We start from the raw sequence: 57,671 nt of genomic DNA on the forward strand, positions 1-57,671 counted from the left end.
TTCTGTTTGTAAAAGCAGGAGGATTTCTAATAAATTTGGCATTTTTTTTAGGTTAATCGTTGGAAAATTTTCCTAAATAAATGCCATTTTTTTATTTTTCCAAATACCTCAATTGGCGGTCATATTGTTTTATGAAAGCTATTTATTTAGTTATCAATCCTGCTACTCCCAAAGAGGTATTACTTGCAAAATTAGCTTTGGCTTTACAAGAAAATCTATATGCCGTGCAGATTTGGGATAATTTTACTGCTGAAAGTCAAGCCAAAGAGATTGTTCCTGAAATAATTGCTATGTGTAATGCTAAAAACACCCCTATTCTTATCAACAACCGATGGCAATATTTGCAAGAATACCCTTTTTCGGGAGTGCATTTTGATAATATTCCCGCCCATTGGCAAGAAATCAAAAAGCAACTGCCTAAAAATTGCCTTTTAGGCATTACTGCTAACAATGATTTGGAAGTGGTAAAATGGGCAGTTCAGGAAAGTTTTTCGTATATTTCGTTTTGCTCAATGTTTCCTTCGGTTACGGCAAATAGCTGTGAATTAGTGAGTTTTGAAACTATCTTGCAAGCAAGAAAAATGACCCACTTGCCTATATTTTTGGCAGGAGGTATTTCGGTAGAAAAACTTGCCGAGCTACGAGCTATTCAAGAAAATTTTGACGGCATTGCTTTGGTTTCGGGCATTATGAGTGCCGAAAATCCACAAAAAGCTATTCAAAACTATCAGCAACAAATTCAAACTTGGTAAAATATGAGAAAAAGTACGATTCAGAAACTTTGTTGCCCTTTTGATAAGGCAGATTTAGAACTAAACATCGTCTTGCAAGATACTGCTGAAAACATTTTAGAAGGTTGGTTGTATTGCAAGCAATGTCAGCGGAGCTACCCTATTGTCAGAGGTATTCCTATTATGAACCCCGATGAGTATAGAGAGTTTTCGTTAGAAAAACCTCTTTTTGAAAGATGGCAAAAACAATTGCAAGGGAAAAAATTTGAAAATTTTAGGCTTATTGCGAAAGAAAACTGATGCTATTTTTTTCGCCAAAAGAAAAATAATCTGCCAAAAAGCCGATTGATAAACAGCCAAAAAAAGCTGAATTGTCCGAAAATAAAACCGTAAATCAGCAAAAAAACATTGTAAAGGGGCAGAATAAGCACCACCCACGTAATAATTTTTTGCCAAGTGGGCGTCTGCTCGTTAATGCTCAATACATAATAAATAGGCTTTTTGAGAAAAAGTATTGTAAAGCCCGTACAAGCAAATACAAGCAGTATTGCAAGCACTTGCCAAGCACTTTTTACTTTCCAACGTTCTTGGAGTTTTTGTATCCAATTCATTATAGGGTGGCTTATTCCATAGATTTTTCTACGAGTTCGGCTAAATCATAGACTTTGATTTCAGCTTCTTTTTCTTTGTTTTTTACGCCGTCGGTCATCATTACCATACAAAAAGGGCAAGCTACAGCAATAGCGTTGGGGTTAGTTTCCAAAGCGTCTTCAATGCGTTCAATATTTACATCTTTGTTGCCTTTTTCAGGTTCTTTGAACATTTGAGCCCCACCAGCCCCACAGCAAAGACCTTTGTTTCGGCTACGTTTCATTTCTACGAGAGCTACGTCCAAAGCCTCTAAAACGGCTCTTGGAGCTTCGTAAATGTCATTAGCTCTACCCAAATAGCAAGAATCGTGATAAGTAATACGTTTGCCCTTGAACTCTCCTCCTTCTTTGAGTTTGATACGTCCCTCGTTGATAAGTTGTTGTAAGAATTCAGAATGGTGAATGACTTCGTAATTACCGCCCAATTCAGGATATTCATTTTTGAGCGTATTAAAGCAGTGAGGGCAAGCCGTAACAATTTTTTTTACACCATAATTGTTGAGTGTCTGAATGTTGGAAAGAGCCTGCATTTGAAATAAAAACTCATTTCCAGCTCTACGAGCAGGGTCGCCTGTGCAGTTTTCTTCTGTACCAAGTACGGCGAAGTTGATATTGAGTTTGTTTAAGATTTTAGCAAAAGCGATAGTTACTTGTTTGTAGCGGTAGTCAAAACTACCTGCACAACCCACCCAAAAAAGAACATCGGGGGTTTTGCCTTGTGCGGCAAGTTCTGCCATTGTAGGTACTTTGTAAGTGGTTGCCATATCCGTTTATGCTTAATTGTTATCTAAAACTTCTTTTTTATTTTCTTTGTTTTGTTTTTTAAGCCTCAAGTATCCTTTGATAAGTGTCAGAGTCGTAATCGCAAGGAAAAACAAAATTACATATTCCACATAATTGACCATAGCAGGAAAGGCGTGCCCGAGATAATAGCCACCTAACACCAACAAACTTGACCAAAGTAAAGCCCCAATTACATTATAGATAGCAAAGTGTGCAAGAGGCATCCTTGCCATTCCTGCCAGTAAAGGTGCAAAAGTACGAATAATAGGCAAGAAACGCCCAATAATAAGAGCCTTACCACCATTTTTATCAAAAAATGCTCGGGTCTGCTCAATGTATTTGCGTTTGAAATACCAAGTTTCTTTACGATTTTCAAAGTTTCTTCCCACTAATTTTCCAAATCCATAACCTGAAAAATTGCCTAAAACAGCTGAAGCAAAAATTCCCCCGAACACAATCCAAATATTTCCACCCAAATATTTATCGCAGAGCATACCCGCCAAAAAAAGCAAATAATCGCCGGGTAAGAAAAAACCAAAAAACCAACCCGTTTCCAAATACACAATCAGAAACACAAGTACCAATCCCCCTTTGCTGATAACCTCTTCAGAGTTAGTAAGTGTTTGTATGTATTGCCAAATAGTTTCCATAGATTATTGAGTGAAAAATTGAAATAATTGCTCAATAAGATTTAGTGCTTTTCAAACCTGAACTTCTACAAGTTCTTGGGGTTCGTAAGGTTTTATCCAAAAGCTATTGAAGTCAAGTCCTACATAAATGCTAATGTTTCCTTCTTGCAACATTTCTAAAATAGCCAAAAAAGTATAAATGAAGTATATTTTGCTCTGATTTTCACTGATGATGTCCTCAAAATCAAGTCTTTTTTCAGATTGCAGGCGTTCAAGCAAATGCTTTTTCTGCCTTTCAATGCTGTAAGGATATTGTAAAACGGTGTGTTGCCCCGTACGAGCATTGTTTTTGAAGCGTTCTGTTACTTTTTCATAAACTTTGAGCAGTTTGTAGAGGTCTATATCTTGCAATTCGGATTCTACACTGCTCATCGCGGCAATTTTTTTTAGTTCGGAAATAATATTGCCACGAGCTTCTTTTTGCAGGCGTTCTTCTTCCAACTTGGCGAGTTCTCCTACAATGCTTTTGTATTTTTTATATTCTAAAAGATGTTTAATTAGTTCATCGCGAGGGTCAATTTCATTGCCTTTTTCATCAACTTCGGGGCGAGGCAAAAGCATTTTAGCTTTAATTCTCACGAGTGTCCCTGCCACTAAAATAAATTCGCTGGCAACTTCAATATTCAATTTTTCTAAATGGTGGATATAATCCAAGAAATCTTGGGTGATTTTGGAAATAGGAATATCATAAATATCCAGTTCGTCGCGTTCAATAAAAAACAGAAGCAAATCGAAAGGTCCTTCAAAAAGGGGAAGTTTGATTTCAAAAGTTACCAAGCCTCTATAAATTTTTGAGCGAAATTAAGAAAAATTCCTTTTGTAAGAGCAAAAAGCCCCTAAAATTCTTTTTTCGTTCCTTTTTTGAAATCCTAAAAAAGTAATATCTTTGCCGCATTGTAGTTGCTAAAATTATCTACTTGCTAAAATTATTGAAAAATGTTTTACAAACAACATACCCTCTCTAAATCGGTAAGTGTAACAGGCGTAGGGCTTCATACAGGCAAAAATGCAACAATGACCTTCTTACCTGCTCCCGCAGGTACAGGAATTGTATTCAAGAGAATAGATTTGGAGGGCTTGCCCACTATACAAGCAGATGTAGATAATGTAGTAGATACCTCCAGAGGCACCACCATTGAGCAGAGCGGAGCAAGAATTTACACCGTAGAGCATACGCTTGCAGCTCTAGTAGGTTTGCAAATTGATAATGTTGTTATTGAAATTGATGGTCCTGAACCCCCTATTTTGGACGGCAGTTCTATTCAGTTTATCAATATACTGAAAGAAGCAGGACTTGCAGAGCAAGACGCTGTACGTAATTTTTATTACATTCCCGAAAATATCACTTATACTGATTCGGCAAGAGGCGTAGAACTTATCGCCAAACCTGCTTACAATTACGAATTGCAAGTTACCGTAGATTACAATTCCGAAGTATTAGGCATACAAAAAGCCGAACTTTCTAAAATTGAACAATTTGAAACAGAAATAGCCTCTTGCCGAACTTTCTGTTTTTTACACGAACTTGAAATGCTCTATAAAGGCGGACTTATCAAGGGAGGCGATTTGAGCAATGCTATTGTGATTGTAGATAAAGAAATGCCTGAAAATGAGCTTAATCAACTTGCTCAACTTTTAGGCAAAACCTCTGTAAAAGTTGATGTACAGAAAGGTATTCTCAATAATGTAGAACTACATTTCAATAATGAACCAGCCCGACATAAATTGCTGGATTTGGTTGGAGATTTAGCTTTGGCGGGCAGACCGCTCATTGGGCATATACACGCCTTACGCCCCGGACACGCCGCCAATGTGGAACTTGCCAAGCGTATCAAAGCCTCTTTCAAAAAGAATAAAGATAAGCAAGGAATGGTGTATGCGGCTGATTTGCCTGCTATCAAAGAGGCTACACAAATAGAAGCAATGCTACCGCATCGTATTCCTTTCTTGCTAATAGACAAAATTCTTTACCTTGACGAAACTTCGGTAGTAGCCCTCAAGAATGTTTCTATGAACGAGTGGTATTTTCAAGGGCATTTTCCCAGTAACCCCGTAATGCCCGGCGTTTTGCAAGTAGAAGGGCTTGCCCAAGCTGGAGGTATTTTTGCTTTAAGTACTACTGAAGAACCCTCTAATTACTGGACATATTTTTTGCGTATAGATGAGTGCCGTTTTCATCAGAAAGTCGTTCCCGGTGATACAATCCTCTACCATTGTATTCTCACGACACCCATTCGCAGAGGAATTGTGAAAATGGACGGCAGAGCTTATGTAAACGGCAAATTAGTTTGTGAAGCCAAATTAACAGCAAGTATTACTCGTAAAGACAAATGATCAGCAATTTAGCCTACATTCACCCCAAAGCAAATATCGGCAAGAACGTAACTATTGAGCCTTTTGCTACCATTTACGAAGACGTAATTATTGGTGATAACACTTGGATTGGCTCAAATGCTACCATTATGAATGGTGCAAGAATTGGGCAAAACTGCCGTATTTTCCCTGGTGCCGTTATTGCCGCTATCCCCCAAGACCTCAAATTCAACGGCGAGTATTCTACCGCTGAAATTGGAGATAACACCACTATCCGTGAATGTGCTACTATCAACAGAGGGACTGCTCATAGCGGAAAAACCGTTATTGGGAGTAATACACTCGTTATGGCTTACGTACACGTAGCCCACGACTGCTTTATCGGTAATAATTGCATTTTGGTAAATGCCGTACAAATGGCGGGGCACGTCATTATGGACGATTACGCTATTGTAGGAGGAACTGCCGCCATTCATCAATTTACACGTATAGGCACACATACAATGGTAGCGGGCGGTTCGCTGGTACGCAAAGATGTACCACCTTTTGTAAAAGCAGGTAGAGAGCCTTTGAGCTACGCAGGTGTAAATTCTTTGGGCTTACGCCGTAGGGGCTTTTCTAACGAACAAATTATGCTTATCCAAGATATTTACCGAACTATTTTTCAAAAGGGTTACAACACTACTGATGCTATTCAAAAAATTAAGGAAGAATTTTTACCTTCGCAAGAACGTGATTTGATTATCAATTTCATTGAAACTTCCGAAAGAGGTATCATCAAAGGCAGTAGTAGTAGCGATAAATACACTTTTGAACTCTAAATTATGGACACGAGCCAACGCCGTTACAAACTTTTATACGTAGATGATGAAGAGAGCAATCTACGTATATTCAAAATGACCTTTAAGCGGCACTATGATATATTTACAGCTATTTCGGGGCAAGAGGCTATCAAAATCTTGCATCAAGAGGCTATTCAGCTCATTATCACCGACCAAAAAATGCCTGAAATGACAGGCACAGAATTTTTAGAAAAAACTATTCCCGAGTTTCCTAATATCATTCGCATTATTCTTACGGGGTTTTCGGATATTGAAGCGGTAGTTAGGGCTATTAACAAAGCCAATGTGTATCGGTATGTAACCAAACCTTGGGATAGAGAAGAACTCAAAAAAATTATTGATGAAGGGCTAGCTTTGTATCAGTATCGTGAAGATAAAGATATTAAGATAACCCTTTTAGAAAAAGAAAATCAAGTTTTAAGAGAAAAAATTGAGCAACTTACCGAAGAGTTGAGGCGATACAGAAATGTATAAATTTGGGCTTCATTGTGGCTTTCTCCCTGCAACTACTTCAATCATCTCCGAGCAGTCAAGGTATTTTTGGGCAACTGCTAAAACATCTTCGCTATTTACTGAATACAAACGTTCTAAAAAACTCTCATAATAATTTTCAGGCAATTGGTGTAAATGAATGATAGATTGCAAGTGCATTTGAGCATTGGCGTTGGTCAGTTCGTTTGCCACAGAACCCGCCATATAGTTTTTGACTTTTTCTAACTCTACTTCACTTACTTTTTCTTGTTGTAGCACCTGAATTTCTTTGTAGATTTCTTGCAAAGCAACTTGGTAGGCTTCGGTTCTTACGTCTGTGCTTATTACGAAATGAGTAGCCCATCGCATATTTTTCAGTACGCTATAAATGCCATAGGTCAAACCCTTTTCTTCGCGGATATTTTGCATTAGCCTTGAGCCAAAATAACCGCCTAAAATCGTAGAGCAAACGCTTAATTTCATATAATCCTCGTGATTTCGCCCAATCACGAGCTTGCCTACACGCAAAGAATTTTGCAGACTATCGCTTTTTTCTACAAAGACTTTTTGCGATTGAGGTTGAAGCATTTGGGGCGTTTTGCTGGGCTTGTTGGAGTAAGGAAGTTTAGAAAAATAATTTTCTAAATTTTGTAGAACATTTTCTGAAAAATTACCCGTAAGATAAACAGCAAAAGAATTTTGTAAAAGCAGATTTTGGTAGAAACTGACAATCTCGTTTTTAGGATAGTTTGCAAGAAGTTCTTCGGAAAGTATTTTTCCGTAGGGGTGGTTTTCAAAAAGTGTTTTAGAAAAAGCTCTACCTGCTAAAAAGGCTGTTTTTTGCAAATTGATTTGTAAGTCTTTTTGCTGTTTGAGCAGAAAAATATGCCATTCTTGCTCAGGGAAAGTAGGTTCAAAAAGAATTTCAGCAATCAGAGGAATGGTGTTTTCGGCATAGCGTGCAGGGGTATAAAGCGTGATGATACTTTGGTCTGCATCAGATTGCAAATCCAGAAATGCCCCGAATTCATCAATAGCCTCGTTGATTTCTTGGGCTGTTTTATGAGTTGTGCCTTCGGCGAGCATTTTTGTAGCATACAGAGATTGGGCAGGTAAGGCACTATCATAACCTCCCACATCAAAAACCCAAGAAATTTGAATAATCTCTTGTTCGGGTGCGTGTATAGTATAAACAGGTAGTTGATTTGATAAATGATATTTCTGTGGCTTGATTAAAGGAAATTGAGCAATTCTTTGTGAGACAGGCGGAACGGTTCTATCTAAATAATTCATAGCGAAGCCATTTTGAAAAGTGAATATTAAAAAACCCTGCTTGAAGCAGGGTGAAAAGGTGTTTTTAGTCCCATTTGAGGTCGCCGTTGTTTTCCTCATCATCAAGGGCATAATCCTCAAATACTTCCTCCGAAACTTGGTTAAAGTCGTAATCGGGCATCATTTCCTTGATTTTGGCAATAGCTTCCTCCAAAGACTCAATAAATTTACCAAAATCTTCTTTGTAAAGAAAGATTTTGTGCTTTTCGTAATAAAACCCATTATCGCGGAAACGCTTCTTGCTTTCCGTGATTGTTAAATAAAAATCGCTACCTCTGGTTGATTTTACATCAAAGAAGTAGGTTCTTTTTCCCGCCTTTACTCGTTTAGAGTAAACATCTGTTGCACGTTCTCTGTTTGCTTTGAACTCTTCCACAGTCCTTGAAATTTAGATGTTAAACTTCTTTTTGAATGAGCAAAATTAAAAATTTTTGAAGCCACACCAAAAATATTAACAACTTTTTCATTAAGATTTAGTCTAATTAACAGAAAAGCAAGATATTCGGCTCGCAGAGCAAAAATCTGTACTTGCTTTTTGAGACTTTGAAAAAAATATACCAATATTGCAGTAATTTCCTAAACCCAAAATAGTAAATCTTATGAAATTTTTTATTGATACAGCCAATTTGAAAGAAATTCAGGAAGCCAACGACCTGGGCGTGCTTGATGGCGTAACAACCAACCCTTCGCTTATGGCAAAAGAAGGCATTACGGGTAAGCAAAATATTTTAGAACATTACGTAAAAATTTGTAATTTGGTAGAAGGCGACGTGAGTGCCGAAGTAGTAGCGACCGATTATGAAGGTATAATTAGAGAAGGTGAGGAGTTAGCCTCTTTACATAAAAACATTGTTGTAAAAGTGCCTATGATAAAAGATGGCGTAAAAGCTATCAAGTATTTTGCTAAAAAAGGCATAAAAACCAATTGTACGCTGGTTTTTTCTGCGGGACAGGCTATTTTAGCCGCTAAAGCAGGAGCTACGTATGTTTCGCCTTTCATAGGGCGTTTAGATGATGTAGCTACCGATGGCTTACAACTGATTGAACAAATTGTACATATTTACGACAATTATAGTTTCGAAACGCAAGTCCTTGCCGCTTCCATTCGACACGTAATGCACCTTGTACAATGTGCCGAAATTGGGGCTGATGTAGCTACTTGTCCTTTAAGTGTGATTACAGGCTTGCTCAAACACCCCCTCACAGATATAGGTCTTGAAAAATTCCTCGCCGATTATCGCAAAGGTAATTCGTAAATAAAAAGCTAAACTTCATCAATTTTTTGCAAACTTTTATAAGTTTTAGGCTTCCGGAATATGTTTTTTTTTAACTTTGAGAAAACTAAAAACGTATTTTTATGAAAAAGATACTATTTTCTATCGTCCTTTTAGCAGTTTCTATTCTTTTTACTGCTTGTCCCTATTCTGCCGAATTTCCATTAGATACCCCCAAAGAAAAGGTAGATAATATTTTACTCGGTAAATGGATAGAAAAAAATGCGGTCAACAAAGACAATCCGCCTTTTTATGTCATCAGTAAAGTAGATGAAAACTCTTACAAGTTTGAAAAAAATGATTATGACTCCAATGAGAAAAAATATAATCAAACTGCTTATACGGGACATTTTACCAAAATAGGCAATACTCATTTTTTGAACCTAAAAAACCCTGATGATGGAAAATTTTACTTCCATAAAATAGAACTTTCTGCCGATAAGAAAGAATTTACCCTTTTTGAAGTTACCGATAACATAGATGAAAAGTTCGCCGATGCCGCTGAAATGCGTAAATTTTTTGAAAAATACAAAGATTTAAGTTTCTTTTACAATAGAGATGAAAAGACATACGCCAAAAAATAATAGTTTGTTAAAAACATCTCTTTCATCAGTACATACATTACTTTCATCAAGTTTTTGCAAAAAAATTATTGCAAAAATTTGATTTCTATTTCAAAAATGACTAATATTTCGCAAGTAAAAAACTTTTTATCACCTCAAAAAAATTGTAATTTATGGGAATTTTCGGTAGAATTGGCGATATTATTAAAGCCAACATCAATGATTTGCTTGACAAGGCAGAAGACCCTGTCAAAATGATTAAGCAAATGGTTATAGATATGCAAGAAGCTGTAACCAAAGCGACTTCGGGCTTGGCTCAAGCTATGGCACAAGAAAAGAAATTGCAGAGAGATTATGAAAAGTTCGTGGCAATGTCCAAAGAATGGGAAAACAAGGCTATGGCGGCACTACAAGCAGGCAACGAGGATTTAGCTCGCAAAGCTCTTGCCAAAAAAGCAGAAGCCGACCAACAAGCCAATATGTATAAACAAATGTATGAGCAAGCCGCTCAAACCGCCGCAACCCTAAAAACACAAGTAGAACAACTCAAAGCCAAACTTGATGAGGCAAGAATGAAAGAATCTACACTCATTGCTCGTAGCCAAGCGGCAAAAGCTCAGAAAGAAATTGCTAAAAATATTGGCACGTTTGACCACTCTTCCATTTCTGCCAAATTTTCCAAATTTGAGGAAAAAATTCTTAAAGAAGAAGCTGAAGCACAAGCCTTTACGCAACTTTCAGAAGGTACAACCAGCCTTGATGATGAATTCAAAGCATTAGAAAAAAATATGGCAGTAGATGATGAACTCGCCAAACTCAAAGCTAAACTTGGTAAATAACGACTAACTCCTAAATTATGCCGATTATGCCTAAATTCAAAGTAATAAAAGAAGGTATCAACGAACAACTGATAGCTTCCACGCAAGCCAAAGTGGAAAAATATATCCAAGAACTATTCCACGACTACGAAGTAGCTAAAATTGAAAATACATATAGCTTTTCCTTCGGCACCGTGAACGTAAATATACGTATCATTGGCTGGCATAGCGAAGATGTACTTGTAGAAGTTTATTCATATCTTGCCGAAGACGTAAATCTTTCTCCTGATATGGCAGAAGAATTGCTTCGCCTCAATGCAAGTATGCATTTTGGTAGTTTTGGTCTGACTTTTGATAGAGCCGTAGTGTATAGCTATGCCTTGGCAGGTGCCAATTTAGACCTAAACGAATTCGTTGCCGCCGTACAAACCGTAGCTACCGTAGCCGATAGTTATGATGAAATGTTTAAGCAAAAACCCCAAACTGCTTAAAGACTTTTTACTCCTAACTAAACCTTCAAGCAGTATGCTTGAAGGTTTTTTTGAAATCATTTTTCACCTCTAAAATTTAATCATAATGGGATTTATTATTGCAGGAATTATCTGTATAGCTATTGCAGTTGGGCTTTGGTTTTATCGTAAATCGCAATTGGATAAGTCGTTAAATATTCGCTACCAGCAAACTACCACAGCCAAAAATATTTGGGAAAACTATGAGGATATTGTGGCTACCGTGGGACAGGGGCATTACACAGAAGTTGTGGAGGTAAAAGGAATTGCTAAATGCAACAACCCACTCCTTGCCGACCATAGCGAAAAACCCGTAGTCTATTACAAAGCCTACATAATTCACGAGTACGAAGTGCAAGAGCAAGAGCGTGATAATAATGGAAATACTCGTTGGGTTACTCGCCGCAAATCAGAAACCATCTCTTCCAACGAACAAAGCGTTCCTTTTTACATTGATGACGGCAGCGGAAAAACTATTGCGGTAAATCCTGCTTTGGCAGAAAAACACACTACTACTACCGTAGATAGGTTTGAAAGAGAACTTTCACAAGGTTATCTTAATCAGCATAGAAATACAAGTTGGGGTATGCAACTGATGAGTTTCCTGAATAATGTAGGTACTTATGGTTCAAGAACGCTTGGCTATCGCTTGGTGGAGGAATGTATCCCTGTCAATGCTCGCTTGTATGTATATGGCGAAGCTAATGACAAAGATGGCGAACTAACCATCTCCAAGCCTCGTGATACCAATCAGCACTTTATTGTTTCGGTAAAATCAGAAGAGGAACTTGTACAAAGTGCAGAAAGTTCGGCGAAGTGGTCTTTGATTGGGGCAATCGCATTAGTAGTAATCGGAGCTGTTTTAATGATTGTAGGCTTTACAGAAAAATAATTTGTTGGGTACAGATTTCTGATATTAGATATTTGAATAGAGGAAAAACCTTAATCTTTTGAAAGTAAATAGTTATTGTAGTTTTCAAGGTTTAAGAATATCTATTTCACTAAAAAAAAGATAATGAAACAAATTTTGCAACAACTTCGGATTTTGCACATCGCCCTCACGGTTCCAATAGTGTTTATGGGCATTGTCTTTCATTTTGTACTTCTACCTACCATAGCGGCAGATAGTACAATGCAAAATCATTTGCTTTTTCAGGTCGTAGTAGTACTAATGGCAGTAGGTTCTATGGCATTTATCAAAGTATTTATGCCTAAACTTATGTTAAACGCTCAAAAGCAGGTAGATTTGCAGAGTAAATTACAAGCCTATAAATCTCCCTTTATTATTAAAATGGCTATTTTGGAAAGTGTAGCTATGATAAGTTTGGTTTTCTATTTGCTTACATCTAAGTTGTTCTATGTTGCTATGGCGGCTGTTTGGCTTGTGTTGTTAATCTTAGAACATCCTACTCCTCAAAATATCGCTCGGGAGCTTAAACTTTCGGAAAAAGAAATGAAAGATTTGATGCGGAATTAAAAAAGCTAACCTAAATAGCCCGCTTTTGGGTTTATTGAAATTATTCAATCGTACAATGAAATTTCAAAAATTTAGAAAAACCCTTGAAAACTTTTTTCATCTGTCAAAATTTATGTAATTTTGATGAAAAACTATTCAGGGGTGAAATATTTCTTACTGCTTTGTTTTTGGATTTTTTACGGGGTGGCACAGGCTCAACAAGACCCACTCTATACGCAGTATGTTTTCAATACTGCCGCTATCAATCCTGCTTATGTAGGCAGTCATAATTTGCTCAATGCAGGACTTTTGTATCGTAAGCAATGGGCAGGCATTACTGCCTCGCCTACTACGGCTACTTTGGGCATAGATGCTCCCTTATGGCAAAATCGCTTGGGAGCAGGTTTGCTCGTAGGTTTAGATAAAATAGGCAAAACCCAAAGTTTTGAACTTTCTACACAATACGCTTATCGCATTCCAACCGCCAACAATGGCAACCTCGCTCTTGGGTTGCAAGCAGGATTTACACAATACAGCTTTCGTGGCTCTGATCTAATTTATAACTCTTCGCAACTCAATGGCAATAACACTAATAGCGACCCAACACTGGAAGAAAACATTACTCGTACTCTCTTCAACGTAGGCACAGGTATTTGGTTTAATAACGAACATTTTTTTGCAGGATTTTCTGTGCCAAGAATTATTACGCATCGCTTTTCGCAAAATACACAAGGGCTATTGCAAAGCCAAGCAAGGCAATACAGACACTATTTCCTAATGGCAGGTTATGTATTTGAACTAAATGAAAATTTTCAACTCAAACCTTCTGCCCTTTTGCGAGCCGTAGAGGCGGCACCTTTGAATTTTGATGTTACTCTGCAATCGTGGTATAAGCAAAGGTTTGGGGCAGGCTTGTCATATCGCCATCAGGCAAATTTAAGTGTCTTGTTTGAATTCAACACCCTGAAAGGCTTACGCATAAGCTATGCTTATGATTTCCCTACAACGGCTCTCAATCGCCACACTTTGGGTAGTCACGAAATTATGCTTCGCTATCAGAAACCCTTAAAAAACACTCCTACAGAACAGAAAAAGAAAAAACAAGATACCCCCGAAGATGATGAGGAAGAAGAAATCATTATTTCACCTCGTTTGTTTTAGCTTTCTTTCTCTGCATTTCACAGCACTTGCTCAAAAACCTGTTTTTAAGCATTATACGCGTGCTACGGGTCTGAAAAGTGAGTACATCAATGCTATTTACCAAGATAAAAAAGGTTTTTTTTGGATTGCTTCGGATAAAGGGATAAGTCGTTTTGATGGCAAAGAGTTCTTGCATTTCAATACCGATAACGGATTGCCCGGCAATATGGTGAAAGCTATTTCAGAAGATAGTTCGCAAAATATCATTTTACAGGTTTATGAAAAAGGCTTTTATCAAATAACTCCTCAACTCAAAATTTTGCCCTATACCACTCAAAAAGTCTCAATTCCTCACAAAAAAAAATACTTTCAACATATTCCTTCATCTAATAATAATCCACTTATTCAAAGTATTCTTTCTGATGTCCAAAATGAGGGTGTTGTAGAAGTTTTTGAACTACAAGATAATGAAAAAAATCTATGGTTGAGTGTTTTTGGGAAAAGTTTGTTTCGCTATATTCCTTACCTTGAAAATTACGAAATTGATGACGAAATCGTGAATTTTTACACAAATGGCTTACAATCGTTTTTTTTAGGTAAAAAAGGAATTCACATTTTCAACAACCACTCTACCGAAAGAAAATTTTTACCCTTATCCGATAGCCGTGCTTTGCAATTTTGGAATGATAAAGTTTTCATAGGTTCTCTTTACGACTGGTATGAGCAGAAAAACTTAACTGCCATTGGCGAAGGAATACATTGCACAGGCATTGCCGATATTGCCATCAAAGACCAAAAAATGTGGATAGCTACTTTCGGGAAAGGTTTAATTGTAATGAAAGATAATTTTCTGACCGATACCTTAAACATTCTGAAAGGACTGGTGAGCAATAATTTAGAAAAAATTCATCTTTCCCCCTCGTATGTATGGGTGAGTACCTATGGCAATGGTATTAGCCGTATCAATCCTAAAACATTAGAAATCAAAAATTTCAGTCAAAAAGAGGGGGTGCTTTCAAATACTGTATACGATATTTTCAAAGAAAAACCCAATGTATTTTGGATAGCCACCGAAAGAGGCATCAGCGTATTTGAAAACGATAAAATCGCCTTTCAGATAAAAACACAAGAAAGAATTTTAAGTGTTTTTCGCTATGAAAATTTTATTTGGGCGGTTTCAGACAAATATTTATATCAAGTAGAAGGAGAAAATAATCTACGTAAATGGGCAGGAATTTACATAGTCCCTCCCGATTGGAATGTTGCTATCAATCGCATCATAGCCCACGAAAATTATGTGTATGTTCTATCCAATAAAGGCGTTTTTCGGCTCAATATGGATAAAGTTTTAACACTTCCAACCTCCAAACCTCATTTTGAATTACTTTCTATCAGAAATTCCCAAGAAAATATTTTTTGGCAGAAAGATAAAAAACTCACACTTTCTTGGAAAAATAAAGACCTGACTTTACGTTTCGCCTTACTTAGTTTTTTGAACGAAAATGAAAATTCGCTTAGTTATAGGCTTAAAGAAAAAGATAGCATTTGGATAAACCTTCCCAGTAACCACCAACTTAGCTTGCGTAATTTAGATTATGGCAATTTTATCTTGCAAATACGAATGAAAAACGCTTTGGGCATATACTCCGATATTTTGAACATTCCTCTCATCGTAGAAAAACCTTTTTGGCGAGAATGGTGGTTTATTGTCGTTTCTATAAGTATTATTTTCACAATTTTTGCTTTTTTGATACGCTTTATTGCTCAAAAAAGATTGAAAAAACGTTTGAGAGAATTAGAACTATCTCAAAAATTACAAACAGAAAAAGAACGCATAGCACGTGAGTTACACGATAATATAGGCTCACAACTCACCTACATCATTACAAGTTTAGAGCAAATTGATAAAACCACAGACCCAAATAAACAAAACAAGCGTATTCAAGAGCTTTCCCAATTTACCAAAGAAACCATCAGCGAACTTCGCGAAACTATTTGGGCTATCAATCAGGAGGCTATCAATACTGAAAATTTACTTTCTCGTATTCAGGAAACTATTTGGCGACTAAATGAAAATTTGCAAGGTGTAAAAATTATTTTGCAAAAAGATTTGCAAAAAGATTTCCAAATTCATTCTCTGAAGGCTCTCAATATTTTTCGTATTTTTCAAGAAAGCCTAAACAATGCTCTCAAACATAGCCAAGCTACTGAAATTCAGGTATTTTTGCAAAGTAGCGAAAGCAATTTTATTTTAATAGTACAAGATAACGGCATAGGCATAAACCTAAATCAGCAGATAGCAGAAAAACATTATGGTCTGAAAAATATGCAAAAGCGAGCCTCTGAAATCAATGCTGTACTTAGCATTGAACCCTTGCCACAAGGCACGAGAATCATTTTGCAATGCCCCTTACTAGTGTAAAACAAAAACCGATAGCAAACGTTTTTACTAAAAAAGTAGTTTCAATTTTTGTAGAGTGGTTCAAAATTTGCGGTAGAAAATCTAAATAAAATGACAATGAAAAGATTGGTTTTAGTAGCCTTTTTGTGGGGTTGCACTTGGATAGCCAAAGCGAACTACATTTTAATTCCAATGGATAAAGCCCAAAAAAATCATTTGAAGGCTTATGGTATTGCTTATTGGGTATTGCAAAAAATAGGACAAGAAGTAGATTGGCTCTTGAATTATAGAGGAGGAAGTTTTGGAACAAAATTTGACCCTCGCATACAAAATGAACTTTCTATTCGGGGGGTAAGTTTTCTGGTGATTTCTTCTGCCCAATACAATCAAGTGCTTGCCGAAATTGCTAGCCCTTCGGCAAATATGGACGTAGTGAAGTTGGAAAAAGCCCCTAAAATTGCCGTTTATTCACCCAAAACGAAACAACCTTGGGACGATGCCGTTACTTTGGTGCTAACGTATGCCGAAATTCCTTATGACCTCATCTATGATGACGAAATTATGCAGGGCAAGCTCATAGATTACGATTGGTTGCATTTGCATCACGAAGATTTCACAGGGCAACAAGGGAAATTCTATGCAATGGCTCGCAATCAGGCTTGGTATGTGCAAGAAAAAAAAGAATTAGAAGCACTTGCTAAAAAATGGGGCTTTTCCAAAATTTCACAACTGAAATTAGCCATCGTAAAACGTATTCGCGAATACGTGATTGGTGGAGGATTTATGTTTGCTATGTGTTCGGCTACCGATACTTTTGATATTGCCCTTGCCGCCGAAGGATTAGATATTTGTGAAAGTATGTACGATGGCGATGGTACAGACCCCCAAGCCCAAGAAAAACTCAATTTTCAGAATACTTTTGCTTTCAAAAACTTTCGCTTGGAAAAAAATCCCTACGTGTACGAGTATTCAGACATTGACAACCAGCAACACGAAAGAGGGGTAAACGAAAAAACAGACTTTTTTCAGCTCTTTACTTTCTCTGCCAAATGGGACCCTGTGCCTACGATGCTCACGCAAAATCACGAAACGCTCATCAAGGGCTTTATGGGGCAAACAACTGCTTTCAAAAATCAACTGATCAAGTCGGAAGTAGTAATAATGGCAGAAAATAAAGTTTGTAACGAGGCTCGTTATATTCACGGCATACAAGGTAAGGGAACTTGGACATTCTACGGCGGACACGACCCCGAAGATTATCAGCACTTTGTAGGCGAAGAACCCACTGACCTCAATCTGCACCCCAATTCGCCCGGCTACAGGCTTATTTTGAATAATGTTCTTTTCCCCGCCGCCAAGAAAAAGAAACAAAAAACTTGATTTTCTTCATAAAACCAATTGTTGTTTTATGAAATAGCAGTCTTAATTTACAAAATCAGCGTTTGAGTATAATTCTAAATTTTGTACCTTTATCTAACTCGGAATATTTTACAAAAATTTTACCTTTGTGATACTCTTCTATAATTCTTTTGGCAAGAGTAAGACCAAGCCCCCAGCCTCGTTTTTTGGTAGTGTAGCCAGGGTCAAACACTCGCTTAATTTTACGAGGAGGTATTCCTTTGCCATTGTCGCTAATATCAATATAAAGCAATTTGTCTTTGCTGGAAAGACGGGTTTCTACTACTATTTTCCCTTCCGCCTGAATAGCATCTACAGAGTTTTTGATAAGATTTTCCAATACCCATTCAAATAAATATCTATTGAGCCTTACTGAAAAGTTGTATGGTAAAAAATTGTGATATTCAAGCTGAATTTTAGTTGAAATTCGTGGGCGTAGGTACGCAAGCATTTCCTCAATAATTTTAGCTATATCTTCTTGTAAAAGAGCCGTTTGCGAGCCAATATTTGAAAAACGAGCCGCTATTATCTCCAAACGCCTGACATCTTTATTTATCTCGTCTAAAATCTCCTCTGTCATAGCATTGGTTTTCAGATACTCCACCCAAGCCAAAAGAGAAGATATCGGAGTACCTAGTTGGTGAGCGGTTTCTTTGGCAAGTCCTACCCATACTCGGTTTTGTTCGGCTCGGCGAGAGTAGCTGAATGCCAAATAAGCCAGCAAACCAAAGATAGCTATTACGGTAAGCTGTATGTAAGGGTAGTATTTGAGCTGATAAATCAAATCGGAACTACGATAATAAATAAGATGATAGCGGTCTTTGCCAATATTGATTTTAATAGGCGGAAATTCTTCTTTCATTCGGGCGAGTTCTTTTTCCAAATAAAGTTGTTTCGCCTCTTCGCTCATTCCTTTGGTATTCAGATTGCGTTCTGTGATAATGTTTTCGTTTTCGTCAGTGGCAATGGTAGGTACAGAGGTATTGGCTTTGATGATTTCTTCCAAAATAAATTTCATTGATTCTTCATTTTCTCTATCCCAGAGGTATCGTAAAGCCTTACTGAAAAGCGTTATTTGTGCTTTTTCTCGTTGTATAAGCTGGCTCACCAAAGTATTGGTATAATACAACGAAACAAAGCCTATCAGAAATGCAACTACGATAATAGCTACCTTAAAGCGAAAACGATTTTGATACAAATTCATTTAGCTAAACAGACTTGACACAATAATAGCAGTTTTTGGCAATCTTCACAAATCTTATGAAAATCCGTGAAAGCATTTTACACCTCAACATAACTTTGTATATTTGCCCTAAATTTTCACCAAACCCCTTGAAATTATGCTAAATTACGACAAAATTGTAGAAATTCTTGGCTCTAATGCCGAAAAGTTGCTCAATCACGAGTGTAAAACTATTGATAAAAAACTTCTGCAAAAGCCTTCTAAAAATTTTGTAGATGAAGTCTATGCCAAATCCAACCGCAATCCGCAAGTTTTGCGTAGCTTACAAGCAATGTTCAACCACGGAAGGCTTAAAGGCACAGGATATCTTTCAATTTTGCCCGTAGATCAAGGCATAGAACATTCGGCAGGGGCTTCTTTTGCACCCAATCCTATCTACTTTGACCCCGAAAATATCATCAAACTTGCCATTGAAGGCGGTTGCAGTGCCGTAGCCACTACTTTTGGCAATTTAGCCTTGATGTCTCGCAAATATGCTCATAAAATTCCTTTTTTGGTAAAAATCAACCACAACGAACTAATGACCTACCCTAATAAGTACGACCAAATTATGTTTGGTTCGGTGCGTGAGGCGTGGAATTTGGGGGCTGTGGCAGTAGGAGCAACCATTTATTTTGGTTCAGAAGAGTCATCTCGTCAGATTGTAGAAGTTGCTGAAGCTTTTGAAATGGCTCACGAGTTGGGTATGGCTACGGTGCTTTGGTGTTATGCTCGTAATAGTGCCTTCAAGAAAGATGGTGTAGATTACCACGTTGCCGCTGATATCACAGGACAAGCCAACCATTTGGGCGTAACTATTCAAGCGGATATTATCAAGCAAAAACTCCCTGAAAATAACGGCGGCTTCACCGCTTTGAACTTTGGTAAATCGCATAAAAAAATGTACGAAGAGCTAACCACTTCACACCCTATAGATTTGTGCCGTTACCAAGTTGCCAACTGCTATATGGGCAAAATTGGTCTTATCAATTCAGGAGGAGAGTCCAAGGGTGCTTCGGATATGGCAGAAGCCGTAACCACTGCGGTTATCAACAAGCGTGCAGGAGGTATGGGCTTGATTATGGGTCGTAAAGCCTTCCAAAGACCTATGAAAGAAGGTGTAGAACTCCTTAATGCCGTACAAGATGTATATCTGACCCGAAAAATTGATTTGGCATAAAACCCTTTGAATAAAAAAGCCTCATAAGAAATTTTATGAGGCTTTTTTATTATTCTAACTCATTACTTATCTGACGGACATATTTTTCGTACAAATTCTTACATTTTACGGCTTCATCAGGCTTTATTTTTTGTAAATCTTTGGCATACTGATAGAAAATGAATATTTGCTGTCTCATCTTGAAATCGTTGCGAAGGCTATAATGCTCGTTAGAATACTCAATAATACTTTTGGCTTCCTCCATAATTTGTTTGTAGAGCTTATCAGCGGTGTTAGTTTCGCCTACTTCGTACAATAAAGGTACTAACTGGGCAACATACACATCATAAGGAATGCTTTCTATGGGAATCTGTTTAAGAGAAAAAAGCATCAATTCTTTGGCTTTTTCTTTCTTTCCTTCCTCTATGAGCGTTTTAGCTACTTCATAAATATGCTCGCGTGCTTGCGAAATAAAGCCAAAATAATCTTCGTTATGATACACTCGGGGATTATCCAAACCTCTCCAATACATTTTTCTTACAATTTCTTTACCCTTGAAACTGTGTTTTTTCTCTTTCATTATTAGCTCGTAGCTCAAATCGGCATTCACAAAAATTTCCTTTTTAGGGGCAAGCAAACCCACAGGCACGGGGAGCAAACGATATGCCAAACCTTCGATTTGCATATAATCCTTCAAGCCAACGTAATCTTCATCGCTCAATTTAGGGGCAAAATAAATAGGTCTTCGCCAATGGTTGTTGGCAATAATGTTAAGAATCACAAATTCATCTTTATCTACACGATTTTTAGGCAACTGCCAATACATACCATATTTGAGCAATGTATCTGCCCCCTTGGGCAGGAATCCTGCACTTTTAATGTAATCAATATCATTAGAAATATCTAAAATAAGTTTTTGGGAAGGTAAGAAATTTTCAACATCTTCTTCGGAAGTAGGAATTTGTGTATATTTATTGTTTTGCACCACCAAATTCATATATTGTTGAAGTTCTACCCCCTGCTCAAAGAGCTGTTTGGCTTCTTTTTCAGGCATAAAAGGGTGTTTGGTAATAAAGACTACGTCATTTATACCCATTCGGTAATGTTCTTCTTTCAATGAAATGGGGAGGGGGTCAGAATCATAAGCGGCTTGTTTCATCTGACTGATGTACCAATCTGTTCCTAAAAGGCTTGTGTTGCAAACTCTTACATCTGTTCGGAAACCTTCTACTTCTTGTACATACCAAAGCGGAAAGGTATCGTTATCGCCACCCGTAAAAAGAATAGCATTAGGTTCGCAAGAGCTTAATAAATTTCGTGCCGAATCTACCGAATAATAACGATTAGAGCGATTGTGGTCGTCCCAACCTTGCCAAGCCATAAGTGCTACGCACAAAAGCCCCGCAAAAGTTGCTACTCCCCAAGAAAGAGAATTACGATAAGTTATTTGAGTACCTTTTGAAAGTCGGGTTTCCAAAAGCTCTATAATTGCCAAAACGCCAAAAGCAATCCAAATAGCAAAAACATAAAAAGAACCTACATAGATATAATCCCTTTCACGAGGCTCAACAGGTGGAGAGTTGAGATAAATAATCAGAGCTATACCCGTCAAGAAAAAAAGCAATCCAAGCATTCCTGCGGTCTGCTTATTACGTATGATGTTAAAAGCTAATCCCAACATTCCCAAAATAAAAGGAATGGCAAAAAAACGATTGCGGGCTTTATTGTTCTTAATGTAATTGGGGGCATCTTTATCATTGGATAAAAATAAAACTCCTGCATCTTTAATATCACTTTCCCTGCCAATAAAATTCCACCCAAAATAACGCCAATACATATGCCCGAGCTGATATGTAAAAAAGAAGCGGAAATTATCAAAAAAACTGGGCTGTTCACCTTTTTCCAAACCCAAATACCGCTCATAGAGCGAAACGTGATAAGGGTCTGAGCTATACAAACGTGGGAAGAACATCATTCGGGCATCATCTCCGTATTTTGGCTCACGATTGTAGCGATAAATCACATATTTCCCTTTTTCCTTATCTTTTGTATAAATAGGTGTAGTGTTGATGTAATCCTCTGGTTTTTCAGTGTAAATGGGTCCGAATAGCAAAGGACGACTGCCGTATTGCTCACGATTCAAATACGAAATCAGTGAAACCAAATCTTCGGGATTATTTTCATCAATGGGAGGATTGTATGCAGAACGTATCAAAATTATTCCATAAGAAGCATACCCTACAAGCACCAAAGAAACCCCCAGCAAAATAGTATTGAGCAATGGTTTTTGCTTTCGGATTGAATAGAATATCCCCCAAGTAAGCCCCGCTACAATTGCTATAATCAAGAAAATTATCCCTGAATTGAATGGTAGGTTCAAAACATTCACAAATGTAACTTCTATGTTTTTAGCAAATGTAGGTAGCCCTGGTATGAGCCAAATCAAGAATAACAAAATACCTGAACCTATTAAAATGGCATAAACAGAGCCTTTTAAGCTTATTTTCTGCCATTTCTTGAAGTAATAAATCATTGCAAGGGCAGGAATGGTGAGTAAATTGAGCGGGTGAACTCCGATAGAAAGCCCTATAAGATACGCAATCAGTAAAAGCCAACGATATTCGCTTTGCGTATCTTGCAGTGTATCCCATTTGAGCATTGCCCAAAAAATAAAGCCAGTCAGAAACGAAGACATTGCATATACTTCTGCTTCTACGGCTGAAAACCAAAACGAATCTGAAAAAGTATAAGCCAAAGCCCCAACACTGCTGGCGAGCATTATGCTATGTGTTTGAGGCTTGGTGGGCTCAAAGTCTGCTTTTCCCTGATTAAAAAACTTAATAGCCAGCAAGCTAATTGACCAAAACAAAAAAAGTATTGTAAAGCCGCTACACAAAGCCGAAGAAACATTAACCATAAAGGCAATTTGAGTAGGCTCTAAGGCGAGCATTGCAAACATTCTATTCACAAGTAGAAAGAAAGGCGTACCCGGTGGGTGAGGCACCTGCAATTTTGCAGAACAAGCAATAAATTCTCCACAATCCCAAAAACTTGCCGTAGGCTCAAGCGTAAGCAAATACACAGAAGTAGCAATCAAAAAGATAATCCAGCCGAGTAGGTTATTAAGTTTCTTGAAATACTGCATTTTATATGAGTTTTGGTTTAGAAAAGTATCAGAAAACAGCAAAAATTAACATCAAACACTATTGGCAATAGCATCTAAAATAGTTTGATAATCAATTTCGCTTAAACCTTCACCTGCCTTGGAAGGGTACTGAATGGTATTTTCCCAATGATTTGCAATATCCGTCCAAGCGTAGGCATCAGGAGAATATAAAATCAAGCGTTTGGAGGCACGATTCATTGTTTGTCCGTCCCAAAGGTCAGTAAGGTCATCAAAATTTTTGGGAATTTGAGCAGTAGGATAATTTTGAGGCTTACTTTCTGCCTTAAACTCCAAAGGGTGCGTACTGGCATCTGTCCAAAGGACAATAATTTGCCTACGTTTATCGCCTTCCTTACTCCACTCCGACTGAATAGCAAGAGCTAAAGCCTCCAAGCCATTCTCAGGTTCATCGCCTCCGCCATCAGCCTGTATGCGATTAACAAAGTTTTGGAAATCAGACTTTTCATCAGGCAAAACAAAGAATGGCGAAATCTGCATAGCCATATCGCCATCAACATAATAATCACGAAAAGCAATGACTTTTACGCGGAGTTTATCAATATGTTTAGACTTTTGCCTCATCTGTACCGAGAGGTCGTCATAAAATTTGAGAGCATTTTCTTTTACTTTATCAATAATTGGCGACATTGAACCCGTAGCATCAATACAGAGTACAATATCTACGTGGTAGCTTAATCCTTGCATAAAAAGCCTTTTTGTAAATTTTTGCGTAAAAATAGAAAAAAAATAATTGAAAAGCCGAACTTATGAAAGGTTTTACAAAAGTTTGTAAAATTTGTTGGTTAAAGCTAATCTTGCTTTATTCTACCATTTTCGTCATATTCACGAATCTGAACTTCGGTGTCTTCATCATACCAAACGCGTGGATAAATGGTTTCTTTTTTGCGTTTGCCGTTGGGGTAATATTCTACCCACAAACCAATTTTTACATCATTCTGAAATACACCTTTTTCGGCAAGATTGCCATTAGGGTGAAAGCGAAGATAAGTGCCTTCTTTTTTACCATTTTTGATAGGAACAACTTCTTTGAGTTTTTTTTGCATTTCGTCGTAATACGAAATTTTAGATTCTTTCAGAAATCCCCGATAATATTTTGTTTTTTCAAGCAGTACAAAATCTCTATCAAGGGCATCTTTTCCGTATTTCTCCCATCTACCGTGCTTTACCCCGAAGTAAAAAAATCCTTCTTCTATTACTCGGTTATTTTCTGTTTTTTTGTAAGGTCCGTGTAGGATTTTCACTTCGTCCCAAGGCATTTTGTCGTAGGTACTTACTATAATTCTTTTTTTCTGCGGGTGAAAAGCATAAATTTCTTCAATGTATTTATTCACCAGCCCACGGTCTTGTATTTTAAGGTAATGGAAAACTTCAATCGTTACGTTTGAACTTGTTTTTTTAATAAAACTTTTGCGAACTTTTTTGCCGTAATAGACATTTTTAGGTTCTTTTTTCTCCTTTTGTTCTTTTTTTTCTTTGGGCAGTTTGATTCGTAAATCTGGAATGGTATCAGTTTCTAAAATATTTTCCTCTTTCTCTTGGGCAAAAGCTGTAAGGGAAAAACTCCAATACAATAATATTAGAAATAAAATTCTCATTTTTTCTGTTTATGATTAGCCTTACAAAAATTGTGCTATGCTTGTTTGCCTTTCATTCTAAGTTTTATATCAATGTATTCGTAAACGTAAGCTACAATAGAAAAGAGCAAGAAAATAAACGCAAGCGTTTCGGAGAAAAATATGCAACTTGTAATGAGAATAAAAATAAAAGTGATTACCCCCAAATTTCTGAACAAACTCATATACACCAATATAGGACGAGCTTTTTCCATAAGTTCATTGGCTCTCTCCACATATTGATTGATTTTGAAGCTCAAACTTTGCAAACGACGACGTAAGTTCATTTGGATATCTTCGTCTCCCAAACCCTGCAAAATAAGATTATGTACTTCTTCTTCTTTTTCGTTGAAGTTCCGAGCCAGACGTACCAAGTTATCAATTTCCTCAGTCATTTTAGTATAACGCAAGCGTGAGGCAATTACTGAAAGGAAAAATAAGGCACAGAACAGCGTTTCAATGGAAATCAGCATAATTAGGTTAGAAGGTTGGAGCAGTCTGTTCCAACTTCGCCGAGTTTGGTCATTAAACTTGAATAGAAGTACATTTTTGAGCAAGCCCATCGCTTCTGACCAAAACACTCGCATTTCAGTATTTTTCACAATGGGAACTACTTTTTTCGGATTTTTAATATCTAAAAGAGGCTCTACCTGTTTGTAGCGATAATCTGGTTCTTCAGCGATTGGTATAGTTTCATCATAGCTTTTTATGACTTCTCTTCCATCGGATTTTTTTTCGGCTACTTTTACATTCTGAATGATATGAGCATTTGTATCTGCAAGGAAAATCCTTTCTTGTAAAGTAAAATTAAATCTTTCGGAAGCGATAATGGAAAGAAATCCTGAAAAAGCCAATGCCCCAAACATTACACTTTCCAAAATATAGGCTTCTACGCGTGAATGTTCATTGCGTAATCTACCTTCCACTTTGATAATCTCTAAATCATTGTGGTCTATTTGGTAGTCAAAATTATCAATAAAAAGGCTTTTGTCTTCCAAATTTGGGGGCGTTAGAGGGGCAGAGGAAGTATCTTTTTTAGCAAGTTTTTTGACCCATTTAGCAATAGGAAAAGGCTCAAAAAGAGGTGTTGTAGCTATAAACTCGCTTTCGTGCTCTTTGGGGATACTAATACTGCTGAACGAAAGATATACCATAATCCCCGCATACACCAAAAAAACAATAATATACACAGCTACTTCCGACTCAGGACGCACCCCTACAAAAGAACGATAAAAACTTTGCTCTTGAATGGCTCCTGATAAAATATAGGTTACTGAAAGTACATTAAATATTCGGAAAGCAATGGAAAGCAAAGAAATTTTTTCTTCATAATAACCTTCTCGCAAAAACTCATAATTTCTTTTTAGGCTATTAAATCTAACAAACACCCAAATAGTAGTAACCGCTGTAATAACAAGTTGTATAATGGCAAAAACAACAAACTCAGATGTATTGTGCTGGTCGCTATCTTCCATACCGCGGTACACACCCATAGAAAGCCAACGCAAAAACATATCCACCAAAAAAGGTAGATAATAAAAATTTACGGTACGAATTTGCTGTTGAGTAGCATTACTCATAGCTATTTTTGTTTAAGTGTTTCTATGCAAAAATAAGTGAAAATTTGGAATATGAAAAAGTCTTTGAAAAGTTTTTGTAATTTTGCTCGCTAATGCTTAATCGGTTATGAAACAAAAGCCTAGCCTACCACGCGGAACACGCGACTATACGCCTGCAATGATGTTACGTAGAAATTACATTATTGCACATATCAAAGAAGTTTTTGAAAAATTCGGTTTTTTGCCTCTCGAAACGCCTGCTATGGAAAACCTTTCTGTGCTTATGGGTAAGTATGGCGAGGAAGGCGACCAACTCCTCTACAAAATTCTTAATCAAGGCGATTTTCTCAAAGATATTCAGCCCGAACATTTGCAGAAAGGCTCTAAACTTTTTGCTTTGCAAATTGCCGAAAAAGGTTTGCGTTACGATTTGACCGTGCCTTTTGCCCGTTTTGTGGTAATGAACCAAAACGACCTTGCGTTCCCTTTCAAACGCTACCAAATTCAGCCTGTATGGCGAGGTGATGCCCCTCAAAAAGGACGTTACCGCGAGTTTTATCAATGCGATGCCGATGTAGTAGGAACAAATTCTCTCATCTGCGAAGCGGAAATTATTTTGATGATGCACGAAGTTCTGGGCAAGCGTTTGGGCATACAAGGTTTTGAAATTAAAATCAACCATAGAAAAATACTTGCAGGCATTGCTGAAAGTATCGGAGCGGAAGGCAAAGAATCAGATTTGTGTGTAGCTATTGATAAATTAGATAAAATTGGCAAGACAAAAGTGGAACAAGAACTTTTGCAAAGAGGATTTTCAGAGCAAAATATTCAAGATTTGCAACCTATTTTCAGCGTACCTGAAAAAAATGAAGAGAAAATCGCATTTTTAGAAAAATTTTTACAAAAATCCTCTGTGGGTTTAGAAGGTGTCGCCGATTTGAAACAGATTTTTGAGTATGTAAGGCATTTTGATAACCAAACTGATTTCCCTGTTTCTGTGGATATTACGCTTGCAAGAGGTCTTTCTTATTACACAGGTGCAATTTTTGAAGTAAAGGTCAAAAATTCGGCAGTAGGAAGTATTAGCGGCGGAGGTCGTTATGATAACCTTACGGGAACTTTCGGTTTGCAAGGAATGGCAGGAGTTGGTTTTTCTTTTGGTTTGGATAGAATTTATGATGTTTTAGAAGAACAAAACCTTTTTCCTGCTCAAACCCAAAGCACTACTCAAATACTTTTTACAAACTTTGATAAAGAAAGTGAAAAGTTTGTGTTTCCTTTGCTCAAAAAATTGCGTGATGAAGGCTATAAGGCTGAAATTTATCCACAAAGCACCAAATTGGATAAGCAGTTCAAGTATGCTGATAAAAAACAAATCCCTTTTGTGATTGCTATTGGCTCGGAGGAGATAAAAAATAGCGAAGTAGCTATCAAAGATATGCGTACAGGAGAGCAGAAACGTATAAGTCTTGCAAATTTGCTAAATTTCCTGAAAGAAACACTTCAATAAATTATGTTAGCCCTCAATAAGTACATAGAACATACTTGCCTCAAACCGCTTACAACTTATGCGGATATTGATAAACTCATCACAGAGGCAAAGGAATACAATTTTTTAGGGGTTTGCGTACCGCCTTACTGGGTAGAAAAAGCTCATAGAGATTTACGAGGCACTGATATAAAGGTAGTTACGGTAATAGGCTTCCCCTTGGGCTATGAAAGAACTGCCACCAAACGCCGAGAAATGGAAGTGGCTATTCAAGATGGAGCTGATGAACTGGATATGGTAATGACGCTTTCTGCTTTTGCCACAGGTGCTTACGATTGGGTAAAGATTGAAATTGCTCAACTTGCCAAACTCGCACACGAAAAGGAAAAAATCTTGAAAGTGATTTTAGAAACTGCTTACTGGACAGATGAGCAAATCGCTTTGGCTTGCAAAATTGCCACCGAAGCAGGTGCCGATTTTGTAAAGACTTCCACAGGGTTTGCTTCGGCAGGGGCAAAGGTTGAGCATATACGGCTTATGAGAAAAAATTGCCCTGATACCATTGGCATCAAGGCTTCTGGAGGTATAAAAGATTTACAAACAGCCTTAACGATGATTGAAGCAGGTGCCGAGCGTATTGGTACTTCATCAGGCGTAAATATTATGCAAGAATGGCTTGCTCAAAAAAGCTAAATCTTAAAAACAGCGTATTTTTGAGCATCTTGTAGAGTAATTTTATCACTGCTCATAATCACCAAACGTTCAACTACATTTCGCAATTCGCGTACATTGCCCGACCACGAAAGTTGCATCAGAAACTCTATGGCTTGTGGCTCTATGTGTTTGGGTTTAGTTTTATGCTCTTCGGCAATGTCGTTCAAAAATTTATTCACAAGCAGAGGAATATCCTCCTTGCGTTCATCAAGCGAAGGGACTTTGATAATTAATACGCCCAAACGATGAAACAAATCTTCTCGGAAATTACCTTTATGAATTTCTTCGCGTAAATCTTTGTTGGTTGCGGCAATTACCCGCACATCTACTTCAATATCTTTATCACCGCCTACTTTGGTAATTTTTCTTTCTTGCAAAGCCCGAAGCACTTTGGCTTGTGCCGAAAGGCTCATATCGCCAATTTCATCAAGAAAAAGCGTTCCTTTGTCAGCAAGTTCAAATTTGCCCTTTTTATCTTTGATAGCTCCCGTGAAAGAGCCTTTTTCGTGCCCGAAAAGTTCGCTTTCTATAAGTTCGCTTGGGATAGCGGCACAATTCACTTCTACGAAAGGTTTTTCTTTGCGAGGGCTTTGTTCGTGCAATTGACGAGCTACCAACTCTTTCCCTGCTCCGTTCGGACCCAAAATCAGTACACGGGCATCGGCGTGTGCTATGCGGGTAATTTCAACTTTTAGTTGTTTCATTACCTCCGACTCGCCAACAATTTCATATTTCTGACTTACTACCTTGCTAATGGTTTTTTTCAGATTTTTATTTTCTTGCACCAAATCCTTTTTGTCCAAAGCGTTACGTAAAGTAACGAGCAATTGTTGCAAATTAGGCGGTTTTTCAAGAAAATGATATGCTCCGTATTTAGTAGCTTCCACAGCAATTTCTATGTTGCCGTGAGCTGAAAGCATAATAATTTGCGTGTTTTTGCCATTTTCACGGAACTTTCGGAGCAATTCCATTCCGTCCATTTTAGGCATTTTTATATCGCAAAAAGCGGCGTCAAAGTCTTCCTCTATAAGCATAGCAAGCCCCTCTTCACCATTTTTAGCTTCTTTTACTTCGTGTTTTTCGTCTTCTAAAATTTCTCGCAAAGCGTTTCGGATAGAGGCTTCATCATCAATTATCAGAATTTTTGCCATAAATTTTGTATTTGGCACGAAAATTAAAAACTTTACACAAAATCGCCAAACAATTTTTTTGCAAAGAAAGTTTGTAGTTTTGAAAAGCAAATACTACTTTTGCATAAGCAAAAAAGAAGCAAGGAAAGTCCTATTGGCAGATAGGCATTTGGTTTTACCTTCAAATTCTTTTTTGCTATGACCCCTAAAAAACTAAAAATCGGTCTGTTTGGCTTTGGCTGTGTAGGTCAGGGCTTGTATGACATTTTGAACAAAAACGAAAATTTCCCCGCCGAAGTAATTCGGATTTGCATTAAACACCCCGAAAAACCTCGTCCTATTGATTTAAGCTATTTTACCACCCAAGCCCAAGAAATTTTAGAAAATCCTGAAATCAACTTGGTAGTGGAACTTATTGATAACGCTGATGAGGCTTTCCTGATAGTTTCCGAAGCCTTGAAGCGTCAAAAGCCCGTAGTTACCGCCAATAAAAAAATGCTTGCCGAGCATCTGCCCGAGCTTTTAGAGCTACAAAAAAAGCATCAAACGCCTTTGCTCTACGAAGCCTCTGCTTGTGGCAGTATTCCTATTATTCGTACTTTGGAGGAGTACTACGATAATGAGCATTTGTACGCTATTCGTGGCATTTTCAATGGTTCTACGAATTACATACTCACAAAAATTGCCCAAGAAAATGTAAGCTATGAAGTGGCTTTACGCAAAGCCCAAGAATTAGGTTTCGCAGAATCTAATCCTGTTTTAGATGTAGGCGGCTTTGACCCCAAATATAAACTTTGCATCTTGGTTTTACACGCTTTCGGCTTGGTAGTTAGTCCTGATAAAATTTTCAATTATGGTATAGAGCAATTTTCTTTGCAAGATTTACAATATGCCAAGGAAAAAGGCTTAAAAATCAAGCTCATCAATCACGCCGAAAGGATAAGCAAAAACGAAGTAGCGGTTTTCCTTATGCCTCAACTGATTGATAGCAATCACCCTCTATTTCACGTTGAAAATGAAACCAATGGAGTAATTGTAGAAGCGGCTTTTTCCCAAAAACAAATATTCATAGGCAAAGGAGCAGGCGGACACCCTACGGGTTCGGCGGTACTTTCAGATATTTCAGCTTCGCTCTACAATTACCGCTATGAGTATAAGAAAAGCCATTGGAACAAACACTTGCAATTTACCGAAAAAGTGCTTCTAGAAATTTATTTACGTTACAACGAAGAAAACGAACTAACACACATTCCTTTTGAACATATTTCGGAACTCTATCATTCTGAAAATTACAAATATGCTATTGGGATAATTTCTTTGGAAAAACTTCATCAGGTAAAGTCTTATTTGCAAGAAAAAGGCATATTTATCGCTTACACGGGCAAAAAAATTCAATCTACCGAAGAGAAAACACAAAAAAGTACAGAAAAGCAAAAGCAATTAGAAATGGTTTGATTATTTTTTGGGGGGGCTTCGCCTTCGGCGAAGCCCCCGAAAAATAAAATTCACTATTCACGCAATTTCCGAATTTGTAAGCTACTATTGGGTTTTACAAAAAGCAGACCTGTAATAGCAATTGTATCACCTGCTTGCAAGCCGCTTAAAACTTGTACTTCGTTTTCTTTGCGTAAGCCTGTTTCAATATTCACAAACTCTGCTTTCCCTCTACGAATAACTACTACTTTTTTTCCTCTCGTTTCAGGAATAACCGCCGCCGTAGGGATAAGAATGGCATTTTGTTTCTCATTGCCTCCGAGCAATACACGTGCAAACATTCCCGACATTAAGTTTTTATCCGCATTTTCAATTCTTGCTCTTACTTTCAAATTACGAGTGCTGATATTTACTTGCTGTTCAGTAGCGATAATACGTGCCTGATATTTTACACTACTGCCTTCTACGAGCATCTCTACCATATTTCCAACTTGAATTTTAGCAAGATATTGCTCAGGAACATTGAAATCTACAAGCAATTGAGGACTTTGTAAAGTAGTAATCACCTGATTAGGACTTACATAACTGCCTACACTCACTTGCTTCAAACCCAGTTTTCCCGCAAAGGGAGTTGTAATAAGCGTTTTACGAATTTGAGCTTGTATGAATTCAGCTTCCGCTTCCAAAGTTTTTATTTGTGTTTGGGCTTGGTCATAATCTTGCTGATTTACGCCTCCTACTTCTAAAAGTTTTTTAAGACGTTCTTCATTTTTTCGTGCTAATTCTAACTGAACCTGTGCTTTTTTCAGTTGTGCTTGCAAATCATCATTATACAACTTTCCTATTACAGCCCCCTGTGCCACAAAGCCCCCTTCGGGTAAGTACAAATAAGCTAACTTACCTGCTACTTCCGAACGAATTTCAACTATGTCTTGGGCTTGAAGCGTACCACTAAGCTCCAAAGGACTGACCAACTCTCTATTTTTGACAATTATTGCTTCCACCGAAACAGGGGGGTCAGTTTTGGGTTTATTGGTAGCTTCTGTACCTTTGCTGTTGCTACAAGCCTGCAATAAAATAAAACTTATGAAGCAAATAAAACTAAACAGACGCATCGTTTTGTGGTTTTAAGTAAAACGTAAAATTTGTGGGTTTTGGTGCAAAAAAAATCGCTTTTTTCTTGCCTTTCTACTGAAATGTGTAAATTTGTAAGAGTAAGTTTCTCGGCAAAACTATTTTTAGCTTATGGATTTAATCAATCTGCTGACACTGCTAACAGTACTAATGGCTTCTTTTGCTTTTGTCAATATTCGCTACCTGAAACTGCCCGAAACTATTGGCTTGATGATAGTCTCTATTTTTGTTTCTTTTGTGGTGATTGTAATAGGACATTTTGAACAAGGAGTTTATGACTATGTCAAAAATATCGTAGATGATATTGATTTTAGCAAGGTGCTGTTTGATTTTATGTTGAGTTTCTTGCTGTTTGCAGGCTCTTCACACACCGATTTTTCTACGCTCAAAGAAAATCGCTTTCAGATACTAATGCTTGCAACCGTAGGGGTGGTTATTTCTACAATATTCATTGGTTCGCTGGCATATCTTGTTTTTTCGCAAATGATGGGATTGGGCATAGATTATATGTACTGCCTTATTTTTGGAGCTTTAATTTCTCCAACCGACCCGATTGCAGTGCTTGGCATTTTGGCAAGGGCTAATGTTCCTAAAAAAATTGAAATTACCATTGTAGGCGAATCTCTTTTCAATGATGGCGTGGGCGTAGTCATTTTTGTACTTTTACTCAATATCATTCACGTAGGAATAGAAAAAATTGAAGCCTCTGATGTAGCTTGGCTTGTGATTAGAGAAGTAATAGGGGGCTTGGCTTTGGGTTTTCTTTTGGGTTGGATTACTTACGAACTACTTCGCCGCATAGACCACTACCAAACCGAAGTAATGATAACACTTGCCGTAGTAATGGGCGGTTATCTACTCGCTCGTAAGTTGCACGTTTCGGGTCCTTTGGCTATGGTAGTGGCAGGACTTTTTACGGGAAGTATTGTCAAGAAAGAGGCAATGTCGCAAACTACACGCGACTATGTGCATAAATTTTGGGAAATGATAGATGTACTCCTCAATGCTGTGCTTTTCCTAATTATGGGCTTTGAAATCATCATCATTCAATTTGATTGGCACTATTTATACGCCAGTGTAATGGTGATACCTATAATGCTCTTGGGACGCTATCTTGCTATTACCCTCCCCAAACCCTTTTTCCGCCGTAGGCTCAATACCGATATTAGAACTGATTTCGTACTTACCTGGGGCGGTTTGCGAGGCGGTATTTCTATTGCAATGGCTCTTTCTTTGGCGGGTATTCCCAATTATCAGTTCATTGTTTTTGTAACCTATGCTCTAGTAATGTTTTCTATCATTGGGCAAGGACTTACCATTGAGCGTTTTGTAAGAAAGTATTTTGCTGAAAAAAAACAAATTAGCATAGAGCAACAAGAGCTTTGAATTTTAACAAAAAATGAGAGAGCAAATCAGGGTTTTTTGGGTAGCTTTGATGTTTTACACGCGTATTCCTTGCCCAAAAAACACTCCTCACAACCCCGAATTTCTTAATAAAGCTACTCGTTTTTTTCCTCTGATAGGCTGGATAGTTGGGGGGATTTCTTTTTTGGCTTTTTGGGGAAGCAGTCAGATATGGAATTTTTCGTTTGCTGTTCTTATCTCGTTAGCCGTAGGCATATTGGTTACGGGGGCGTTTCACGAAGATGGTTTGGCGGATACCTTTGACGGGTTTGGTGGTGGTTGGAACAAGGAAAAAATTTTAGAAATTATGAAAGATAGCCGTATCGGCACTTTTGGTGTAATAGCCTTGCTTGTGTTTTTATCAGCAAAATTTCTTACTCTCAAAGCTGTTCTTGAAAAAGAAAGCCACATTGCTTACCAACTTTTTATTTTTTTTACCTATCATTCACTGGCTCGCCTGAATGCGGCTAATATTATTTTCACTTCTCAATATGCCCGCGAAGATGAAAAAAGCAAAGCCAAACCTATTGCCAAAAATCACGGAAAAACAGAAATACTTTGCGTTTATCTTTTTGGCTTAGTGCCTCTTATTTTTTTAAGTTATTGGAAGGTGTTTTGTTTATTGGTTCTTGTTCCCTTGTTGTTACTTTTTTTCTTTGCCAAAAGATATTTTGAAAAATGGATAGGTGGCTACACAGGTGATTGTTTGGGAGCAGTGGAGCAACTTTCAGAATGTTGTGTTTTGCTAACTTTTGAAGCAGTATGGAAGTTTTCGTAGTGCGTCATACCTCAGTGAATATAGAAAAAGACATTTGCTATGGGCAAAAGGAAGTACTTTTGAATAATGACACTTTCCAGCAAGAAGTACAAGAACTGAAAAATAAATTGCCCAATGTTTTTGATGCAGTGTATTGCAGTCCCTTGCAAAGGTGCAAAGCATTAGCAGAAACCTTGCCATACCCAAATGTTTTTTACGAAAATGCCCTTATGGAAATGGATTTTGGCGAGTGGGAGGGTAAAAAATGGAACGATATCAACCAAGCAGAACTGGAAACGTGGATGGCAGATTTTGTAAATGTAAAACCACCACAAGGCGAGAATTTAGCAGAATTGTACGACAGGGTAAGCTATTTTATGAATAACCTGCGAAAAAAGCAATATCAAAAAGTTTTACTTATCACACACGCAGGGGTAATTCGCTGTTTGTGGGCTTATGTTTTAGAAATTCCATTGCCCAATATTTTCAAAATCCCCGTAGCTTATGGCGAAATATTTGCATTTTCACTAAATAAAGTTTCTAAAAATGATTGGATTTTTATGAAAAGCTAATTTTTTTTCTTAGCTTTGCAACTCATTTGGTAGCCAAATTGCATTCGCAAAGAGGCTTTAATAGGGAATACGGTGCAAATCCGTAGCTGTCCCCGCAACTGTAAGCCGAACCAATGTTTTGTCAAATCCCCTGCCACTGCCCTTCGGGGTGGGAAGGCTGACAAAACTCGGTAAGTCAGGAGACCTGCCAAATGAGCCGTCTTTTTCAGAGCCTTCGGGTGAAAGGTGCTGAAATGCGAAATTTTTAGCAAGTAATTTCTTGCTCATTTTTTCATTTCAACAACTTTTACAAGAGGCTTTTTTGCAAAAAAGTCTTGTAGATGCGTTTTGTATTTTGCTCGTTGAGTTTGTTTTTTTGGCAAGTTATTTTTGCCCAAGATACTATTGCCCCTATTGAAGTAAAAGGCTATCCATACAAACGTTATGCAGTGGGGGCAAAATCTTGGCAAGCCGATAGCTTGCTTTTAGCCCAAAATGCAAGTAGTTTGGCTTCGGAGTGGCTTCTGCGATATAGTGGCGTGTATTTGAAAGAATATGGCAATGCAATGCTCGGTACAACCGCTTTCAGAGGTACTTCCGCAGGACACACCGCCGTACTTTGGAATGGCATCAATATCAACTCGGCAACACTTGGCGAAAGTGATTTAGCTACTTTGCCTGTTTTTGCTAACTCTAATATGGCTCTGCAAATGGGTTCGGCATCCTCTCTCTTTGGGTCAGAAGCTATTGGAGGAACAATTTTGCTTTCTAATTTATCTAAAAACACTGAAAACCAACTACTTATTCGACAAGAAATAGGTAGTTTTGGACGAAATTTCTCAGGAATAAACCTCACTCAAACAGGCTCTCATTGGCAAATGCAAAGTAATTTTTATCGCTTTTCATTGCAAAACAACTACAAAATACCCTCCTTACTCGGTGAAGTTGAAAATAACACACCTGTAAATTGTTTTGGCACAAATCAAGATTTTTATTTGCAAGCTACTAACAATCAAAAACTTACTTTTCACAATTGGCTACATTCTAATTTCAGGCGTTTGAGTAATGGTGCAGTTCTTTTAGAAAAAAATTGGCGTTTGGCTGGAACTTGGCAAAAAAACCTTTCAAAAAATTGGTTGATGGAAAACAAAATCGCTTACATCAACGACTTTATGCTATACAACCGACAAGATACCACCCAAACCAAACGTTGGGTAGGTATTACGCAAGTTCAGAAAGAATTTGAAAAATTTAGCGTGCAAGCGGGTTGGCAAATTCAGTACTTTTTGATGAACGTTGATGCCTATGGCGAAACTAAAACCGAATGGCGAAATGATGCATTTTTGCTCACTCGTTTGCAAATTTTACCTGCTTGGGTAGTAGCTCTCAATGCCCGACAAGTGTGGGTAAGTGGCTACAACACACCTTTTACCCCTGCTTTGGGTTCGGAATGGTATTTTTTGCGGAAAAATAGCTATACGCTTCTTTGGAAAATTCAAGTAAGTAGGGGGTATCGTTTGCCCACGTTGAATAGTCGTTATTGGCAACCCGGTGGCAACCCAAATATTGCACCCGAACATAGCTGGAATTACGAAACTGGTTTGGTTTTTGAGCGAAAAACTATCAAAAGTCGTTTCTATACTGAAATTACTACTTACCAAATGCGTGTAAAAGATTGGATACTTTGGCAACCTACTGACCAAGGTTTTTGGTCGCCTCAAAACTTGCAAAATGTGCGTTCCCAAGGAGTAGAACTTTCTACCTCTTTGGCTCACAATATCAATGCTTCTTGGAAAGTCCAAATTTGGTTCAATTACACTTACAATTCGGCTCAAATTGAGCAAATTCGTAACGACTTGAGCAATCGTTTCAAAGGAAAAATTTTGCCCTATGCTCCGCAAAATCGTTGGAGTGCTACTTTTCATTTGAATTACAAAAGCCAAAATTTACTTTTTAGCACACATCTTACCGATAAACGTTTTACAGATTTGGAGAACGTGCAATTTGTAAAACCCTTTTGGGTGAGTGATTTACAATGGAGTAAAAACTGGCAACAAGGGAAAAATCAGTGGCACATTGCCTTGCAGATAAATAATCTATTGAACCGAAGCTATGAAAATATTTTGAACCAGTTTATGCCCAAACGAAACTATCAAGTTAGTATGAATTTGATTTTGAAGTAAATATCAACATTTTGCCTAATGCCAAATCACGAAGATAAAATTTGCCCTGCCTGTGGCAAAATGTTTGAATGTAAATTGGGTAGCATTACGATTTGTCATTGTTTTTCGGTGCAATTGAGTAAGGCAGAAAATCAGTATTTACAAGAAAGGTATAAAGATTGCTTGTGTAATGAATGTTTGCAGAAAATTCCTAAACTATACCAAAAAATGCAAGAATACGCCCCACAAATTCAAGCCGCAGAAACACGCTTATTCAAGGTAGTGTTTCCGAATACCACCAATCACTATGATACCCTTTTCGGTGGAACAGCTCTGCAAATAATGGACGAAGTAGCATTCATCACGGCTACCCGTTTTTGCAGAAAACGAGTAGTTACGGTTTCTTCCAGCAAAATTGACTTCAAAAAGTCCATTCCTGCCGATACTATTATTGAAGTAGTGGGCAGAATTGTACGCGTAGGCAGAACAAGCCTTGATGTAGAAGTAGAAATTTTCAAGGAAGAAATGTACGAAAACAAACGCGAACAAGCTATCAAAGGAACTTTCACCTTTGTTGCCATAGATGAAAATAAAAAACCAATTTCCGTTGTTTAACCTAAAAATCCGATTGTTATGAAAAAAGTTTTTCGCTCTTTACTTTTCGCATTAGTAGCAAGTGGGCTACTGACTGCCTGTACCTCGTCAGACCCTCAACCTTCATCAGGTAAATATGGAAGGGGTACGCTTATCATTAACGAAGGTAACTTTTCGCAAGGTAATGGCTCTCTGAGCTTTATGAAAGAAGATGGCACCGTACAAAATGGTATTTTTGAAGCCGAAAATGGCGGAAATAGCATTGGCGGTATTATTCAATCTGTAAAGGGGTATTCTTTGGGTTTCTTTGCTAATAGTGCCGATAAGCTCGCTATTATTACCAACGCCCAAGATAAAGTTATCATTTGTGATGCAGATACGCTCAAAGCAGTGGCTGTCATTCAAGGCGCAAATTCCGTAGAAAATCCACAGGCTTTTGCTTCGGTAGGTGAAAGAGGATTAGTTACCAATTGGGGACCTATTGCCGATGCCTTCGGACCCAACCCCAAAGGATTTTTGACAGAAATCAATCTTCGCACACGTACTTTTGTGAGAAAAATTCAGCTCAATGGGGTTCGCCCACAGGGAATTGTTTCAGCCAACAATAAATTCTACGTTGCCGATAACAATTCTAACAAAGTTCTCATTTTTGATTCGCAAGGCACTCAAATAGGAAGCATCACGGTAGCTAATCAACCTGATAAATTAGTTACAGATTTACTCGGTAAAATTTGGGTAATTTGTAATAGCAACCCTGATTTTGTGAATTTCACCGATAACAAAGGAACTTTGATAAAAATCAACCCTGCTACCGACCAAATAGAAGCCACCATCAATAATGTGCCTTGCGATGCTTTCAACTCTAAAATTGCTGTTTCTGCTGATAGGCTCTTTGTGCTTTCAGGCAAAAAAGTATTTGCCGTAAATACAGATACCAATGGTGTTTTTGAGTTTGTTAATAACGATTTCAACTTGTATGGTTTAGGGGTAAATTCTATTACGCAAGAAGTGTTTATCGGGGAAGCCACTTTCACCCAAGCCAGCCGAGTACGTCAGCTTTCACCCACAGGGAACTTGGTGCGTGAAGTAACCGCAGGGGTTGGTACGAATGGATTTTTGTTTTACAGATAAAAAAGAAAGGCAGGTTTTTACCTGCCTTTTATGATTTTTATGCACTACAAGATTCGCAGGCATCGGGGTTATCCAAAGAACAAGCCATATCTTTGACCTTCTGTTCGTAGCTCATTTCTTTGCCCTGTTGAACTTCTTGCAACACGTTGGTATCCGTAGTAAATTTAATGGCACTTGTAGCGGCTTGCGTACGCATATAATACATTCCTGTTTTCAAGCCTAATTTCCAAGCGTAGAAGTGCATAGAAGTCAATTTACCAAAATTAGGTTCTTTGATAAATACGTTCAAACTCTGGCTTTGGCAGATAAATGCACCTCTATCGGCAGCCATTTCTAAAATGGATTTTTGTTTGATTTCCCAAGCAGTTTTGTAGATTTCACGGATATTTTCAGGGATTTCCTTGATTTCCTGAATAGAGCCGTCGTAGGCTTTGATTTTCTCACGCATTTTTTCATTCCAAAGCCCAAGGTCTATCAGGTCTTTGAGCAGATGCTTATTTACCACAATAAACTCGCCTGAAAGCACTCTACGATTGTACATATTGCTGGTGTAAGGCTCAAAGCATTCGTTATTACCCAAAATTTGTGAGGTAGAAGCCGTAGGCATAGGAGCAAGCAATAATGAATTTCTTACGCCATAATTTAAGATTTTTTGTCTTAAACCTTCCCAATCCCAACGCCCCGAAGTAGGTTTTACCCCCCACATATCAAATTGGAATATCCCTTTTGAAATAGGCGAACCCTCGTAAGTTTCATAAGGTCCATATTTTTGAGCAAGTTCCATAGAGGCTTCCAAAGAGGCATAGTAAATAGTTTCAAAAATATCTTTATTCAATCCGCGAGCCTCTTCACTTTCAAAAGGCATACGAAGCATAATAAAGACATCTGCCAACCCCTGCACGCCTATACCAATAGGGCGATGGCGTCTGTTGCTACGCTCTGCTTCGGGTACGGGATAGTAGTTGATATCAATGATTTTATTCAGGTTGCGGGTAACTACTTTGGTAACTTCATAGAGCTTTTGGTGGTCAAATTTGCCATTGATAACATATTTGGGCAGAGCCAATGAAGCCAAATTACATACGGCTACTTCATCAGGGGAAGTATATTCAATGATTTCAGTACAAAGGTTAGAGCTTTTGATAGTTCCTAAGTTTTTCTGATTAGATTTCTGGTTGGCGGCATCTTTGAAAAGCATATAAGGCGTACCTGTTTCAATCTGAGATCCTAAGATGTGAAACCACAAATCCTGAGCCTTCACCACTTTTCTTGCTCTTCCCTCCAACTCGTACTTCTCATACAAACGCTCAAACTCTTCGCCATAACATTCGTGCAAACCGGGGGCTTCGTTGGGGCAGAAAAGCGACCAAGTTTCATTAGCTTCTACCCTTTTCATAAACAAATCGGGTATCCAGAGGGCATAGAACAAATCTCTTGCACGCAATTCTTCTGCACCTTGGTTGCGTCTCAGCTCTAAAAACTCAAAAATATCAGCGTGCCAAGGTTCCAGATAAATCGCAAAAGCCCCTTTACGCTTACCACCGCCTTGGTCTATGTAGCGGGCAGTATCGTTAAAGACTTTTAGCATTGGGATAATACCATTAGAATAGCCGTTCGTTCCTTTGATATAAGAACCTGTGGCTCTGATATTATGTATAGAAAGCCCTATCCCGCCTGCGGATTGAGAGATTTTTGCACATTGTTTGAGCGTATCATAAATGCCGTCTATAGAGTCTTCTTTCATTGTAAGCAGGAAGCAACTAGATAATTGTGGCTTGGGAGTACCTGCGTTGAAAAGGGTAGGTGTTGCGTGGATAAACCACTTTTCAGACATTAAATTATAGGTTTCAATAGCGGCTTCAATGTCGTCTTTGTGTATGCCCACGGCTACACGCATAAACATATGTTGTGGGCGTTCTACGACTTTACCATTCATTCGCAACAGATAGGATTTTTCAAGCGTTTTGAAGCCGAAATAATCAAAATGATAATCTCTATCGTAAATAATCGTAGAATCTAGCAAAGCGGCATTTTTGCGAATTACCTCATAGACATCTTTGGCGATAAGTCCTGCATTTTCGCCTGTTTTGGGGTCTATGTACTCGTAAAGTCTTTTCATTGTGTTGGAAAAAGACTTACTAGTTTCTTTGTGCAAGTTAGAAATAGCAACCCGAGCCGCTAAAATGGCATAATCGGGGTGTGTAGTAGCCATAGCGGCGGCGGTTTGTGCCGCAAGTTCATCAAGCTCTGTGGTAGGGATTTTATCGTAAATGCCCGCAATTACTCTTTTAGCAATTTCCACAGGCTCTACAAAACGCATATCCAAGCCATAACATAACTTTTCAATGCGTGCCGTGATTTTATCAAATTTCACGGACTCTAAACGACCATCTCTTTTTTGTACTAACACGAGTATTTAAGTTTTTTATGTTTATTGATGAAATGAGATTTTTTCAAAAAATAAGCACTACTAAGTGTTACAATGAACTTCAAAGTTAAGTTTTTTCAAGCGAAAATTTTTGTTGATGTAAGGTTTTATTTACAAGGTGCAAATTTTTTTTACATAAAATGTTGATATTAAAAATTTTAAATTTATCAATCATCACCAAATAAAGACTTAAACATCAGTACCAACATCAAAAAAGTTGCCAAAGAAAAACTAATAATGCTCAATGTTGAAATTTTAGAGGTTTCGGTATTGGTCGTTAGTGAGGCACTTACCAGCAACCCCACTACCAAAATGCTGATAGCCAAATAACGAATAGCTTTCGTAAGGCTATGAATAGCGGGTTCATAGCCTGTAAGTTCGGTCTCTATGTGCAGTCTGCCTTTGCGAAGTTTTCGTAAAATTTCCCGAACTTCGCGAGGAAAATCATTCAAAAAACCTACAAATGAGCGTGCAGTATTGAGAGCCTCTTCGCCTAAATTTTTCGGAGAATACTGGTCTAAAAAAATCTTGATACCATAAGGGCGGAAAAATTCATAAGTCTGAAAAGTGGGGTGAATGGTTTTACCAATGCCTTCCAATATGGTCAAGGCTCGTAAAATAATAAACACACCCCCAGGTACTTGTAAGCGAAAATCGCGAATAATTTCCTGCAAACGAGCCGCCATATCGCTCATACTGGATTGATTCACATCAAGTGTAACGAAATCATCAATAAGTTCGGCAAGAGCATTTTCAAAGACTTTTTCATCTTCAATTTCAGAATCTATGGCTAAACGCTTGAAATTCCGTGCCATTTCAGCAGGATTTTTCTGAGCCATAGAAATCAGAATGCCCGCAAAGGCAAAGCGGTCATTTTTAGAAAGTTTGCCAACCATTCCGAAATCAATCAGGCAAATAGTGCCATCTTCTTTGATAAGAATATTCCCTGGGTGAGGGTCTGCGTGAAAATAGCCGTGCTGAAAGATTTGTGTTAGATAAATATCCATACCTATTTCGGCTATGCGTGTGGGGTCGTGTCCCCATTTACGCAACTGATTGACATCTGTAATTTTACAGCCTTTTACAAATTCCAAGACCATCACTTTACGAGTAGTATATTCTAAAAAGGCTTTGGGAACATAAAAATTTTTGTAGTCTTTGTAATAAGTACGAAACTGGTCTATGTAGCGGGCTTCATTGGTATAATCTAACTCTTTCTTTATACTTTTTTCAAAGGCAACCACAATATCCATAATGTTGTAAAAGCCTTGTGCCTTGAAAAATTTATCACCTCGTTTTACAATGTCTTTGATGATAGCAAGGTCGGTCATTACTTTTTGAGCAACATCAGGGCGTTGTACCTTTACAACTACTTCTTGCCCATTGGCAAGTTTTGCCAAATGCACCTGCCCGATAGATGCAGACCCCAGAGGTTTTTCACCAAATTCTAAAAAAATTTCTTCAATTGGTTTTTTGAGTTCTCTTTCAATAATTTTCTTTGCCTCTTCGGTTGGGAAAGGAGCTACTTGGCTCTGTAATTTTTCAAATTCGTGTTGATACTCTTCGGGAATAATATCAGGGCGATTGGCAAGTATTTGGGCAAGTTTTACAAATGTAGGTCCTAACTCTTCTGCCGCCATACGAGCCAGTTCGGGGCGGGTATATTTTTGTACGTACTTTTCGCCACGCAAGCGAGCCAGCCGCCTGCTTGCAGGAATGATCGCCTTCAAAGGAGTATTGGCAACCAAATCCTCAAAGCCATATTTAAGCAAAACATTGGTAATTTGCCGAATTCTTTTTAAGTTGCGAATGGTTTGCCCAAAAAGCATATTTTTGCAAAATTTGAGTTGTGCAAAATACGTTTAATTTCCAAAAAAGCAAAATTTTATGAAATTCCTTTTATTTTTTGTGATGGGGGCTATGGTTGGGTACATTTTGGGGCGAGTTTTACCAAGAAAGGCGAGTAAAGTTCCCAAAACAGATAGTTTCAATGTTACCGATGAAATGATTATACGCTTTGCTAATTTGAGAAAAGGCATCATCTCGGCAAATGAACTTTCCTCACAAACCTCTCTGAACCCCGATGAGGCTCAGCAAAGACTTGAAAAGTTGGTAAGCAAGCAAATTGCTGAATTGCGTGTCAGCGAAACAGGACAAATTTTATACGATTTCACCAAAAATCAGCCCGATTTGCTTGAAAAAATCAAATCAGAAAAACTTTGAAATGAAAATTCTCAAGACTTCTCTCTCCAAAAGTCTAAAATCTGAATTCTAAACATCTAATTTCTTGAACCTCTATGCCCTTATTAAAATTTGAGGAAATACGCAAAGATTTACAAAATCGCAAATTTGCCTCTGTTTATTTTTTGCACGGAGAAGAGAACTATCACATTGATTATGTTACCGATTTTATTGAACAAAATGCCTTACAAGAGTTTGAAAAGGGTTTCAATCAAATAGTGATGTATGGAAAAGACTCACAAATGGGTCAGATTGTCAATAATGCTCGCCGCTTTCCGATGATGGCTGAAAAACAAGTGCTAATTGTAAAAGAATTTCAAGATTTGCCCGACCTGCGAAATGATGAGGGGCAGAAAATTCTACAAAAATATTTAGAAAATCCCGCTCCAACTACTATTTTAGTACTTGCCCACAAACACAAAACTTTTGACAAACGTAAAAGCCTTTACAAAACCCTTGAAAAAAATGCCGTTATTCTTGAAACAAAAAAACCCTACGATAGCGAAATTCCCAAATGGATTGAGCAGTTTGTAGCAGAAAGAAAATGCAAAATTTCGCCTGTGGCAGTGGCTTTGCTTGTAGAATTTATTGGCAATGATTTGAGTCGCCTTGCCAAAGAAATTGAAAAAATCACCATCAATTTTGCCGAAGGAGAAAATGAAATTACCGAAGAGCTTGTCAGAAAATACGTAGGCGAAAGCAGAGAATATACGGTATTTGACTTGCAGAAAGCCCTACAAGAAAAAGATGTTTTCAAGGCGAATAAAATTGTTCATTTTTTTGCTCAAAATCCCAAAGACAACCCCATTATTCCGATTATTCTGATACTTTTTCAGTTTTTTGCCAAATTATTAGTTCTACATCAAAGCACTGACAAAAATGAAGCTCACTTATCAGAGCTTTTAGGGGTAAATCGTTTTTTTGTAAAAGATTATCTCAAAGCCGCCCAAAACTACCCTTTGCCCAAGGTAATTGCCTGCATACATTACCTCCACGAAGCTGACTTGCGAAGTAAAGGCATTGACGCAGGCAATATGGAAGAAAGTGATATTTTGAAAGAGTTGATTTTTAAAATTTTACACTAAAAGCCTGCAAAAAATAGCTTTTTGAGTTTATTTTTTTGTATCGGTAGCTGTAGAACCTCCTCCAAGTTTGAAACCTATGCCTCCTTGTCCGCCTGCTTCCAGATTTTCATTAAACTCTTTTACATCAAGTACATCTAACTGATGAATGACCTCTTCTGTGCGTTGCTCTTTGGGCAAAGAAGCCATACGCAAATGTTGGTTTTTAATTGCCTGTTGTATTACTTTACGAACGGTACGAGCATTACCAAAGAATTTATCACGTTTCTGATAGAGGTAGTCAAAATATTTTCGCAAATGCTCCAAAGCCTCTTCGGTGGGGGTGAGATTTTCAGCTTTGAGCATATACAAGGCTATTTGTAGAAGTTCATCTACGGTATAATCTTCAAACTTAATCGTAATATCAAAACGTGAAGCAAGCCCTGGATTGGCTTCTAAAAACTGCTTCATATTGTCGGGGTAGCCTGCAACGATTACTGCAAACTGCCCGCGTTTATCTTCCATTTGTTTAAGAAGAGTTTCAACGGCTTCTTTACCAAAATCATTTTCGTGTCCTTGTGTAAGAGCATAAGCCTCATCAATAAAAAGTACCCCTCCCATAGCTTGGTTGATACGTTCCGTAGTTTTAAGGGCGGTTTGTCCTACGTAACCCGCCACAAGTCCTTGTCTATCGGTTTCTACACAATGCCCACGTTCCAATACACCCAAAGCCTTGTAAATTTTGGCAATAATCCGAGCCACGGTGGTTTTACCTGTACCCGGATTGCCCGTAAATACGGTATGTAAAGAAAACTTGCCAAGTACATCTCTCCCTGTTTCACGATAAAAACGAACCAGCTTAACGAGTTCTACCACTTCCTCTTTTACACTACTCATTCCAATCAAACCATTGAGTTCATCAAGGGCTTCGTGAAGCAGTTCTTCATCAATACTAATATCAGGCAAGGCAGATTTTTTGGTTTTGAAAATGTTTTTGACATCTTCCAAAGTTACCGTTTTGAGTAAATCGGGGCTAATATTATCTAAATCAGCATTTTTCATCACACGCAAGCCTAAGTTCATCTTGGCTTCTTCCACGAGAGAGGCAACCAAACGAGCATTACCGAAAGTGCGGTCGCGATTGCGGTAGGCTTCGGTGAGTTGCTTTTTAATGTACTCACGAGCTTCGGGGTCAAATTCAATATTTTTCTTTTTCGCTTTAAGGTCAAGGATTTGCATTAGCTCTTGAGGCAAATAGTCGGGGAATTGGTAAATCATATTGAAGCGAGAACGCAAACCAGGGTTGGAGTCCAAAAAGATTTCCATTTCCGCAGGGTAACCCGCCACAATAATCGCCAAATCGCCTTTTCCATCAGACATTTCCTTAATAAGGACTTCTATCACCTCTTTACCAAAATCTTGTCCGTCTTGGTCTCCTTTACGAGCGAGTGAATAGGCTTCATCAATGAACAAAATTCCTCCTCTTGCTTTTTCAATCATTTCTTGTACTTTCGGAGCGGTTTGTCCGATAAACTTACCTACCAGTTCGGGTCTTCCTACCTCCAAAACGGTACCTTTGGAAAGCAAACCTAATTTATGATAAATCTTACCAAGCATTTTCGCCACGGTGGTTTTACCCGTACCCGGATTACCCATAAATACAGAATGGAGACTGATTTGTGTGTTTTCTTCAAAACCTTGCTCCTGACGCAATTTCAGGAAGCGAAGGTAGTGCATATAATCTTTAATTTTTTCCTTGACACTATCCAAGCCAATCATTTCTTGGAGTTCCTCCATTATTTCCTCCAAAGTTTGCTCTTGATTTTTGGTAGAAGTAGAAAAGCCCGTAAATAGCGTTCCTGTTTCGGGCTTATGAATTACTGGCACACCCTCTACAAAGCTATCAGCCACTTCAAAAGGAACTACAGCAATGAGTTGGTCCATAAAAATCACTTCTAATCGGTATTTATCAGGAAACCAAGTTCCTTTGTTTGATGAACCCCAACCAGAAGTAAGCGTAAAACTTTGCTCGTTAGGTCCTACATAGCGAAGTTCAGAAGTTTCTCCTTTGAGTTGTCCTGCGTCGTTGTAGAACTTAAAAAACACTTCGGCATACCAAGATTTTTCTTGTTTGTTTTTTACGGTAAATTCTACAAAAATGTATTGCGTTTCTTGACTATCAAATTGAGTAACATACACTCTCTTATCAACAGGCAGACCTTCGTAAGGACCATCAAAAAGTTTAATGCTGGTTATTTCAAAGTAAGGATTGTTTCCTGGCTGTACCAAACCTCCTTCCTCAACATAAAATCTACGTGTACTTACCTTTTCGCCGTCAATGTAGGCTTCCCACTCATAATCACCACGCGACCAATACGAGCCGGGGTCATCGTTACCCCAACTTTCACGAATATAGACGATGTTTTCATCTTTCTTGATAATCCGCTTGGAAGGCAAATTGCATAGCTCTTTTCTTCCCCCATCAGAGTTGAGTTTGAAGGCTTTGAGTGTGATATTAGCCTCCCAATCCTCTTCATCAAAGAGTTTGTTGTAAAAAGAAAGCTCTACGTAGATATAAGTGGTTTCTTTATTTTCAAATACACGGCGATACTTCTTTTTATTGCCTTCAAAACTTTCATTGGAAGCATACACCAGTAAGTCTTTGAATTTATAGTTTTTATCTAAAATTTTCTCTGCCATAGTTGTAGAGGGTTGTATAAATGGGCGTAAAATACATTTTGCGTTTCAAAGTAAAAAATTTTTATTATTTTTTTTACACAAATGCTGTACTTTTCTTACAGAAACAACATTTCTGCTTAAAAAAATGTTTCCTGCGTTGGCAATAAAAAAGAGAAAAACCAAGCCAAAAGCTTATTTTTTTGCATTTTAGTATGTTTTAGCAAAATTTTCTTTGGTTTTTTCAATAAAAAGCGTAACTTTCGGAACTTTTGCAAACACTAAATATTGTAAGTTTATGAAAAAACTTTTACTTGCGGTTTGTTTTTGGGCTTTGGGAATAGGGGCTTTTGCACAAATGCTTGTTGTTGATTTCAATATGAGTTCTACGAGTATATGCGTAGGGCAAAGCGTAACTTTCACAGATGCCTCTACTGCTATCAGTACTCCCGCTATCAACTCTTGGAGTTGGAACTTTGATTTTGGCGTCTTAGGAGGGGCTTCGCCAAGCACAGCAAGCACCCAAGGTCCGCATACGGTTACTTTCAACAACTCGGGTGTTTATATAATTCGTTTGGAAGTAAGTAATGGTATTCTTACTAATAGTACCACCAAAGTTCTGAATGTTTCTGTGGGTATCAATCCGCCCATTATGATAGATTTTGAAGGCACTTTCCCACCTGCGGGTTTCAGCGTAAGCAATTCGGGAGGAACAGCCAACTGGGAACAAAATAACAGTGTAGGTTATGGTGGCGGAAAGTCTATGTGGCGAAATCTTTGCTCTTCTAGTATCGGTTCAAACGCTCTGTTTTTCAATACTCCTCGTGTCAATTTAGTAGGCTATCTTTCTGCTTTTGTAGAATTTAAGGTGGCATATCAGGCTTGGAGTGCAAGTAGTTATGCTACCCTTGCATTAGAGGTTTCTACCAATTGTGGCGTTACTTATACGAGTATTTGGAGCAAATCGGGAGAACCTCTGGCTACGGTAACACCTTGGTTTTCTAGTACTTGCTTTACGCCTACTTCTACTTCGCAGTGGCGAACAGAATTCATTGATGTAAGCACCTATATCGGCAACCCTTCTGTACAATTTAGATTGAGGCTAACTGATATTTTCAGCAATCATATCTATATTGATGATTTCAAAATCCTGACTGTCAGCACGCCTCCTAATGCCCCCACTGGGCTTACCGCTAATGCTCCTGTATTCAACCAAGTAAATCTCTCTTGGACGGATAATGCTACCAACGAATGGGGCTATCGTGTAGAACGCTCCCCTGATGGTAGTACTTGGACGCAGGTCGGTGGGAACTTGCCCCCTAGTACCACTTCTTACACCGACAATACCGTTGCTCCTAATACCCTTTATTATTATCGTGTATATGCTTACATTGCCTCGCTTAACTCTTACAGCAACATAGTAAATGTTACCACGCCTAATGTTTCACTAAACGCCCCTTCGGCACTGACCGCCACGGCGGTTTCAGCCACACGCATCAATCTTGCTTGGACGGATAACGACGCCAACGAAGCGGGCTATAAAGTAGAACGTTCTACCGATGGAATTACTTTCACAGAAATAGCTTCCTCGCTTCCTCCTAATACCACTTCTTTTTCAGATAATGGGCTTACCCCCGACACTGAATACTGGTATCGTGTCAGATGTTTTTTAGGTCCTACCAATTCATCTTACAGCAATGTTGCCAATGCAAGAACTTTTGTAGTGCTTAATGCACCTACAACACTCACGGCTACCGCCGCTTCTACTACGCAAATCAATCTTACTTGGGTAGATAATGCTACCAACGAAACAGGCTACAAAGTAGAACGCTCTACCGATGGTATTAACTTTACAGAAATAGCCTCTTCGCTTCCTGCTAATTCCACGTCTTATGCCAGCAATGGTCTGACTCCGGGAACGCTCTATTTTTTCAGGGTAAGAGCTTTCAATGGTAGTGTAAATTCACCTTATAGCAACACTGCCTCTGCCGCACCTTTGGTGCTTATCAATGCCCCTACGAGTTTAGTAGCTACTGCGGTTTCTCCCACACAAATTAACCTTGCTTGGGTAGATAACGCCACAAACGAAGCAGGCTACAAAGTAGAACGCTCCACCGATGGGACAAATTTTACAGAAATCAGCGGTACGGGACTTGCCCCTAATTCTACTACCTTCATAGATGCCCCTGTAAGCAGTAATACAACTTATTACTATCGGGTACGTGCCTTTAACGGTCCGAATATTCATTCGCCATACAGCAATGTAGCCCAAGCTACTACACCTCTGCCTACTGCTTTGGAAAATGAGTGGCAAACGCACATCAAAGTTTATCCCAACCCTGCTGAAAATATCATTTGGATAGATTTTGATAAACTTTCGCAAATGCCTCATAAAGTTTCTCTTTACAATACATTAGGCATACTGCAAGATGAAAAGGCTGTGGGTTATCAACGCAAAATCAGCTTTGAAGTAAGTAAATTGCCCAAAGGTGTCTATCATTTGCAAATTATTGGCGAAAATGCCCGAATTCATAAAAAGTTGGTGGTAAAATAAAGTTTTTGTATCTTGCCAAAGTTTAACAACCTATGAGCCTAAAAACTCATAGGTTTTTAATTGCGAATCGTTATGAAAATCATCATACACGGCGGTTTTTTTAGTGAATTTTCACAAACAGAATCTATCAAGAAAGCCAAACAAGATGCTTTGCAGAAAATTGTTTTGCAAAGCTATGAGTACCTGAAAAGTCATTCGGCACTGGAAACCGTAGTTTTTGCAACCAAACTTTTGGAAGATGACCCACTTTTTAATGCGGGATTAGGTTCTCAAATTCAAAGCGACGGAAAAATCCGAATGAGTGCCTCGCTAATGGACGGCATAAGCAAGAAATTTTCAGGGGTTATCAATATTGAAAATATTCAAAATCCTATTTTAGTTGCCGAAAAATTGATGAAATTTGACGATAGAGTGCTGGCAGGGGAAGGAGCAAATATTTTTGCTCAAAAACAAGGTTTTCCCTATTTCAACCCCGAAACTCCCGAACGCCGAGCAGACTACGAAGCTAAAAAAGCAAGTTTAGGAACAGGCACCGTTGGCTGTGTGGCTTTGGATAGCAACGGCAGACTTGCCGCCGCCACTTCCACAGGAGGTAAAGGATTTGAAATGGTAGGACGTGTTTCAGATTCTGCCACCATAGCAGGCAACTACGCTAATGAATTTTGTGCTGTCTCTTGTACAGGCGTAGGCGAGGACATCGTGAGCGGGGGCATCGCCACAAAAATCGTTACCCGCGTAACAGATGGGCAATCTATTCAAAAAGCCTTCCAAAAAACTTTTCAAGAATTGGCTACTTTTGATGGCTTTGCGGGAGCTATCGCTATTGACTATCAAGGCAATATTTTTCACCAAGACTCACACCCTACAATGGTTTTTGCCTCCTTTGATGGAGTAAGGGTAGAACTTTTTAGGTGAATTTTTACAGAATAAACTCACCCAAAGAATCTGCATCATTTCACGAAACTAAATCTATAATTAACCGCCAAAGGCACAGGGAATGGAATATTCGGCACCGTAACATTTTGCTGAAAACTACCTTTCAGGATTAGTTCATCACGAGTGATTTTTTCAATATCAATGGAGCGAGGTACTTGTATGCCTGCGGCGGTAATAGCCATTTGCATATTGGGTGGTAGCAAAGGAACAGGGTTGGTAAATTCAATTTTTTTCTCGTCGGTACTCAAAGAATAGCCCTGCCTTGAAACTTCGGTCAGCGAGCCATTGGCGGGATTTCTCTGATAAAAAATAGCCGTTCCTTCTCGCTTAAACTCCAAAGCCAAAGAGTCTGTCATTCGGTTTTCTGCCACAACAGGTGTTCCTGCCAAAGTTGCATTCAATTCAATTTGTTTGCTTATCCAAATGTGAGCCGTAAGCAAATCCAAAGTAGTGGGTTCGGGTTGTTTCTTTTTACAAGCAAACATTACAAGCCCCAACAAGCAAAATAAGAGTAGATGTTTTTTCATAAGGCAAAAATTTTCTAACTTTACGCAAATATAAAAAATTTATGGAAAGAAAGCTCATTTTTTTCGTTTTAGTGATTGGCATATTAGGAGCTTGTAAAAAGAAAGACCCCACCCCTCAATATAATTTGATATTCAAGTTCAAATTCAATCCCAATCAAGAACGTTTGGATAACTTCGGTAATCGTGCTACTATACCTGCGGGCAATGCGGGGCAATCGCCTCAATTCAATTGGCTTACAGCTCATTACTTTGAGCTTGCCCCCACGGCTTTCACACAAATAGGACAGGGAACTATATTGTACCACGCCTCTGAAACTACTTTGGGCGGAGAAACAGCCATTGACTTTGATAAAAGTGTTTTCAAAAAAGAAGACGAAATCTACCTTTCTGTGCCTTTAAGCCAAATTGCTCCCAAAACCTATGAGTATTTGCGTATTTCTTTCGCCTATCAGAATTACGATATTACTTTTCGCGTAAATGGCGTGGATTACATAGGCACTGTGGCATCTTTTGTGGGCTACAACACTTACATCAGAGATGTAAAAATTAAAAACCAGACTATCAGCGTAAATGCCAACAAAAAACAAGGTTTTTGGGCTTTTGAAACACTTACAGGCGTACTGCAAGGACAAGCCCCGGGAACTACCGTCCCCAACCCCATTGCGGCAACTTCGCCCATTCCGCCCGGTTCTTGTGTAGTTACGGCTAAATTTGATACCCCTTTACAAATTACAGGACAAGAAAATAAAAATATCATTATCACCGTTTCCGTTTCTAATAACAAAAGTTTTGAGTGGAAAGATAACAACGGCAACGGACATTTTGAACCCACGCTTGGTGAAACCGTTGTGGATATGGGCATTCGGGGTATGAAAATGATTGTAGAATAAGAAATTAGTTTGTGGCAATATGAAAGTAGATTTGGCTAACATTGGCTTTGAAGACCTTTGGAAAAATACTGCTCAAAAAACCTTTCAGGCAACTAAAACTTGGAAAACACCCGAGCAGATTGAAGTCAAAAATATTTACAAGCCTACTGATTTAGAAGGATTTGAGCATTGGCAATTTGGGGCGGGTATTCCGCCGTTCTTGCGAGGACCTTACAGCACTATGTACTTGCAAAGACCTTGGACTATTCGTCAGTATGCGGGTTTTTCTACTGCCAAAGAATCCAACGCTTTCTATCGCCGAAACCTCGCCTCAGGGCAAAAAGGGCTATCGGTTGCTTTTGATTTAGCCACTCATCGCGGCTACGACTCCGACCACACACGCGTAGTAGGTGATGTAGGAAAAGCAGGCGTTGCCATTGATAGCGTGGAAGATATGAAAATTCTCTTTGAGGGCATTCCGCTTGGCGAAATGTCTGTTTCTATGACAATGAACGGGGCTGTTATCCCGATAATGGCTTTTTACATTGTAGCCGCCGAGGAGCAAGGCGTACCCGCTTCCGAACTATCAGGAACTATTCAGAATGATATTCTCAAAGAGTTTATGGTACGCAATACTTACATTTACCCCCCTGAACCCAGTATGCGTATCATTGGCGATATTTTTGCCTACACTGCCCAAAATATGCCCAAATTCAATAGCATTAGCATTTCGGGCTATCATATGCAAGAGGCAGGAGCAACCGCCGATTTGGAACTTGCCTACACCCTTGCCGATGGACTGGAGTACATTCGTACAGGTTTGAAAGCAGGCTTGGATATTGATGATTTTGCCCCTCGTCTTTCGTTTTTTTGGGCTATTGGAATGAATTATTTTATGGAAATAGCCAAAATGCGAGCAGGAAGAATGCTTTGGGCTAAAATTGTAAAGCAATTCAACCCCAAAAAGCCCATTTCTATGGCTTTGCGAACACACTGCCAGACTTCGGGCTATAGTCTTACGGCACAAGCCCCCTTCAATAATGTGGCTCGTACTACTATTGAAGCCCTTGCTGCCGCTTTGGGGCATACTCAATCTTTGCACACCAACTCGCTTGATGAAGCTATTGCCCTGCCTACGGATTTTTCGGCTCGTATTGCTCGCAATACACAGCTTATTTTGCAAGAAGAAACCGCCATTTGTCAGACCGTAGACCCTTGGGCGGGTTCATTTTACGTAGAAAAACTCACTCACGACCTTGCTCATAGAGCTTGGGAACTTATCCAAGAAGTAGAAAGTTTAGGCGGAATGGCAAAAGCCATTGAAACAGGCTTGCCCAAAATGCGTATAGAAGAAGCCGCCGCTAAAAAACAAGCTCGTATTGATGCAGGCAAGGAAATTGTTGTAGGCGTAAATGCTTTTCAGTGGGAAAAAGACACAGATATTGAAGTTTTAGAAATTGATAACACCGCCGTACGTAACGAACAAATTGAACGATTACAAAAAATCAAGGCAGAAAGAAACAACGAGGCTGTTGGGCAAGCCCTGAACGCTATTACCGAATGTGCCAAAACAGGCAAAGGAAATTTGCTGGATTTAGCCGTCAAAGCCGCCCGATTGCGAGCTACACTCGGCGAAATTTCCGATGCTATGGAAAAAGTTTTCGGCAGATATAAAGCTACAATTCGTTCTATTTCAGGGGTCTATGCTTCCGAAATTTCTGATGATGAACATTTCCGAGAAGCCCAAGCTATGGCTAATCGCTTTGCTGAACTAGAAGGCAGACGCCCCCGTATAATGATTGCCAAAATGGGACAAGACGGACACGACCGCGGTGCCAAAGTCATTGCCACCAGCTTTGCTGATTTAGGCTTTGATGTGGATATCGGCTCACTTTTCCAAACCCCCGAAGAAGTTGCCCGCCAAGCCGCCGAAAACGACGTACACGTTATCGGGGTTAGCTCGCTTGCCGCAGGACACAAAACCCTTGTCCCACAACTTATTGCAGAACTTCAAAAAATTGGCAGAGAAGATATTTTGGTAATTGTGGGGGGGGTTATTCCTCCGCAAGACTATCAGTTCTTGTATGAGGCAGGCGTTGCGGGGGTTTTCGGACCGGGTACTATTATTGCCGTTGCCGCACAAGAAATTCTAAAAAAATTGATGAGTGGCGAAGAAAGTGAAGGATTAAAGGCATAATCATTTTTGCTTTAACCACTCTGCCAATACATACAAAGCAAATAACTCGCTTGTAAAATCTGCTTTGTGGTGCTGGTGATTATGTAGCAAAAACTTTACCCTTTCTTGTGAAATAAACTCAAAAAGAGGATTTTGCTTTTCATCTACAAAAGCCCAAAGATGTTTATTTGATGTTTTTTTTAGCCAAATTCCAAAAGGAATACCTAAACCTTCTTTTTTGCGAGAGGTAAAAATTTCGCCTTTGTTTTTTCGCAAAATTTCCTTCAAAATCCATTTTTTGCCGTGTTTCAAGCGAATTTCAGCAGGTATCTGTAAAGCCCAATCGCTCAAATTTTTATCCAAATACGGCACACGAATTTCAAGCGAGTTTCGCATTCCCCATAAATCATTGATTTTGAGCAAGTCTGCTTGTAAATAGTATTTCATTTCCCATTGCAAAGCCTCCTGTAAATTGCTTATTTCTGCAAAATTTGAATGCTTTTTAGGTTGCAAAATATCCAAAGAAGCAAAATTCAGAAAAGTTTGAGAATAGCTAATATTTTCTAAAAATTTGCGTTGCAGGCGATTTTTAGGCAAAAAAGTAAAGATTTTTTTGAGTTTTAGCCACCATTTAGGCATCGTTAAATACAGCTTAAAAGCCCAATGTCTGTGATAGCCCGCAAAGAGTTCATCTGCCCCTGCCCCACTCCAAAGCACCCGAAACCCTTGCCAATGAGCTTTTTGGCTCAAAAGAAAAGTTGCCAAAAAAGCACTATCTGCCACAGGGTAGTCCATTTTGCAAATGAGTTCGGGCAAAAGTGTGGCATCTTTTTCATTGATTTCAACCTTTTCTACTTTTGCCCCATAGATTTTCTGTGCTTTTTGGGTAAAGAAATTATCCTGTGTAAATTTAGGCTCGCTCACCCAAAAACTGAAAGCAGGAAGTTCATACCCCAATTTTTTTGCCAAAGCCAAAAGAAGTGTAGAATCCACGCCACCGCTCAGCAGCAAAGCAGGTGCGTATGCTCCCTGAACTTGATTGTGAATAGCTTGCTCTAAAAGATGTTCTGTTTGCCCTAAAATAAAACTTTTATTCCAATCCGCTGAAACATACGCCTTTTTGAAACTATACGAAAATTCTCTTGCTTGGTCTTTTTCAAAAGAATAAATACGCAAAGCAGTAGGGTGAATGTGGATTTTTTCAAAAAAAGTGTTTGGGGGCAAAGCAAACTTGTAGAGCACATATTCGGTAATAGCACTTTTGCGAATTTGTGGCGAAAGCAAGCCACTTGCCCAAAAACTTTGCACTTCGGAAGTAAAAATCCATTTTTGGGTATCCTGATAGAGGTAAAGCGGTTTTACGCCCCATTCATCACGAGCCGAAAGCAAGATTTTTCGCTGATTATCATAAAAAATAAAAGCAAAAATTCCCTCTAATTCGCCCCACAGAGCAGGGTTTTCTGAAACCTTTTGTAAATAATTCCATAAGGTTTCGGTATCGGATTGACTTTTGTTTTCAAAATTGAATTTTCTATCAATTTCCTTAAAATTGTAAATTTCCCCATTGAAAATAAGCCAAAATCGCTTTTGCTCGTCAGAGAAGGGTTGAGTAGCAAGTGGATTAGTGGTATTGATTTGCAAAAGATTGTGTCCTAAAAAAATTTGATAGTCATTTTCTTGTATAGTGGTATATTCAGTGGCATCACTACCCCGATGCAAGGTATTTGCAAGCATTTTTTCAATGCTTGTAGGCAAAACTTTATAGGCAAAATCTATGACACAATGAAGCCCACACATTTAGCAAAAATTGAGTTAGCAGTTTCCAAAACAAAAATGCAAGGTTCGCAGTAAGTTTCCTTGCATTTTTACGAGAAAAAGTTTCAAGTGCCCAAATTCTACACGATAGTTCCTTTTTCCAAGCCGATTTTAATGTTTTTGAGCATTACTTCGGTCATTTTGTCAAGGTCGTATTCAGGTTTCCAACCCCAGTCGTTACGAGCGGAAGAATCATCAATACTTTGAGGCCAGCTTTCGGCAATCGCCTGACGAAAATCGGGCTTATAGCTAATTGTAAATTCAGGAATGTGTTTCTGAATGGATTGAGCAATTTCTTTGGGCGAAAAACTCATCGCCGAAATGTTGTAGGAAGTCCGAATTGTAATTTTGTGGCTATCGGCGTGCATAAGTTCCAGAGTACCCCGAATCGCATCGTCCATATACATCATAGGTAGGTAAGTATTTTCAGCAAGAAAACACTCGTATTGCTTGGCATACAAGGCTTTATGATAAATATCCACGGCGTAATCGGTTGTACCTCCTCCGGGCATAGATTTGTAACCAATCAGCCCTGGATAACGCAAACTGCGTACATCTACGCCATACTTACGGAAATAGTAATTACACCAACCCTCACCTGCTTGCTTGCTGATACCATACACCGTAGTAGGCTCCATAGAACAAAATTGCGGTGTGTTGATTTTTGGGGTGGTAGGTCCAAAAACGGCAATGGTACTCGGAAAGTAAATTTTATGAAGTTTTTTTTCTACCGCCAAATCCAATACATTCAAAAGTCCCTGCACATTCAAATGCCAAGCGTGTTTGGGGTGTTTTTCGCCTGTGGCAGAAAGCATCGCCGCCAGATGATAAATCTGCGTGATTTTGTATTTTTCAATAACTTCCGCAAGACGAGGAACGTTGAGAACATCTAACTTTTCAAAATGTCCTAACTCTTCCTTGCGAACTTGTGCAGGTTCGCGTACATCTGCCGAAACCACATTCGCTTCGCCATAAACATTTTTCAAAGCTACTACAAGCTCTGTTCCCAATTGCCCCGCCGAACCAATCACTAAAATTTTATCTTGTGCCATACAATAACAGATTGCAAAAAATGAAACAATTAGCTACAAAAATAAAAAGCCATCTCGTAAAAGGCAAAATAAAAACGCAAAATGTAAATTGATTTTACGTAAATTTGTATGAAACAAAATCTAAAATTCATCTTTATGTTTAAGATAATTCTTTATGCTCCTTTTCTCAAAAATATTCAAGGAATTACTTTATATCCTTTTATTTTGCTTAAATACAAGCATTTGCGTAAAGATAAGTTTCTGATGAATCACGAGGAAATTCACCTGCAACAGCAAAAAGAGCTTTTGGTTTTTCCGTTTTATGTTTTATATTTGAGCAATTATGCCTTTAATCTGCTTCGCTATCGCAATCATTATCAGGCATACAGGAATATTTGTTTTGAACGAGAAGCCTATGAAAATGAATATAATCTCCACTATCTGAAAGAACGGAAAATTTGGGCTTTTTGGAAATATTGGTAAATTTTTTCAGGTTATTTTGGATTTCGCTTATTAACCCGAACCGAAGCTACCCAACAAACAAGAATTTGTATGCAAACTCCTAATTTTAGGCAATCTTGGATAGTATTTTTATTGTTATTGTGCCAATCCTTCGCTTTTGCCCAAAGCTACCCCCGCAAAGAAATAGATGTCAGGCAATTTATTGAGGAAATTTTTCCCGTCCAAGACCAAGATAGCGAAACCAACTACGAAGACCTCTATGAAGCCCTATACCAACTCTACCTT

The 57,671-nt window shown here is 38.5% G+C and carries 51 protein-coding genes, 1 pseudogene and 1 riboswitch (1 of these 53 running past the window's edge); of the genes and pseudogenes, 33 read left to right on the forward strand and 19 right to left on the reverse strand.

Going from position 1 to position 57,671, the window contains the following annotated elements:
- Nucleotides 1–131: 131 nt before the first annotated feature.
- Both Rain11_RS07165 and Rain11_RS07170 read left to right on the forward strand, forming a co-directional pair.
- The gene (locus Rain11_RS07165) at nucleotides 132–752 is read left to right on the forward strand and encodes a thiamine phosphate synthase (protein WP_101358672.1); all 621 of its coding nucleotides are present in this window, start codon (nucleotides 132–134) and stop codon (nucleotides 750–752) included.
- A gap of 3 nt (nucleotides 753–755) precedes the next feature.
- Entirely contained in the window at nucleotides 756–1,031 is a 276-nt protein-coding gene (locus Rain11_RS07170; RefSeq protein ID WP_101358673.1) for a Trm112 family protein, read from the forward strand.
- A 2-nt stretch (nucleotides 1,032–1,033) separates the two neighbouring features.
- Here the strand turns inward: Rain11_RS07170 and Rain11_RS07175 are convergent, their stop codons facing one another.
- From Rain11_RS07175 to Rain11_RS07190, 4 genes are read right to left on the reverse strand one after another with little or no spacing between them, the layout of a single operon-like run.
- The gene (locus tag Rain11_RS07175) at nucleotides 1,034–1,342 is read right to left on the reverse strand and encodes a DUF6787 family protein (RefSeq protein ID WP_101358674.1); all 309 of its coding nucleotides are present in this window, start codon (nucleotides 1,340–1,342) and stop codon (nucleotides 1,034–1,036) included.
- A gap of 11 nt (nucleotides 1,343–1,353) precedes the next feature.
- Nucleotides 1,354–2,145, reverse strand: coding sequence for a (Fe-S)-binding protein (locus Rain11_RS07180; RefSeq protein ID WP_101358675.1), 792 nt, complete (start codon nucleotides 2,143–2,145; stop codon nucleotides 1,354–1,356).
- A gap of 12 nt (nucleotides 2,146–2,157) precedes the next feature.
- Nucleotides 2,158–2,814, reverse strand: a complete 657-nt coding sequence (locus Rain11_RS07185; RefSeq protein ID WP_101358676.1) for a DedA family protein — start codon at nucleotides 2,812–2,814, stop codon at nucleotides 2,158–2,160.
- A 51-nt stretch (nucleotides 2,815–2,865) separates the two neighbouring features.
- Nucleotides 2,866–3,630, reverse strand: coding sequence for a segregation and condensation protein A (locus Rain11_RS07190; RefSeq protein ID WP_101358677.1), 765 nt, complete (start codon nucleotides 3,628–3,630; stop codon nucleotides 2,866–2,868).
- 159 nt (nucleotides 3,631–3,789) lie between these two features.
- On the opposite strand from Rain11_RS07190, the gene Rain11_RS07195 reads away from it, so the two are divergent.
- From Rain11_RS07195 to Rain11_RS07205, 3 genes are read left to right on the forward strand one after another with little or no spacing between them, the layout of a single operon-like run.
- The gene (locus tag Rain11_RS07195; protein ID WP_101358678.1) at nucleotides 3,790–5,187 is read left to right on the forward strand and encodes a bifunctional UDP-3-O-[3-hydroxymyristoyl] N-acetylglucosamine deacetylase/3-hydroxyacyl-ACP dehydratase; all 1,398 of its coding nucleotides are present in this window, start codon (nucleotides 3,790–3,792) and stop codon (nucleotides 5,185–5,187) included.
- Nucleotides 5,184–5,987: an acyl-ACP--UDP-N-acetylglucosamine O-acyltransferase gene (gene lpxA / locus Rain11_RS07200; protein WP_101358679.1), complete on the forward strand. Its 804-nt coding sequence runs from the start codon at nucleotides 5,184–5,186 to the stop codon at nucleotides 5,985–5,987. The genes Rain11_RS07195 and lpxA overlap by 4 nt, the downstream gene beginning before the upstream one ends.
- Nucleotides 5,988–5,990: 3 nt before the next feature.
- Nucleotides 5,991–6,482 (forward strand): response regulator, encoded by a 492-nt coding sequence (locus tag Rain11_RS07205; protein ID WP_101358680.1) that lies wholly within the window; start codon nucleotides 5,991–5,993, stop codon nucleotides 6,480–6,482.
- Between the two features lie 9 nt (nucleotides 6,483–6,491).
- Here the strand turns inward: Rain11_RS07205 and Rain11_RS07210 are convergent, their stop codons facing one another.
- Complete coding sequence (locus Rain11_RS07210) at nucleotides 6,492–7,772, reverse strand: M16 family metallopeptidase (RefSeq protein WP_165778094.1); 1,281 nt, start codon at nucleotides 7,770–7,772, stop codon at nucleotides 6,492–6,494.
- 64 nt (nucleotides 7,773–7,836) lie between these two features.
- The gene (locus tag Rain11_RS07215; protein WP_101358682.1) at nucleotides 7,837–8,187 is read right to left on the reverse strand and encodes a DUF3276 family protein; all 351 of its coding nucleotides are present in this window, start codon (nucleotides 8,185–8,187) and stop codon (nucleotides 7,837–7,839) included.
- Nucleotides 8,188–8,410: 223 nt separating this feature from the next.
- Here Rain11_RS07215 and fsa point away from each other — a divergent pair, with 223 nt between their 5' ends.
- The 9 genes from fsa to Rain11_RS07260 all read left to right on the forward strand — a co-directional run bounded on the left by fsa (nucleotide 8,411) and on the right by Rain11_RS07260 (nucleotide 17,352).
- Nucleotides 8,411–9,067, forward strand: coding sequence for a fructose-6-phosphate aldolase (gene fsa / locus Rain11_RS07220; protein WP_101358683.1), 657 nt, complete (start codon nucleotides 8,411–8,413; stop codon nucleotides 9,065–9,067).
- A 101-nt stretch (nucleotides 9,068–9,168) separates the two neighbouring features.
- Nucleotides 9,169–9,669: a hypothetical protein gene (locus Rain11_RS07225; protein ID WP_101358684.1), complete on the forward strand. Its 501-nt coding sequence runs from the start codon at nucleotides 9,169–9,171 to the stop codon at nucleotides 9,667–9,669.
- Between the two features lie 152 nt (nucleotides 9,670–9,821).
- Nucleotides 9,822–10,487, forward strand: a complete 666-nt coding sequence (locus Rain11_RS07230; protein ID WP_101358685.1) for a PspA/IM30 family protein — start codon at nucleotides 9,822–9,824, stop codon at nucleotides 10,485–10,487.
- Between the two features lie 26 nt (nucleotides 10,488–10,513).
- Nucleotides 10,514–10,957 (forward strand): YbjN domain-containing protein, encoded by a 444-nt coding sequence (locus Rain11_RS07235; RefSeq protein ID WP_165778095.1) that lies wholly within the window; start codon nucleotides 10,514–10,516, stop codon nucleotides 10,955–10,957.
- Nucleotides 10,958–11,042: 85 nt separating this feature from the next.
- On the forward strand, nucleotides 11,043–11,867 hold the full coding sequence (locus tag Rain11_RS07240; protein ID WP_101358687.1) for an E3 ubiquitin ligase family protein: 825 nt from the start codon (nucleotides 11,043–11,045) through the stop codon (nucleotides 11,865–11,867).
- Nucleotides 11,868–11,990: 123 nt separating this feature from the next.
- Nucleotides 11,991–12,452, forward strand: a complete 462-nt coding sequence (locus Rain11_RS07245) for a hypothetical protein (RefSeq protein WP_101358688.1) — start codon at nucleotides 11,991–11,993, stop codon at nucleotides 12,450–12,452.
- Between the two features lie 123 nt (nucleotides 12,453–12,575).
- Complete coding sequence (locus Rain11_RS07250) at nucleotides 12,576–13,592, forward strand: PorP/SprF family type IX secretion system membrane protein (RefSeq protein WP_101358689.1); 1,017 nt, start codon at nucleotides 12,576–12,578, stop codon at nucleotides 13,590–13,592.
- On the forward strand, nucleotides 13,549–15,993 hold the full coding sequence (locus Rain11_RS07255) for a sensor histidine kinase (RefSeq protein WP_101358690.1): 2,445 nt from the start codon (nucleotides 13,549–13,551) through the stop codon (nucleotides 15,991–15,993). Before Rain11_RS07250 ends, Rain11_RS07255 begins: the two co-directional genes overlap by 44 nt.
- 96 nt (nucleotides 15,994–16,089) lie before the next feature.
- On the forward strand, nucleotides 16,090–17,352 hold the full coding sequence (locus tag Rain11_RS07260) for an asparagine synthetase B (RefSeq protein WP_101358691.1): 1,263 nt from the start codon (nucleotides 16,090–16,092) through the stop codon (nucleotides 17,350–17,352).
- A 55-nt stretch (nucleotides 17,353–17,407) separates the two neighbouring features.
- On the opposite strand, the gene Rain11_RS07265 is transcribed toward Rain11_RS07260, so the two are convergent.
- Nucleotides 17,408–18,574, reverse strand: coding sequence for a sensor histidine kinase (locus Rain11_RS07265; protein ID WP_101358692.1), 1,167 nt, complete (start codon nucleotides 18,572–18,574; stop codon nucleotides 17,408–17,410).
- A gap of 136 nt (nucleotides 18,575–18,710) precedes the next feature.
- Here Rain11_RS07265 and Rain11_RS07270 point away from each other — a divergent pair, with 136 nt between their 5' ends.
- Nucleotides 18,711–19,772, forward strand: a complete 1,062-nt coding sequence (locus tag Rain11_RS07270; protein ID WP_101358693.1) for a class I fructose-bisphosphate aldolase — start codon at nucleotides 18,711–18,713, stop codon at nucleotides 19,770–19,772.
- A gap of 49 nt (nucleotides 19,773–19,821) precedes the next feature.
- On the opposite strand, the gene Rain11_RS07275 is transcribed toward Rain11_RS07270, so the two are convergent.
- The 4 genes from Rain11_RS07275 to Rain11_RS07290 form a co-directional block, all read right to left on the reverse strand.
- Nucleotides 19,822–22,896, reverse strand: coding sequence for a glycosyltransferase family 117 protein (locus tag Rain11_RS07275; RefSeq protein ID WP_101358694.1), 3,075 nt, complete (start codon nucleotides 22,894–22,896; stop codon nucleotides 19,822–19,824).
- Nucleotides 22,897–22,947: 51 nt separating this feature from the next.
- Nucleotides 22,948–23,622 carry a vWA domain-containing protein gene (locus tag Rain11_RS07280; protein ID WP_101358695.1) on the reverse strand — a complete coding sequence of 225 codons (675 nt, stop codon included), beginning with the start codon at nucleotides 23,620–23,622 and terminating at the stop codon, nucleotides 22,948–22,950.
- Between the two features lie 104 nt (nucleotides 23,623–23,726).
- Nucleotides 23,727–24,533: a toxin-antitoxin system YwqK family antitoxin gene (locus Rain11_RS07285; RefSeq protein ID WP_106426935.1), complete on the reverse strand. Its 807-nt coding sequence runs from the start codon at nucleotides 24,531–24,533 to the stop codon at nucleotides 23,727–23,729.
- Between the two features lie 35 nt (nucleotides 24,534–24,568).
- Nucleotides 24,569–26,131 carry a hypothetical protein gene (locus Rain11_RS07290; protein ID WP_101358697.1) on the reverse strand — a complete coding sequence of 521 codons (1,563 nt, stop codon included), beginning with the start codon at nucleotides 26,129–26,131 and terminating at the stop codon, nucleotides 24,569–24,571.
- Between the two features lie 106 nt (nucleotides 26,132–26,237).
- Between Rain11_RS07290 and hisS the strand changes: the two genes are divergently transcribed.
- Nucleotides 26,238–27,620 carry a histidine--tRNA ligase gene (gene hisS / locus Rain11_RS07295; protein WP_101358698.1) on the forward strand — a complete coding sequence of 461 codons (1,383 nt, stop codon included), beginning with the start codon at nucleotides 26,238–26,240 and terminating at the stop codon, nucleotides 27,618–27,620.
- 3 nt (nucleotides 27,621–27,623) lie between these two features.
- Nucleotides 27,624–28,292 (forward strand): deoxyribose-phosphate aldolase, encoded by a 669-nt coding sequence (gene deoC, locus Rain11_RS07300; RefSeq protein WP_101358699.1) that lies wholly within the window; start codon nucleotides 27,624–27,626, stop codon nucleotides 28,290–28,292.
- On the opposite strand, the gene Rain11_RS07305 is transcribed toward deoC, so the two are convergent.
- Complete coding sequence (locus tag Rain11_RS07305; protein WP_101358700.1) at nucleotides 28,289–29,464, reverse strand: sigma-54-dependent transcriptional regulator; 1,176 nt, start codon at nucleotides 29,462–29,464, stop codon at nucleotides 28,289–28,291. The two genes, deoC and Rain11_RS07305, sit on opposite strands and share 4 nt — an antisense overlap.
- A gap of 177 nt (nucleotides 29,465–29,641) precedes the next feature.
- Here Rain11_RS07305 and Rain11_RS07310 point away from each other — a divergent pair, with 177 nt between their 5' ends.
- Complete coding sequence (locus Rain11_RS07310) at nucleotides 29,642–30,898, forward strand: homoserine dehydrogenase (RefSeq protein ID WP_101358701.1); 1,257 nt, start codon at nucleotides 29,642–29,644, stop codon at nucleotides 30,896–30,898.
- Between the two features lie 53 nt (nucleotides 30,899–30,951).
- On the opposite strand, the gene Rain11_RS07315 is transcribed toward Rain11_RS07310, so the two are convergent.
- Nucleotides 30,952–31,992 (reverse strand): efflux RND transporter periplasmic adaptor subunit, encoded by a 1,041-nt coding sequence (locus Rain11_RS07315; RefSeq protein ID WP_101358702.1) that lies wholly within the window; start codon nucleotides 31,990–31,992, stop codon nucleotides 30,952–30,954.
- Nucleotides 31,993–32,122: 130 nt separating this feature from the next.
- On the opposite strand from Rain11_RS07315, the gene Rain11_RS07320 reads away from it, so the two are divergent.
- From Rain11_RS07320 to Rain11_RS07345, 7 genes and pseudogenes are all read left to right on the forward strand, one after another.
- Nucleotides 32,123–33,397, forward strand: a complete 1,275-nt coding sequence (locus Rain11_RS07320) for a cation:proton antiporter (RefSeq protein WP_101358703.1) — start codon at nucleotides 32,123–32,125, stop codon at nucleotides 33,395–33,397.
- 13 nt (nucleotides 33,398–33,410) lie between these two features.
- Nucleotides 33,411–34,193, forward strand: a complete 783-nt coding sequence (locus Rain11_RS07325; protein ID WP_101358704.1) for an adenosylcobinamide-GDP ribazoletransferase — start codon at nucleotides 33,411–33,413, stop codon at nucleotides 34,191–34,193.
- Complete coding sequence (gene cobC / locus Rain11_RS07330; RefSeq protein WP_101358705.1) at nucleotides 34,178–34,744, forward strand: alpha-ribazole phosphatase; 567 nt, start codon at nucleotides 34,178–34,180, stop codon at nucleotides 34,742–34,744. Before Rain11_RS07325 ends, cobC begins: the two co-directional genes overlap by 16 nt.
- A gap of 10 nt (nucleotides 34,745–34,754) precedes the next feature.
- A riboswitch (cobalamin riboswitch) is annotated at nucleotides 34,755–34,950 on the forward strand.
- Nucleotides 34,951–35,064: 114 nt separating this feature from the next.
- On the forward strand, nucleotides 35,065–36,906 hold the full coding sequence (locus tag Rain11_RS07335) for a TonB-dependent receptor (protein WP_101358706.1): 1,842 nt from the start codon (nucleotides 35,065–35,067) through the stop codon (nucleotides 36,904–36,906).
- Between the two features lie 18 nt (nucleotides 36,907–36,924).
- Nucleotides 36,925–37,077: pseudogene (locus Rain11_RS14150) on the forward strand (cysteine-rich CWC family protein); the annotation flags it as partial.
- 36 nt (nucleotides 37,078–37,113) lie between these two features.
- Nucleotides 37,114–37,500: an acyl-CoA thioesterase gene (locus Rain11_RS07340; RefSeq protein WP_165778096.1), complete on the forward strand. Its 387-nt coding sequence runs from the start codon at nucleotides 37,114–37,116 to the stop codon at nucleotides 37,498–37,500.
- 18 nt (nucleotides 37,501–37,518) lie between these two features.
- Nucleotides 37,519–38,610, forward strand: coding sequence for a YncE family protein (locus tag Rain11_RS07345; protein ID WP_101358708.1), 1,092 nt, complete (start codon nucleotides 37,519–37,521; stop codon nucleotides 38,608–38,610).
- Nucleotides 38,611–38,647: 37 nt separating this feature from the next.
- Here Rain11_RS07345 and Rain11_RS07350 read toward each other — a convergent pair whose 3' ends face one another.
- A complete protein-coding gene (locus Rain11_RS07350; RefSeq protein WP_101358709.1) occupies nucleotides 38,648–41,020 on the reverse strand; it encodes a ribonucleoside-diphosphate reductase subunit alpha in 2,373 nt (790 codons plus the stop codon).
- 185 nt (nucleotides 41,021–41,205) lie between these two features.
- Complete coding sequence (locus Rain11_RS07355; RefSeq protein WP_101358710.1) at nucleotides 41,206–42,867, reverse strand: ABC1 kinase family protein; 1,662 nt, start codon at nucleotides 42,865–42,867, stop codon at nucleotides 41,206–41,208.
- Nucleotides 42,868–42,925: 58 nt separating this feature from the next.
- Here Rain11_RS07355 and Rain11_RS07360 point away from each other — a divergent pair, with 58 nt between their 5' ends.
- Nucleotides 42,926–43,261: a hypothetical protein gene (locus Rain11_RS07360; RefSeq protein ID WP_101358711.1), complete on the forward strand. Its 336-nt coding sequence runs from the start codon at nucleotides 42,926–42,928 to the stop codon at nucleotides 43,259–43,261.
- Between the two features lie 74 nt (nucleotides 43,262–43,335).
- Nucleotides 43,336–44,364 (forward strand): DNA polymerase III subunit delta, encoded by a 1,029-nt coding sequence (gene holA / locus Rain11_RS07365; protein ID WP_101358712.1) that lies wholly within the window; start codon nucleotides 43,336–43,338, stop codon nucleotides 44,362–44,364.
- A 27-nt stretch (nucleotides 44,365–44,391) separates the two neighbouring features.
- Here holA and Rain11_RS07370 read toward each other — a convergent pair whose 3' ends face one another.
- Nucleotides 44,392–47,040: an AAA family ATPase gene (locus Rain11_RS07370; protein ID WP_101358713.1), complete on the reverse strand. Its 2,649-nt coding sequence runs from the start codon at nucleotides 47,038–47,040 to the stop codon at nucleotides 44,392–44,394.
- Between the two features lie 274 nt (nucleotides 47,041–47,314).
- On the opposite strand from Rain11_RS07370, the gene Rain11_RS07375 reads away from it, so the two are divergent.
- The gene (locus tag Rain11_RS07375; RefSeq protein ID WP_101358714.1) at nucleotides 47,315–49,570 is read left to right on the forward strand and encodes a fibronectin type III domain-containing protein; all 2,256 of its coding nucleotides are present in this window, start codon (nucleotides 47,315–47,317) and stop codon (nucleotides 49,568–49,570) included.
- Between the two features lie 72 nt (nucleotides 49,571–49,642).
- The gene (locus Rain11_RS07380; RefSeq protein WP_101358715.1) at nucleotides 49,643–50,485 is read left to right on the forward strand and encodes an isoaspartyl peptidase/L-asparaginase; all 843 of its coding nucleotides are present in this window, start codon (nucleotides 49,643–49,645) and stop codon (nucleotides 50,483–50,485) included.
- A gap of 35 nt (nucleotides 50,486–50,520) precedes the next feature.
- On the opposite strand, the gene Rain11_RS07385 is transcribed toward Rain11_RS07380, so the two are convergent.
- The gene (locus tag Rain11_RS07385; protein ID WP_133121533.1) at nucleotides 50,521–51,033 is read right to left on the reverse strand and encodes a hypothetical protein; all 513 of its coding nucleotides are present in this window, start codon (nucleotides 51,031–51,033) and stop codon (nucleotides 50,521–50,523) included.
- 41 nt (nucleotides 51,034–51,074) lie between these two features.
- On the opposite strand from Rain11_RS07385, the gene Rain11_RS07390 reads away from it, so the two are divergent.
- Nucleotides 51,075–51,923 (forward strand): hypothetical protein, encoded by an 849-nt coding sequence (locus Rain11_RS07390; protein ID WP_101358717.1) that lies wholly within the window; start codon nucleotides 51,075–51,077, stop codon nucleotides 51,921–51,923.
- Nucleotides 51,924–51,942: 19 nt separating this feature from the next.
- Nucleotides 51,943–54,099 (forward strand): methylmalonyl-CoA mutase, encoded by a 2,157-nt coding sequence (scpA, locus tag Rain11_RS07395; RefSeq protein WP_101358718.1) that lies wholly within the window; start codon nucleotides 51,943–51,945, stop codon nucleotides 54,097–54,099.
- Here the strand turns inward: scpA and asnB are convergent, their stop codons facing one another.
- Complete coding sequence (asnB, locus tag Rain11_RS07400) at nucleotides 54,100–55,875, reverse strand: asparagine synthase (glutamine-hydrolyzing) (protein WP_101358719.1); 1,776 nt, start codon at nucleotides 55,873–55,875, stop codon at nucleotides 54,100–54,102.
- Between the two features lie 98 nt (nucleotides 55,876–55,973).
- The gene (locus tag Rain11_RS07405; protein WP_101358720.1) at nucleotides 55,974–56,945 is read right to left on the reverse strand and encodes an NAD-dependent epimerase/dehydratase family protein; all 972 of its coding nucleotides are present in this window, start codon (nucleotides 56,943–56,945) and stop codon (nucleotides 55,974–55,976) included.
- A gap of 135 nt (nucleotides 56,946–57,080) precedes the next feature.
- On the opposite strand from Rain11_RS07405, the gene Rain11_RS07410 reads away from it, so the two are divergent.
- Together Rain11_RS07410 and Rain11_RS07415 are read left to right on the forward strand one after the other, a co-directional pair.
- Nucleotides 57,081–57,407 carry a hypothetical protein gene (locus Rain11_RS07410; RefSeq protein WP_207764433.1) on the forward strand — a complete coding sequence of 109 codons (327 nt, stop codon included), beginning with the start codon at nucleotides 57,081–57,083 and terminating at the stop codon, nucleotides 57,405–57,407.
- 69 nt (nucleotides 57,408–57,476) lie between these two features.
- A protein-coding gene (locus Rain11_RS07415; RefSeq protein ID WP_101358721.1) for a ComEA family DNA-binding protein crosses the window boundary here: on the forward strand, nucleotides 57,477–57,671 show its 5' end (the start). It continues 1,923 nt past the right edge of the window; only the first 195 of its 2,118 coding nucleotides appear in the window; the start codon lies at nucleotides 57,477–57,479; its stop codon lies off the right edge, out of view.

It is taken from the genome of Raineya orbicola (assembly GCF_002843425.1).
Taxonomy (GTDB): Bacteria; Bacteroidota; Bacteroidia; order Cytophagales; family Thermonemataceae; genus Raineya; species Raineya orbicola.

What these genes read in the sequence shown, in the direction of transcription:
- Rain11_RS07165 (WP_101358672.1), top strand. Translation starts at nt 132, where the DNA reads ATGAAAGCTATTTATTTAGTTATCAATCCTGCTACTCCCAAAGAGGTA.
- Rain11_RS07170 (WP_101358673.1), top strand. Translation starts at nt 756, where the DNA reads ATGAGAAAAAGTACGATTCAGAAACTTTGTTGCCCTTTTGATAAGGCA.
- Rain11_RS07175 (WP_101358674.1), bottom strand. Translation starts at nt 1,342, where the DNA reads ATGAATTGGATACAAAAACTCCAAGAACGTTGGAAAGTAAAAAGTGCT.
- Rain11_RS07180 (WP_101358675.1), bottom strand. Translation starts at nt 2,145, where the DNA reads ATGGCAACCACTTACAAAGTACCTACAATGGCAGAACTTGCCGCACAA.
- Rain11_RS07185 (WP_101358676.1), bottom strand. Translation starts at nt 2,814, where the DNA reads ATGGAAACTATTTGGCAATACATACAAACACTTACTAACTCTGAAGAG.
- Rain11_RS07195 (WP_101358678.1), top strand. Translation starts at nt 3,790, where the DNA reads ATGTTTTACAAACAACATACCCTCTCTAAATCGGTAAGTGTAACAGGC.
- lpxA (WP_101358679.1), top strand. Translation starts at nt 5,184, where the DNA reads ATGATCAGCAATTTAGCCTACATTCACCCCAAAGCAAATATCGGCAAG.
- Rain11_RS07205 (WP_101358680.1), top strand. Translation starts at nt 5,991, where the DNA reads ATGGACACGAGCCAACGCCGTTACAAACTTTTATACGTAGATGATGAA.
- Rain11_RS07210 (WP_165778094.1), bottom strand. Translation starts at nt 7,772, where the DNA reads ATGAATTATTTAGATAGAACCGTTCCGCCTGTCTCACAAAGAATTGCT.
- fsa (WP_101358683.1), top strand. Translation starts at nt 8,411, where the DNA reads ATGAAATTTTTTATTGATACAGCCAATTTGAAAGAAATTCAGGAAGCC.
- Rain11_RS07225 (WP_101358684.1), top strand. Translation starts at nt 9,169, where the DNA reads ATGAAAAAGATACTATTTTCTATCGTCCTTTTAGCAGTTTCTATTCTT.
- Rain11_RS07230 (WP_101358685.1), top strand. Translation starts at nt 9,822, where the DNA reads ATGGGAATTTTCGGTAGAATTGGCGATATTATTAAAGCCAACATCAAT.
- Rain11_RS07235 (WP_165778095.1), top strand. Translation starts at nt 10,514, where the DNA reads ATGCCTAAATTCAAAGTAATAAAAGAAGGTATCAACGAACAACTGATA.
- Rain11_RS07240 (WP_101358687.1), top strand. Translation starts at nt 11,043, where the DNA reads ATGGGATTTATTATTGCAGGAATTATCTGTATAGCTATTGCAGTTGGG.
- Rain11_RS07245 (WP_101358688.1), top strand. Translation starts at nt 11,991, where the DNA reads ATGAAACAAATTTTGCAACAACTTCGGATTTTGCACATCGCCCTCACG.
- Rain11_RS07250 (WP_101358689.1), top strand. Translation starts at nt 12,576, where the DNA reads ATGAAAAACTATTCAGGGGTGAAATATTTCTTACTGCTTTGTTTTTGG.
- Rain11_RS07255 (WP_101358690.1), top strand. Translation starts at nt 13,549, where the DNA reads ATGATGAGGAAGAAGAAATCATTATTTCACCTCGTTTGTTTTAGCTTT.
- Rain11_RS07260 (WP_101358691.1), top strand. Translation starts at nt 16,090, where the DNA reads ATGAAAAGATTGGTTTTAGTAGCCTTTTTGTGGGGTTGCACTTGGATA.
- Rain11_RS07265 (WP_101358692.1), bottom strand. Translation starts at nt 18,574, where the DNA reads ATGAATTTGTATCAAAATCGTTTTCGCTTTAAGGTAGCTATTATCGTA.
- Rain11_RS07270 (WP_101358693.1), top strand. Translation starts at nt 18,711, where the DNA reads ATGCTAAATTACGACAAAATTGTAGAAATTCTTGGCTCTAATGCCGAA.
- Rain11_RS07275 (WP_101358694.1), bottom strand. Translation starts at nt 22,896, where the DNA reads ATGCAGTATTTCAAGAAACTTAATAACCTACTCGGCTGGATTATCTTT.
- Rain11_RS07280 (WP_101358695.1), bottom strand. Translation starts at nt 23,622, where the DNA reads ATGCAAGGATTAAGCTACCACGTAGATATTGTACTCTGTATTGATGCT.
- Rain11_RS07285 (WP_106426935.1), bottom strand. Translation starts at nt 24,533, where the DNA reads ATGAGAATTTTATTTCTAATATTATTGTATTGGAGTTTTTCCCTTACA.
- Rain11_RS07290 (WP_101358697.1), bottom strand. Translation starts at nt 26,131, where the DNA reads ATGAGTAATGCTACTCAACAGCAAATTCGTACCGTAAATTTTTATTAT.
- hisS (WP_101358698.1), top strand. Translation starts at nt 26,238, where the DNA reads ATGAAACAAAAGCCTAGCCTACCACGCGGAACACGCGACTATACGCCT.
- deoC (WP_101358699.1), top strand. Translation starts at nt 27,624, where the DNA reads ATGTTAGCCCTCAATAAGTACATAGAACATACTTGCCTCAAACCGCTT.
- Rain11_RS07305 (WP_101358700.1), bottom strand. Translation starts at nt 29,464, where the DNA reads ATGGCAAAAATTCTGATAATTGATGATGAAGCCTCTATCCGAAACGCT.
- Rain11_RS07310 (WP_101358701.1), top strand. Translation starts at nt 29,642, where the DNA reads ATGACCCCTAAAAAACTAAAAATCGGTCTGTTTGGCTTTGGCTGTGTA.
- Rain11_RS07315 (WP_101358702.1), bottom strand. Translation starts at nt 31,992, where the DNA reads ATGCGTCTGTTTAGTTTTATTTGCTTCATAAGTTTTATTTTATTGCAG.
- Rain11_RS07320 (WP_101358703.1), top strand. Translation starts at nt 32,123, where the DNA reads ATGGATTTAATCAATCTGCTGACACTGCTAACAGTACTAATGGCTTCT.
- Rain11_RS07325 (WP_101358704.1), top strand. Translation starts at nt 33,411, where the DNA reads ATGAGAGAGCAAATCAGGGTTTTTTGGGTAGCTTTGATGTTTTACACG.
- cobC (WP_101358705.1), top strand. Translation starts at nt 34,178, where the DNA reads ATGGAAGTTTTCGTAGTGCGTCATACCTCAGTGAATATAGAAAAAGAC.
- Rain11_RS07335 (WP_101358706.1), top strand. Translation starts at nt 35,065, where the DNA reads ATGCGTTTTGTATTTTGCTCGTTGAGTTTGTTTTTTTGGCAAGTTATT.
- Rain11_RS07340 (WP_165778096.1), top strand. Translation starts at nt 37,114, where the DNA reads ATGCAAGAATACGCCCCACAAATTCAAGCCGCAGAAACACGCTTATTC.
- Rain11_RS07345 (WP_101358708.1), top strand. Translation starts at nt 37,519, where the DNA reads ATGAAAAAAGTTTTTCGCTCTTTACTTTTCGCATTAGTAGCAAGTGGG.
- Rain11_RS07355 (WP_101358710.1), bottom strand. Translation starts at nt 42,867, where the DNA reads ATGCTTTTTGGGCAAACCATTCGCAACTTAAAAAGAATTCGGCAAATT.
- Rain11_RS07360 (WP_101358711.1), top strand. Translation starts at nt 42,926, where the DNA reads ATGAAATTCCTTTTATTTTTTGTGATGGGGGCTATGGTTGGGTACATT.
- holA (WP_101358712.1), top strand. Translation starts at nt 43,336, where the DNA reads ATGCCCTTATTAAAATTTGAGGAAATACGCAAAGATTTACAAAATCGC.
- Rain11_RS07370 (WP_101358713.1), bottom strand. Translation starts at nt 47,040, where the DNA reads ATGGCAGAGAAAATTTTAGATAAAAACTATAAATTCAAAGACTTACTG.
- Rain11_RS07375 (WP_101358714.1), top strand. Translation starts at nt 47,315, where the DNA reads ATGAAAAAACTTTTACTTGCGGTTTGTTTTTGGGCTTTGGGAATAGGG.
- Rain11_RS07380 (WP_101358715.1), top strand. Translation starts at nt 49,643, where the DNA reads ATGAAAATCATCATACACGGCGGTTTTTTTAGTGAATTTTCACAAACA.
- Rain11_RS07385 (WP_133121533.1), bottom strand. Translation starts at nt 51,033, where the DNA reads ATGAAAAAACATCTACTCTTATTTTGCTTGTTGGGGCTTGTAATGTTT.
- Rain11_RS07390 (WP_101358717.1), top strand. Translation starts at nt 51,075, where the DNA reads ATGGAAAGAAAGCTCATTTTTTTCGTTTTAGTGATTGGCATATTAGGA.
- scpA (WP_101358718.1), top strand. Translation starts at nt 51,943, where the DNA reads ATGAAAGTAGATTTGGCTAACATTGGCTTTGAAGACCTTTGGAAAAAT.
- asnB (WP_101358719.1), bottom strand. Translation starts at nt 55,875, where the DNA reads ATGTGTGGGCTTCATTGTGTCATAGATTTTGCCTATAAAGTTTTGCCT.
- Rain11_RS07405 (WP_101358720.1), bottom strand. Translation starts at nt 56,945, where the DNA reads ATGGCACAAGATAAAATTTTAGTGATTGGTTCGGCGGGGCAATTGGGA.
- Rain11_RS07410 (WP_207764433.1), top strand. Translation starts at nt 57,081, where the DNA reads ATGTTTAAGATAATTCTTTATGCTCCTTTTCTCAAAAATATTCAAGGA.